Consider the following 57,671-nt stretch of genomic DNA (forward strand, 5'->3'; position numbering starts at 1 on the left):
GCATCATTGGCATTCTGTAAGGCGACAATTGTGTCGAGGAATAATTTGAGCGCTCTGGATGTTTCTATCCGGGCATTCATATGCCGCTGCTTTTTCCTGTTATTGGCTTTTGAGAACAGCCGACCGATCAGCTTGATGAACATTGTTACCGCATCGTCGGTGAGCTTCTGGCCGAGCTTGATAAGCTGAGCCACGATTGTAGCGCGACGACGACTGGAACTGAAGTCACTGGCAAGCCAGGCCGGAGTGGCATCGCCCTCGCGGATCATCTGATCCCACCGACCGGTGGGAATGCGAAGTTGCAGCTGGGGATCGATCTCAAGATGTCGTAGGAATGCTATGCGCTCCGTCATTCCAATCAGATTTCCTGCTCCCGGGGCGTCAGGAGCGGACCGCAACCAATTGAAACGCGTCTGACGGATTGCCGGGTCAACGTCCAATAGGCTATCCAGGGTTTCCAGTTTTTTATCACTGAGATCAGCAATGAGCGCACTCTCTGCGCGCCGACGAGCGATGGCACGTGCTGCCAGCCCCATACGCTCGATCATATTCACTACCGGTAGGAGAACACATCGCTCGCGGAAAGTGGCGATAATCGCTTTTGCTATGGGCAACCCTTTATCTGTTTGGGAAGCTGCTTCAATGCCCGCACGCAAAGCGGCGCGACGGTCTTCAGCGGTTGCACTCCGCAGCTCGAGATAGCGCTGCAAGTGTCCGATATGTTCGCGTCGGGTTTCCTCACGCGTTGCGTATAAATTAAATAACCGTGGATCCACGTTGATCTGCTCGGCAATATAATTGAGCAGCATCGGTGGCGGAACTTCGTTCGGCAGAAGCGCTCTTCCAGGGTAACGCATCAGGCAAAGATGCACCGCAAAGCCAAGCTGATTTTGCTTGCGCCGGCGAAGCTCTATTTCCAGGCGATCAGTCGGTGTAAGCGAATAATGTCTGATCAAACTATCTTCGTCGGTAGGAATGTCGAAAAGCTCATGTCGATCCTGGATTTTTAACAGCGTCCGCTTGGCCATTCTTTACTCTCGCAACTCTGCACTACTTGCTCACCCCTGTACGGAATCGGACGATTCCGTACAGGGGCAAAACACCCTGTCCACAAATTATCTTGACACAGTTTCGAACAGCAGAGATATTTCGGACATCCTATTCGGACGAAATCGAGCTCATGCCACGCACCTTTGCCTATGTCCGCGTCTCGACGACCGGACAGACAACCGAAAACCAGATTCAGGAAATAAAAGCCGCCGGCTTTCATGTGGAGCCCCTCCGGATCGTCACCGAGACGATATCCGGCAGTACATCCATTGCACAGCGCCGTGGCTTCTCCCGGCTGTTGGATAAGATGGAGGCCGGAGATATCCTGATCGTTACCAAGCTCGACCGGCTTGGTCGCGATGCTATCGATGTCAGCAGCACCGTCAAAGCGCTCGCAGAGATGGGCGTAAAGGTTTATTGCCTCGCATTGGGCGGCGCTGATCTAACCAGTTCGGCCGGTACAATGACCATGAATGTCCTCAATGCAGTCGCTCAGTTCGAGCGCGATCTGCTCATTGAGCGCACGCAGTCTGGTCTCAAGCGAGCCAAGTCGGAAGGGAAATCTCTCGGTCGTCCATCCACACTTGACGATAAACAAAAGCAGGACGTGTTCGCCGATCTTGCGGTAGGGAAAAGTATATCAGCCATCGCTCGGAAATTTGCCACCAGTCGGCAAACGATCATGCGAATTCGGGATCAGGCTGCCAAAAACGTTGGGAAAATGAATGAGAAGTGAACCGTGGCAATCGTTCAAAATGCTTACGCTTGGAATTACGTTTGGTTCACAGTGGCAGATAGTGCTGCACTGTAATCAGGCTGGGGATGAGAAAATGCGTGGCAGTTTTGCCTCGTACACTGCAGGCCGCGAATAAGATCATTGTGAAAGCGCTTATTGCCTAGGCATGTATTGCACGCATTACCTGCAGAAGGACCTAACGCCTATGCGATTGCCAACAAACCGCTTGGCGCTGCTGATTTCGATCCGGAGGTTATTCCCATGGATTCCGTTCATAATTAGTGGGTTGCTGTCTTGCATGCCACTAGCTGCGCACGCAAATGGGCCCTCGAAGAATGTTCTGGTACTCTATTCCAATCATGCCTTTCTCAAGGAAGGCCGAGAACAACACGAAGGCATCGCCAAAACACTTGGAGGCAGTGGAAACGTCGAAATATACAGTGAGTTTCTCGATGCCAAACGTTTTCCCGGTCCAGATGAGGAAAGCCGTAAGGTCCAGTATTTGCGTCATCGCTATGCCGACAAGAAAATCGATGTCGCCATTGTGAGCGGATTGCCTGCACTTTCGCTTGCAATCCAGTACGGAAAACAGATTTTTCCCGACGCAACCGTAGTCTATCTGGGAATTCGGGATCAGATGGACGAGATTGTGCTGCCTCCCAACTTCATCGGGGTCGATTTTCAACTGGACGTGGCGAGGACGGCCGAACTAGCATTGAGTCTTCAGCCCGAAGCCCACGAAATGCTGGTCGTCAGCGGAACATCTATTCTTGACAACATTGCAGAGGGAATTGCGCGAAGCGATCTAAAGCAGTTCGCCGATAAAGTCAGTCTACGTTATCTCTCGGGGCTGACTAAGACCGACCTTAGCACCGCACTAGCGCACGTGGACCCAAACTCGATCGTGCTTTACCTTTCGATTTCTCAGAACGGTGTAGGGACACAGATCATACCAAGTGATCCGGCAGCCCATGCGGCGGCCGTATCAGCCGCGCCAGTTTATGGCATCTATGGCAGTTATATTGGAACAGGCATGGTAGGTGCCTACGCCCAGAGCTTCGAAACCATTGGCGAAGAGTTGGGACGTATCGCACGACTTCTTGTCGATGGCACATCGCATAAGGATATCGTCGTCGACAAGCGTGCTGACGGCGAGTTCATGGTGGACTGGCGACAGATACAGCGATGGGGCCTAAGCACGGCCAATCTACCCGCAGGTACGCGGGTTCTTCACCAGCCACCGAGCATTTGGGAGGAACATCGGACCACCGTCCTTACTGTGCTCGCAGTTCTTGCTATCCAATTCCTGCTCATATCCGCCTTGCTGCTCGAACGACGCCAAAGACGCAAACTGACCACGCACCTGAGCGAAAGCGAGCAGAGATATAGAAACGTCGTGGAGACCCAGTCTGACCTCATCTGCCGCTATTTGCCGGACACAACGCTGACTTTCGTTAACGACGCATATTGCAGCTATTTTCAGCGTAGCCGCGTGGAACTGATCGGTACTAAATTTGTCGACTTCATTCCAGCAGCGATCCGCCGTGACGTGATTGATCGTCTGCAGGCGCTCACTCAAGACGCCAAGACACAGAGCTACGAACATGAGGTCTTGCGTCCTAATGGCGTATTGGGTTGGCAACATTGGACGGATCGTGCAATTCTTGACGATAATGGAAGCGTGGTTGAGATTCAGGGGGTTGGTCGGGATCTGACCGAACTGCGTCAAACCGAGATGGAACTGCGGGAGCGACGCAAGGAAGTGACACATCTCACGCGCGTAGCCATGCTCGGTGAATTGTCGGGAGCCTTGGCACACGAACTTAACCAGCCGCTGGCCGCAATTCTTGCCAACGCACAAGCCGCCCGCCGCCTTATTCGCGGCAAGAAGCCGGATCTTGAGGGTATCGGTGAGATTCTCGATGACATCATCACCGACGACGACCGTGCGGGAAAGGTGATTCAGCGCCTGCGCTCGCTGCTGAAGAAAGAGAATGCGGAATGGTCTGCCACAGATATCAATCAGATCGTAACGGAAACGATGCAACTGTTGCGAGGTGAGCTGGCTGATCGAGGGATCGTTGTCGAATTGCTACTTGCCAGGCCATTACCACTGATCGAAGGGGATTCGGTGCAAATCCAGCAGATCATGATTAATCTTATCCTGAACGGATGTGAGGCGGTCGCCGGAGTTGCGAACGATGAAAGACGGATGAGGATCACCAGCAGAGATACAGGAAATGAGATTGAGATAATGGTTTCAGATAAAGGCTTGGGCATCGATCCTTCGATGCTTGATCGAATATTCGACCCTTTTGTCACAACGCGAAACACAGGACTTGGGCTCGGTCTGTCGATCTGTCGAACCATCGTAGAGGCGCATCGCGGTCGCATCTGGGCGGCGAACAATCCTGACCGGGGTTCTACAATCACGTTCTCGATCCCAACTAGTCAGCCGGACGTTGGATGAACATGTCGAACCCGACTATTTTTGTTATCGATGATGATGTTCCTCTTTTGAATGCGCTGGCACGACTACTTGTGGCGAATGGATTCGAAACCCGCACGTTCTCCTCTCCCCATACGTTCCTTGAAGCGCATGATCCAGAAATTCCCGGCTGCGCGGTCGTGGACATGTCGATGCCGGGGTTGAATGGCCTGGAGCTACAAGCCGCATTACAAGGATCAGATGGTCTCACTCGTCCCATAATCTTCATCACAGGCCGGGGCGATATACCCACGACCGTTCGCGCCATGAAAGGAGGAGCAGTCGACTTTTTGACCAAACCCATCAACGAGACCGCTTTACTTGATGCTGTTACAACTGCGATTGAGCAAGATAATTCTTCTCGCATTGATCGGATGGAACGTTCCGATGTCGCGAACCGCTACTTATTGTTGACTGAACGTGAACGAGAAGTTCTCTCCCATGTCGTCGCGGGAAGGCTCAACAAACAGATTGCCGCCGATCTCGGTATTGCCGAAAAGACAATCAAGCTTCATCGCGGTCGCGTGATGTCGAAGATGAAGGTTCGTTCTCTGGCCGAGCTTGTCCGGCTGTCGAGCCAGCTCGGCCTGCACCTGCCGCCCGGTCGATAGTTACGTCGATAACTGGACCAAAGGCCGACTACCAACGCGCCCATCACATGTCATAGTGAGAGACGGACACCTTGGAGGTCACGTGAAGATCGCTATTGTTGATGATGATCGTTCGGTGAGAAAAGCCCTGGCTCGTGTCCTGGCCACCGAAGATATCGAAACATCAACCTACGCCTCCGGCCCCGAGTTTCTGATCTCGCTGTCGGAACAAATCCCCGATTGCCTGATGCTTGATATTCAGATGCCGGGGATGAACGGACCAGAAGTACAGCGCAGGCTTCGGGAATCCGGATTCTCGATGCCCATTATCATCATTACTGGCAACGATGATTCAAGTTTTGTCAGACATATGATCGAAGCTGGCGCAATCGCATGTTTTTCCAAACCGGTCGATATCAGGCTTTTACTTGATACAATCCGACGCGCCGTTGTCAGAAACTGAATATTGTAGACATGAATAGACCAAGGTCCAGCTTGGCCAGCATAAAACTTCGACAGTAGATATGTGCTGGCGACTTGCCTCGAACGAGGTCATACTCAACGAAAGTGCAAAAGCACCTTGGTCGAGTAAAAAGAAAGAGGATCAATCATGAAAGTTACGCGCAGAGAAGCGATTACGATGATGGCGTTCCTTGCGAGCACATCAGCGCTGACCTCGACCGTTCTGGCGCAGCAAACAGATCCTGATGATACCCGCACCATAGCCAGGGAAGCCTTCGTCTATGCCTTCCCGATGGTGGAGAGCTACAAGACACTATACGCACAGGCAGTGGATCAGGGCGGTCCCAATTTCAAAGCGCCCTTCAACCAGATAGGTAACACCGCTCAAGTCTTTACTCCGAAAGATACTGCGATTGTCACACCGAACTCCGACACGCCTTATTCCTTCGTTTGGATGGATTTGAGGGCTGAACCGATCGTTCTGACATTGCCGGAAGTCGAACCAACACGTTACTACTCCGTCCAGCTGATTGATCTCTATACCTTCAATTTCGCTTATCTTGGCAAGCGCACGACCGGTAGCAAGGGCGGCAATTTCCTGATTGCCGGGCCGGGATGGAAAGGCGAAAAGCCGGCCAACATCGCTCAGGTGATACGCTGCGAAACAGATATTGCGTATGGGCTTTACCGAACCCAGTTGATGGGGTCGGACGACATCGATAATGTCAAGCGCATCCAGGCGGGATACAAGGTCGCGACACTGAGCAGTTTCCTTGGCCAGCCAGCGCCAGAACCCGCACAGGCTGTGGACTGGCCGGTACCGGACCTCGCGACAATGACGACCACCCCGGCGATCTTTCAATACCTTAATTTCCTGCTCACGCTTGCGCCAACAAATGCCGCGGAAACGGAATTGATGGCACGTTTTGCAAAGGTTGGTATTGGTGCGGGCAAGCCTTTCGATGAAAAGACGCTGTCGGCCGACAAGCTCAAGGCGCTTCAGGACGGCATTGCCGATGGGGAGAAGGCTTTCGAGGATTTCAAACGAAACGAAGTCGATGCTCGCAAAGTTAGCACCGCGGACATGTTCGGCACACGCGAGCATCTGAAGAACAATTATCTCTATCGATACGCAGCCGCCAAGCTCGGCATTTTTGGTAACTCCGGCGAGGAAGCAATCTATCATGGCTACTTCGTTGATGCCGGTGGCGCTCCGCTTGATGGGGCGGGCAAGCGTTACGCGCTGAAGTTCGAAAAGGACAAATTGCCACCAGTTAACGCGTTCTGGTCCATGACGATGTATGACGGCAAGACGCAACTCCTTGTGGATAATTCACTGGACCGATACCTGATCAACTCACCGATGTTGCCAGAACTGAAGACAAACTCCGATGGCGGTGTCACGCTTTATGTGCAGCACGATTCACCCGGTGCCGACAAGGAAGCCAACTGGCTGCCGGCTCCAGCTGGGCCATTCTTCCTTGTACTGCGGCTTTATGAGCCGAAGCCAGAGGCGATCTCTGACGCTTGGGTCGTGCCTCCGCTGACGGCCGTCAGCTAGCCAATTCCTTGAACAAGAGCGCCAGGAATGAAACCATATCTCATCCTGATGTGTTCTCTTTAGACACTTTATTGCAGCATCTATAAAATCGCGTGCTTGTATAATCGACTTAAACTTGTCAGTACTTTTGTAGTCTGACCTCTAGAAGTAATAATTCGAATGGAGCCTGGGGTGAACGCCCTATCGGAGAGGGGACGTAATATGAACTATCGTCGTTATTTGGCCGCTGTTGCATTAACGTTCGGGGGGCTTTCTGCTGCCGGAGCTCAGGAACATGATGCCGTAAACGAAGCAAATAACCCGTTAACCCCGAAAGTCACGATTAATCTTCACAACTACTATGTTCCGGAGTTGACGGACCTTCACGACAAATATGCGAACCAGTTTCTGCTACGCGGACTGATCCCTTCCGATCTGTTTGGTGCCCCGCAGCTGTTCCGTTTTACTCTGCCGATTGCGACGGCTCCTACATTTCCCGACGGCGTAACGACCGGATTGGGCGATCTCACGCTCATGGACCTCTTCATGTTCCCCGGAAAGGATGTTTCGTTTGGCGCGGGACCAATGTTGGTTCTACCGACGGCTTCTGATGACGTACTCGGTGCTGGTAAATGGCAAGCAGGTCTCGCAGGGGTTGCAATTGCGCCTCAATCATGGGGCTTGATCGGTGGTCTGGCCACATATCAGGCATCATTTGCAGGTGACGGTGATCGGGACGATGTTTCACTGGCGACCGTCCAACCAATACTGAACATCAACCTGAAAGATGGCTTCTATCTACGTTCATCAGCGACCTGGAACTTCGATCTGGAAGATGGAGATTATTCGATCCCTGTCGGGTTCGGTATAGGTAAGGTTATTCCACTCAACGACAAAGTGACCATGAATGCTTTTGTCGAACCGCAATATACGGTCTTCAATCATGGTTCCGGACAACCGGAATGGCAGATATTCGCAGGCGTTAATTTCCAGTTTGCTGTTGGCAAATAGGCTGACAATTGTGTTTCAGGAACCCTGAGACACGGAGGGAGAGATCAATGAAGCGATATACACTCGCGTTGGCTTCTGTTGTGCTTGCGTTGCACCCACATATTGCATTTGCAACAGATCAGACACCTGTTCCGCCCGCGATAACGACTCCTGAAGAAGTCAAAACTCAGGCAGGAACCTTTCACTTTCCGAAAGGCATTCCTGATCAGAAAACGGCAGCTCATATCTACAATCAACTCGATCTGTCTCGCGGCGTGAGCGTTTATCTCAATGCATTGCCCGCGGTTTCGGTCCAGGCGATCCACAATGGTTTCCGCGGGGCAGGTATTAACGATGGAGATGTCGTTATCTTCTCCAAACTGATGGATTCGCGATCACTGTTCCTCACTGCTAACGCTGACACTGTTTATTTTTGGACTTTCCTCGATTTGAGCAAGGGCCCTGTGGTCGTTGAGGCTCCCAGAGATGTCCTTGCCATTGTTGATGATGCGTGGTTTCGCTGGGTAATGGATATTGGTACACCGGGTCCAGACCGTGGTCTTGGCGGTAAGTATATTCTGGTACCTCCAGGCTATGACGGACCTCTTCCTGAAGGAGGGTATTTTGTTGCCCACTCGAAGACCAACACTGTACAGTTGCTCGGTCGAGCTTTCCTGGAAAATAATGATCCGGCACCAGCGGTTGATCGTATCAAGAGTGAGCTAAAGATCTACCCGTATTCGCTTGGTGGATACGGCAGTAGCATTGGTTCATTTCTAAACGGAACGGGACCGCTGGGAAAGTTTGCAAAACCTGCAACGCCCCGTTTTGTTGAAGGTTCCGGGCTCGCCATCAATACGATCCCTCCAAACGACCATACTTTCTACGAGCTGCTTGACAAGGTCATTCAGGAAGAACCTGTCACTGCTCTCGATCCAGAGATTGCAGGCCAGATTGAAGCGATCGGCATTGCGAAAGGCAAGCCATTCGCGCCTGATGATCGAATGAAGAAAATATTGGCTGAGGCTGTAGCGCAAGCCAATGCAACGGCGAGGGTCTTAAGCGTTAGGCCCCGCGAAGCGGAAGGTTTCCGTTACTATGAGGACAGTGATTCCCTTTGGACAAACCAGTTGTTCGCTGGCGGTTATGAATTCCTCACTCCGCCGCCGGAAATAACCAAAGATGGCGTGAAGCCTGCCGTCAGCAATGGAGCTCGTAAACTCGATTCGCGCGCATCAATGTTTTATGTCGCAACAGGCATCACTCCGGCGATGGTGATGCGGTTGCCGAAAATAGGCTCACAATATCTCGGTACCTTCTTTGATGCGCAGAAACAGCCTCTTGACGGTTCGAAAACCTACAAGATTACACTGCCAGCCGACATTCCAGCAGAAAAATTCTGGTCATTGACGGTCTATGACGTCCAGACGCGCTCCATGCTCCAGACAGAACAGCTCTTTCCGCGTGCCGGAAGCCAGAACTTCCCCACACCCGCAGCAGAAGCAAACGCGGATGGATCCACAACAATCCATTTTGCGCCGCAAAAGCCAGATGGCGTTAAGGAAGGAAACTGGATTCAAACTGATCCGAAAAGAAGCTGGTGGTTGATGCTGCGCCTTTACAGCCCGCTGCAAACATTCTTCGACAAGAGCTGGCGTCCAGGCGAAATTGAAGAAGTTAAAGGATAAATACTGACCCTGTCGCTGGGTTTAGCGGCAGGAAAAATCCTCTGACAGCATGCAAATCATACGAGGCGTTGACGTCTGGCAACAACAGATTGTGAAACGATGGCGTTTATAAAGTGGCGAAGGAGCCTCACATGCGCAAACTGGCCCTATATCTCTCAGTAGCTTCTTTGGCCGTATCGACGGCGCATGCAGGGCCGGGTGTTACTACCGCCAAAGTCAACCTTCGTGTGGGGCCGGGAACGGGGTACAACACTGCCGGATCAATCCCTGCGGGAGCGGGAGTGGAGCTCGGCGCTTGCGATGCAGGTGGCTCCTGGTGTTCAGTGACCTATCAAGGCAAAAATGGATTCGTCAGCGGACAGTTTGTTAAAGAAGCTGATACCGAACGGCCGGGGTGGCCCCGCTCGTTTTCCACGGACAAGGGCGCGGAAATTGTCCTTTATCAACCGCAGCTCACCGAGTGGAAAGAATATGCTGAGCTTTCGGCGCAAATTGCAACCGAAATCAAGGTAGACAAACAGGCCAAACCGGTCTTTGGCATAGTCAGCATTGTTGGAAAAACGACGAATGACGGAGCCACTGGACAGGTGGTGTTGAGTGATATCAGGGTGACAGAGCTCAATTTCTCAGCTTTTGATCGGAATGAGCTCGCCGATCTGTCGTTGGAGATCGGCAAACTCATTACGGTCGGCACTGTGACCTTACCCGCAGAGCGTCTGACCGCGAGCCTTGCCGATTATCAAAGGACCGAGGATGTCACGGGGCTGAATATAGAGCCACCAACCATTCAGGTTTCCGAGAGTCCCGCCATACTTGTACAGACCGACGGCAAAGCAGTTTATGCCCCGGTAAAGGGCGTGGACGGACTTTCCTTTGTCGTCAATACCAATTGGGACCTGTTCCGGATTGATGCAGAAAAGTCGCTCTATCTGCGTGATGGTAAGTCGTGGCTTACCTCTCAAGATCTTACAGCCACCTGGGAACCTGCAACGACCCTGCCGGAACTCATTTCCAAACTTCCGGACGAAGAAAACTGGAAAGACGCGCGCACCGCGATTCCGCCTGTTGCGTTTGAGGATGGCAATAAACCAAGCGTCGTTTATTCTGACAAGCCAGCCGAATTGATCCAGTTCAAAGGCAAACCCACACTTGAAGCGATCTCTGGCACTCAATTGGAATGGGTTTCCAATAGTGAGAACGATGTCTTCTTCAGCAAGGCAGACACGAAGTGGTATGTGCTTCTTTCAGGAAGGTGGTTTTCGGCAGCCGCACTGGAAGGACCATGGACGTTCGCAACTCCTGATCTACCGGAGGATTTCCGCAATATTCCCGATGATGCACCATATTACACCGTGCGTGCTTCGGTTCCTGGGACTTCTGAAAGCGCCGAAGCGCGGCTTCGCGCAAGCATCCCGGAGACCGCTCGTGTAGCAACCGATGGTTCAGTAAAGGTCGACGTCACATACAGCGGCGATCCGAAGTTTGAGCCAATCAAAGGTACTTCCCTTGAATTCGCGGTCAATACTAATGATCAGGTAATCAAGGTTGGTGACAAATACTACGTCCTTAAACAGGGCATATGGTTCGTCGGTGACACTCCCGAAGGTCCTTTTGCTGTAGCCCGATCCATTCCCGAGGAAATCTATAAAATCCCTCCGACGTCGCCCGTTTACAATGTGACATATGTCCGGATTTATCAGACTGAGGATGATGCTGTCTGGATCGGCTATACAATGGGTTACCTTGGAGCTTATCTTGCATGGGATGCCATTGTTTACGGCACTGGCTGGTATTATCCTGCCTATTGGGACTACGGATGGGCTGGTGGATACTGGCCTTATTATCCTCGTCCAATGAGCTACGGCATCGGTGCATTCTATAATCCGGCTCGGGGTACATTCGGCCGCTATGGCTATGCCTATGGACCTTATCGCGGGATTGCTGGTGGAGAAGCTTACAATCCAATCACTGGAAACTATGTTCGCGGCGGCGGCATAGCTGGTCCGTTAGGCGACAGGGGATTTGTGACTGCCTACAATCCACGCACCGGAAGTGCTGCTTTCGCGCATGGCGGGCACAATGTTTATGGTTCCTGGGGCACCGCTGGCGTCCGTCACGGTTCTGATTGGGCACGAGCGCACGCAGGCGAAATAGCAGGCGGAGGTGAAGGTGTTCGCTGGCGTACGTCAGGCGGAAATCATGGTTTAGTGGCAGGCGGTGGAACGGGTGGTGACGTCTATGCTGGTCGTGACGGGAATATATACCGTCGTCAGGATGGACAATGGCAAAAGCATTCCGATGATGGCTGGTCCCCGGTCCAAAAGCCTTCTGCTGACAATCTTAAAGAACGCGGTCAACATTTTGCGACCAAACATCCGGAAGCAGCGACATCGCTACGGGAACGTCACGCTCAAGGACAACCCGCGAAACAGCTAAGTTCTCGTCAAAGACCGGTTGCTCCAGACCATCTTTCAATTGATCGGGCCGGACGTGAGTTTGGCAATCGGCAGTCGCTTGGTCATCGTATGGAGTTTCATCCAGAGTTCAGGGGGGGTGGATTCTCTCGTTCCGGCGGGCGTCATGGCGGATTAGGGCTTCGACGACGGTAGGGGCTTAAAACCAGTGGAGTCAATTCACTGGTTTTACTCGCCACCAGCCTGACGAGGATGTCGCTGTCCGAAAGGCGACAATAACAATACGACTGCTGCAAGTAATCTGCGACGCCAGTACGATAAAGGATCAAACAATGACATTCGCTTTCAATAAGCCTATCAGCATCGGCGTTTTGATAGCTGGCTTAAGTATTACGTCGGCCGTTCACGCGGAGTCGCTCCAAACGCGCATCGGCGAAATCCCGACACAATTCGGTCTGCCTGCAAATCAGGCAGCAGTTGAGAAGCTCTATAATGAAATGGACTTCCAGCGAGCAGTTCAATCTTATCTCTGGGCTTTGCCGATTGTAGGCTTTGCAGGCTGGCAGGACGCACAGCGCAATGTCTTCGGTGCTGCCGACACAGATATGGTTATTTATGAAAGCGTCAAGGACAAGCTCGGTATTCTGACCGCAAATGCCACGACACCTTACATCGTTGGTATGCCCGACCTTTCAAAAACAGGACCACTGGTAATTGATTATCCTCCCGGAGCATCGGCTGGCGGCGTGGGGGATTTCTGGCAGCGCCCAATAGAAGACATGGGAGAAACAGGTCCTGACAAAGGAAAGGGGGGGAAATATCTGATTGTTGGCCCCGGTCAGACACCACCTGACGCTGAAGGTTATACGGTCGTCCAATCTCCTACTGTAAACCTTTTCTTCGCATTCCGCGTTCTGGATCCCGATCCTGCGAAAGGCAAAGAACTAATCTCGAAGGTTCGGATCTATCCATACGCTGATCGCGACAAACCCGGTGAAACCCGCTTCATTCAACCTGAAGGTCGTGAATGGAGCCAGGTTCCCCCGAAAGGCATTGCCTATTGGGAACGGTTGAATGACATATTACAGCGCGAGCCAGTCATGGAGCGTGATCGCTTTTATATGGCCATGTTAAAGCCACTTGGCATAGAGAAGGGAAAACCATTCAAGCCCAACGAAAGCCAAAGAAAGTTGCTTGAGCAAGCGGCCGTTCTTGGTGAAAAAATGGCGCAGTCGCTCGCGTTCGACAATCGTGATCCCAATGCCCGGTATCGGTCAGACGCCCGCTGGGAATACCTATTCACGTTTGATCCCGGCCAAGACGTGGGCACTTATGCGCCTCTGGATCAGCGAACCGGCTATTTTTATCAGGCTGTGACGACGAGCCGGGGAATGGTAACGAAAACTCCAGGCGTGGGCCAGGCTTATATCGGTACCGCGCATGACAAGGACGGTGCATGGCTTGATGGCGGCAAGAGTTACCGCCTTCATGTTCCGGCTGATGCACCTGCCAAATTGTTCTGGTCGCTTACGGTTTATGATACTGAAACGCGCGCCTTTTTCGACAATACCCCAGAGGGTATCGTTGATCGTTCATCTCGTGCCGATCTTAAGAAAAATGCAGATGGATCGGTCGATCTTTTCATGGGGCCGGAAAAGCCAGCTGGACATGAGAAAAACTGGATACCCACCATTCCGGGAAAAGCGTGGTTTGCATTGTTCAGGTTTTACGGCCCGACAGAAACCTATTTCGATCAAAGCTGGAAACTACCTGACATCGAAAAGAACGACTAGATTGCCGTGCGCCCTCTCGGGCGCACTACGCTCGACCTAACAGTTTAGACTTGCTGCAATATTTTTCCTTAAGCAGGTTCAAACTTAAGGAATTTGCCGAACCTTATGAATTATCAGGAATTGGGGAGACCACATTGAACGTGAAACTTGTACGGGCTGTCGGCCTGATGATTGCAGCCAGCGTGCCCCTTGTGGCCAATAACAATGCTGAAGCAGCCGAAGGCGGCTCTGGTTTTTACATGCTTGGCAGCAAAGGGCCAGCTGCAGCCATTCTCCCCCCACTTCCAGGCTTGTACTTACAGAATGATCTTTACATTTATTCCGGTGGTTTAGGCGGATCACGCGGTCTCCCATTGGGCGGACGCACGGTGGCGGACATAGACGCAACCGCCGTCATTAATGTACCGACTGCGATCTGGGTAACCCCGGCAGATATTGCAGGCGGCTCGCTGGCATTCTCCTTGTCACTGCCGTTTGGGCAAAAAGACATGGAGGCAGGGCTCGAAGTGATTAATCCCGTCACGGGCGCAACGATTTCGCGATCACGTCAGGAAGACAGGTTCAGCTTTGGCGATCCAGTTGTGTCCGGCATGATCGGTTGGAACTCTGGCAACTGGCACTGGCAAACCGGTGTGATGGTCAACGTTCCGATTGGTGATTACAAAGACGGATCTCTGTCCAATATATCATTTAACCGATGGGCCGCTGATCTGAATGCTGCTGTAACATGGCTAGACCCAACTACAGGTCTTGATGTCTCGGTTGCATCAGGGTTTACCTTTAACGGCGAGAACTCCGCGACTGACTATAAAACCGGTACCGAATTCCACGTCGAATGGGCAATATCCCAGAACTTTTCCAAGCAGTTCTCGGCAGGCGTTATTGGTTATTACTATGACCAGATTACTGGCGATAGCGGTGCGGGAGCTCGACTCGGCGATTACAAAGGACGGGTTGCCGCAATTGGTGCGACGGTCGGGTATAATTTCGAGATGGGGCCAATGCCAGTCTCGACACGCCTGAAATATTTCCACGAGTTCGCGGCCGAAAACCGGGCAGAGGGAGATGCAGTGTTTCTAACAGTCGCAATACCTCTGGCGGTGCCCGCGCACTAACTGGAAAGAAAATTAGCCGCAGCAGTTTTATTATCAACCTGCTGATCATAAGCAGGTTAATCTCAACAATGGCAAAGCCACGCAGACATTCCGAGCTTCAGTCCGTTACGGCGTCCCGATCCAATGTTGCGTGCCGCGTAAAGTTCATTGCCCAGTCCAGCTTAGCGTACGATTTTTAACTGCTCTTGTTCCGACCCCGACCAGATCATTGATCCCAAACACGAGCTCGTTCTTCTGGCCAAAGTGATCAACTGGCCATTTCTGGAACAGCGCTTTGGTGAGGTCTATAGCGACAAGGCGGGTAAACCACCTTTGCCAACCCGGTTAATGGCTGGACTTGCCGTCATCAAGCATACTTACAACCTGTCAGATGAAGCGCTCTGCACGCGCTATCTCGACAGCCCCTATGTCCAGTATTTCTGTGGTGAAGAGTTTTTCCAGCATTCGTTGCCCTTTGATCGTTCCTCCATGACGCGCTGGCGACAGCGCATGGGGGAAGAACGTATCGGTGCTCTGTTGCAGGAAAGCCTGTCGGTTGCCATTGAGACGGGAGCGATGAAGCCATCGGATACACGCGAAGTCATCGTTGATACCACCGTGCAGCCAAAGAACGTGATGTTTCCCACCGATGCAAAGCTCTTGCACAGAGCGCTTATACGATTGCTTGCTCTCACCAGAAAGGCCGGACTGAAGCTGCGTCAGACCTATATCCGGGTGGCCAAGTTCGCGCTCATCGATCAACAGCGTTATGCTCATGCCAAGCAGTTCAAGCGGGCTGGCAAGGCGATGCGTAAGCTCAAGACCTTTCTCGGCCGTGTTATCCGCGATATTGGCCGCCAGATTGCTGGTAATGACGAACTCAGCCAGATGTTCAGCATAGCCCTTCACCAGGCGAGAACCGTTCTCAGCCAACAGCAGCGTCAAAGGGGCGACAAGATCTACAGCCTCCATGCGCCTGAAGTCGAGTGTATTGGCAAGGGCAAAGCACACAAGCCCTATGAGTTCGGTGTAAAGGTCTCTGTCGCCACAACATTGAAGCGCTCAAAGGGTGGTCAGTTTGCCCTACACGCCATGGCATTGCCGGGTAAACCCTATGATGGCCATACACTCGCAACCATCATTCCAGATATTGAGGAGACGGTTGGCAATGAACTGTCGCTCATTCTGGCTGATAAAGGTTATCGGGGGCATAATGCACCCGACAGCCACAAGTTCAGGGTCTTCATCACTGGTCAGAGACGGCGTGCCACGCCTGCAATCAAACGTCAGATGAAGCGACGATCAGCCATTGAGCCGGTAATCGGTCATTGCAAGAATGAACATCGGATGGATCGAAACTATCTGGGTGGCCAGCAAGGCGATGCCATCAATGCAATCCTGGCGGCTGTTGGCTACAATTTCTCCCTGCTACTCAACTGGCTCAGGCTGTTTTTGTGCCTCGTCACAGCGGCGCTCATCGCGCTTACGCCAAACGAGCGCCAGCCTCAGCACTCATAACCATCTCTCAAAGCATAATCGCCAAAATGAAAAGGCCGTTCCGACAGCATCCGAGCGGCCAAATTTATTCAAGATCGAGATAATTCACGTTCGACGAACTCAATCCATGCTGTCTTGAACGGACTCGGATTCGCCATTGGCGACAACTTCGACTTCCTCGTTCTTGCCGGATGAAACCTTGAAATCCCGCTGATAGATGCGGTCCTTGTTCTTCGCGACGGCGACATAATCGCCTTCGATAAGGACCATCGACGAATAAGCGCCAGCACTTTCGCGTACCACGTCGCCAGAAGCGTTGAGGATAGACCACGACGTATCGGCAAGCGCTTCGCCGCCACGCTCACGCACAAGTTTCAACGTCACTTCTGCGGCGCGGTGCTGGACGGTCGCCTCGGTCAGCTTTCCAGCTTCCACGCGAATGTCGGCACGAATGATGGCATTGGCTGAACCGTAGTTGGAAACAACATGATAGGTGCCGCTGTTGAGGCGGATGATCGTGTTCGGCTTGACGTCGGGCACAATCAGCGAACGGTCATTATTGTCCTCATCGGCATAGATCGAAAACCGCAGCAGATCGTCATTGATCTTGCCGTCATCCGGCAGAATCGCACTGAGTTTCATTCCACCGGCATCAAGCATCATCACTTCATGACGAGTTGCATTGCCGACTGTAATCCGCTTGGTCGCGCCAGCGCGCCCGTAAGCAACATGCACCAGATAACTACCTTCCGGCAGATTGAAAACAGCACTGCCGCCTTGTGCGCTTGCGATGAGTGGCAACTGACCGTCCGGCCCGACATCGGGCGAGAATACGCGCCATACAAGACCTGTCGGGATGTCACCGCCACTGTCACTCAGTCGCGCCTTGAGATCGAGTTCACGCGTCTGAATGAGCGGATTGTTCTCCGGGCTGGATGGGGAGGCGTATGTGTTCAGTGTCGGAAGATCGAGCGGCGGCTGTGGCAGGTCCGGCAGGCCGGTCGTGGTGGTTTGCAACTGCGGAATATTTATCTCAGGATCAAGGCCCTGAGCCACTGATGGCATCGCACTTGCTGCGAGCAAAATCGCTGAAAAAAGCGATCCGCCTAGCAAGATAATTTTTCTCTTTGGGTAAAACAGGTTCAAGCGATCCGACATGCTGTATTTTTGATCCCATGCGGGTGGCGAATTCAAGGCCAAATCGTTTCCAGCACCAGCATTTTTCCAACTTCTGTCGATTAATCGATTCCAGAATTTTGACTTTACAGTTTGGATGCGACGGGCGAGAAGAAGCAGCTTCCGAAAAAGTGGAGCAAGATAAGCAGTATTTTAATAACGAGGTTATCCGTGGCCCATCCGGTGTTCGATTTTCTGGCACAGCGCAGTTCTACCCCGATTTCAGCTATTTCCGAGCCAGCTCCTGAAGGCGAGGAACTTGCAGCCCTGCTGAAAGTTGCAGCACGTGTGCCTGACCATGGACGCCTGACACCCTGGCGCTTCATCCTTTATCGCGGCGACGCGCGCCTCAAAGTCGGAGAGTATCTGGCCCGGCGTGCTGAAGAAATCGAAGGCCCTATGCCTGAAGGGCGCAAGGAAAAAGAACAGACTCGCTTTTCGCGCGCGCCGCTGGTCATCGGCGTTGTGTCATCGCCGGTCGCACATGAACGCATCCCGGAATGGGAACAATTTCTTTCCGCCGGAGCCGTAGCGATGAACCTGTGCACGGCGGCCAATGCGCTTGGATATGCCAGCAACTGGATTACCAACTGGTATTCGGACGATGCGACGGCCCGTGCCTTGCTGGGGCTGGCGCCCAATGAGCGCGTAGCCGGGTTTGTCCATATCGGAACGGCTGAAAACAGGATGCCCGAGCGTCCGAGAGCCGATATGGATAAGATCGTCACCGAATATACCGGCCCATGGGTGCAAGCTTAGACCTGACTTCAAAAACGCTTGCTAATTTACGGATAGATATATGTTTTACGAGCCAAGAGAAGGGCATCCGCTGCCCCATAATCCGTTCAAGGCAATCGTTGCCCCTCGGCCTATCGGCTGGATCGGAACGCGATCGAAAGACGGCGCCGTCAATCTCGCGCCCTATTCCTTCTTCAACGCTGTCTGTGACACGCCGCCTATGGTCATGTTTTCATCAAGCGGTGCAAAGGATAGCGTTTCATTCATCGAAGAAACCGGCGAGTTCACGGCAAATCTGGTAAGTGACCATTTGAAAACGCAGATGAATGCATCATCTGTCAACGCGCCTCGCGGGATCAGCGAGTTCGAATATGCCGGGCTCACCAAGGCACCAAGCAGGCTCATTGCTGCTCCGCGCGTCAAGGAAGCCTATGCTGCTCTTGAATGTGTCGCGGTTGAAATCAAGCGACTGCGGGACAAAGAAAGTAGGCTGACCGACAATTATATGGTGATCGGTGAGGTTGTCGGTGTTCATATCGACGAGCAGGTGCTGACCGACGGTCTCATCGACATCTCGAAAGCCAGGCCTGTGAGCAGACTTGGCTATATGGATTTTGGTACAACGGAAAGCGTCTATCAGATGTTCCGGCCGAAATGGGAAGATGAGAAATAAGCGCTGACAAAGCATTTCCAGCAAAAGTGTGAAACGGTTTTGCGTTTGGAAATGCGGAAAACAAACAGTTCGAGCGGTTCTGACTATTCTATCAAAACGGGAACCGCTCTAACTCACAGCCCTTTTTTCTTGGCTTGACCCCAGATTGCTTCCATCTCATCGAGGGTCGCGGCATCCAGATCGCTTCCGGTTTCACCGAGCGTCTTTTCGATGAAATGAAAACGCCGCTTGAACTTCTCATTGGCGGCGACGAGCGCGGTTTCCGCATCGATTTCGAGATGGCGGCCCAGATTGACCATGGCAAACAGCAGGTCGCCATATTCTTCCTCGATATTCGCAGGTTCCTGCGCCGCCATTGCTTCTTTCAGCTCTGCGGTTTCCTCGGCAATCTTGTCGAGGATTGGTGCTGCCTCAGACCAGTCAAAGCCGACTTTCGCAGCTTTCTGTTGAAGCTTCAGGGCACGAAGCAGGGCAGGGAAGGCTTGCGGAATATCATCCAGAAAACCACTCTTGTCAGCCGCTTCAAGCCCGAGTTTTGCCCGTCGTTCGGCTCGCTCGGCCTTTTCTTCGGCCTTGATGCGGTTCCATGAACCCTTGGCCATGCCAGCGCTTTTTGCTTCAGCATCGCCAAAGACGTGCGGATGACGTCGTATCATCTTGTGGGTGATGGCTTCGACAACGTCACCGAATGCAAAGCTGCCCTGTTCTTCAGCCATGCGCGAGTGAAACACCACCTGCAACAAAAGATCGCCAAGCTCTTCGCGCAGATCGTCCATATCGTTGCGCTCGATTGCGTCGAGGACTTCATATGTTTCCTCAAGCGTATAGGGCATGATGGATTGGAAGCTTTGTTCCACATCCCATGGACAGCCGGTTTCAGGATCGCGGAGCGCTGCCATGATTTCCAGCAAGTGATCGATATTGCGGGATGGTTTCATCTTCGCTCCATCAAACTTGGCTAATCCGTGGCTGTCAATTCGAGAGAATCGCGCCGGATGGCTTGAAGTCTGTTACTGATTTTGCATAGTCAGCCGGGGATCGCACATCGGGGCGGTATGTTCAACAAGCGGATACATAAACGATGACAATTCTTGTGACTGGCGGCGCGGGCTATATCGGCTCGCACACCTGTGTTCAGCTCATCGAGGCAGGCCACGACGTGGTTGTGGTCGACAATTTTGACAATAGCCACCCGGAAGCCCTGCATCGCATCGAACAGATTACAGGGCGCGCGCCACGCCGCGAATCCGGAGATATCCGCGATCGCGCCTTTCTGGAACAAGTGATCAGGCGTCATAAATGCACTGCCGTCATTCACTTTGCCGGTCTGAAAGCCGTTGGGGAATCGAGCGAAAAGCCGATGCTTTATTATGATTGCAACGTAGTGGGCACGCTGCGGCTGTTGCAAGCCATGGAAGCAACCGGAGTCAAGACACTGGTTTTCAGCTCATCCGCCACGGTTTACGGCGATCCGCAAAAATTGCCAATCACCGAGGACCAGCCACTGTCGGCAACGAACCCCTATGGTCGAACGAAGCTCGTCATCGAAGACATGCTTCGCGACCTCTACAATGGCGACAATAGCTGGAAGATCGCTATCCTGCGTTATTTCAACCCGGTTGGCGCACATGAGAGCGGCCTTATCGGCGAAGATCCAAAGGGTATTCCGAACAATCTGATGCCGATCATCGCTCAGGTCGCCACTGGCCGTCGCGAAAAACTGAATGTCTGGGGCAATGACTATCCGACACCCGATGGCACCGGCGTTCGCGACTATATCCATGTAGTGGATCTGGCCGCAGGCCATCTGAAGGCACTCAAGAAGCTTGATGAGCCGCAATGCTTCTCGGTCAATCTCGGCACGGGGCAGGGCTATAGCGTTCTCGATGTCGTCAAGGCTTTCGAACATGTTTCGAACCGTGAGATCAAATACGAGATTGCGCCGCGCCGTCCGGGTGACGTGGCCGAGTGCTATGCCGACCCTACTTTTGCCCAGAATTTCCTTGGCTGGTCGGCAGAGAAGAACCTGCGCGAGATGTGCCAGGATATATGGCACTGGCAATCGAAGAACCCCAACGGCTATGAATGAGCCGAACCGGGCGAAATAGCCTTATGAATGAAGCGGGCGTCGCATTCCGCGATGCCTGCAAGATTGGACGATATGATGCGTTTCCTGCCTGACAAATTCACCAGCATGCTGATCGTGACCATTCTGATTGCGTCCGTGCTTCCCGTGCACGGTGACTTTGCAGACTGGTTTGCATTGGCGACGAAATTTGCTGTCGGGCTGCTGTTCTTCCTTCACGGAGCACGGCTCTCGCGCGAGGCCGTGGTTGCAGGCATAACGCACTGGAGACTGCATCTGGCGGTACTCTCTTCGACATTCATCCTTTTCCCGATTCTTGGCCTGATGGCAGGCTGGACAGTTCCAGGCTTGTCGCAGTCAGCCTTCTATACCGGTATCCTCTTTCTCTGTGTCCTGCCTTCTACGGTTCAGTCGTCCATCGCCTTTACCTCGATAGCTGGAGGCAATGTTTCGGCGGCAATCGTATCGGCTTCCGCATCGAATATTTTCGGCATGTTCCTCACTCCGCTGCTGGTCGGCCTGTTGTTCGCGGTAAAAGGCGGCGGCGGGATATCGATCGATGCGCTGGAATCCATCCTGCTGCAATTGCTTGCTCCATTCGTGCTCGGGCAGATCCTGCAGCCATTGATCGGCAACTTCATGAGACGCCACAGCAAAGCGCTTGGCTTTGTTGACCGGGGCTCGATCCTGATGGTTGTTTATCTGGCTTTCAGTGAAGCGGTGGTCGAAGGCCTTTGGCGCACCGTTTCGTGGGAGGATCTCGGCATGATGGTCGGCGTCAATATCATTTTGCTCGTCGCTGTGCTGCTCGCCACATGGTACGGCAGCAAATGGCTCGGCTTCAACCGTCCTGATCGCATAACCATCATGTTCTGCGGATCAAAGAAGAGCCTTGCCAGCGGTGCGCCGATGGCAAGCGCAATTTTCGCCGGCGCGAATGTGGGCAGCATCGTTTTGCCATTGATGCTCTTTCACCAGATCCAGCTTATGGCCTGTGCAGTGATTGCACGAAAACTTGCGGATCATAAGGGCCATGAAGACCGCATTACCGCTGCTGCGGAGTAAGGCGCTCGACAAAAGCGAGTGCTCTATTTTTCGGGAAACAGGAACGTCGTTACGAAGCGGGCGCCCCATTTGGGTCCGTCCGATGGTGCTTCAGCATAATATCGCGCGGACGCACCGATGCTGACCCGTTGTTCGCCAAACTTGAAGACCTTCGATATGCCCGCATTGATCGGCACGGTCCATTGCTCGGAAGTCCAGTCAAAGGATGATTCCGACGATAGATTCAGCGCTGTCGTGTCGGGAAACGTATAAGTGAGAAACGGCTGGATAAAGCTCTGGCTCACAGCTTCACGGTCGCTGCGCCCGGCATAGGACCATATATGATTGGCCAACGCGCCATAGGTCCAGCCGCCATGCTGTTTAAGAATGACACCTGTCGGGCCAGCACCCCATTTGCCAGTGCCAAGCTCGCTGCTGGTGGCGGTTGGCCAAAGGAATACCGGACCGACACCCCAGGTTATGCCGCCCACAGACTGGACAGGTGAAAAGAAGAAGCTCTGCTCGGTGTCACTCAAGCCAAAACGATTGTCAAAACCGGCTGCGGGAGCCTGCTGATAAACGACTGGAACAATTGTGCGGACAATGAGATTCCAGTCTTCGTTCAGCGAAAACGGAATAACAGGCTGAATGTTGAGTGTGTATCGGTAGGAGTCATTGGGACCAAAGCAACAGTCGTAATTGCTCTGGAAAGGGACACTGATAAGACTGGAGATGGGATTGGCGAGTTTCTTGGCAATTTCCTGGTCTGCGTCAGCTCGCGCATGAGTAATACCAGATATGACAGCCATTGAAAGGATGACCGATTTCAAAACAGAACGACGCACATAAGCCTCATCATTATTTTAAAATACAACAATATAAGAAAACGGATAACAATCATACGTTATCATTACGACTGTAATTTTCCATTTAATACTTCAATTATTCACAGGTATGGAATGTTATATTCAACATCTCTTTAATAGATAAGGAAAATAAACGTGCCACTTGGCGCTTGATAGAACATCGGGATCAGCGTAGGAGAGCGGGCAGGGGCTCCGCTCCCGTGATTGCGGGTTTCTGGTCCTCATGTCGAAATATGTTCTAACGAGATTTGCGCAGTTGTTGCGCTGTCTTTCACATTCATCTGTGCGAGACAGGAAAGGCAGAAATCAATGGCTGAGGACGAAAAGCAGGCTTTTGATCAGGAAGCGCTTGCAGAAGCCTATAACCGGGCACTTGCGCTGGAAAAGGCCGGTGATTTCGATGCCGCTGCCAAGGCCTATGAAGACGTGCTGCGGATCGATCCTGAGGATCACGGCGGCGCTGCTGTGCGGCTTGCCAGCATGGGACGCGGCGCTGTTCCGCTCAAGGCACCGGATGCCTACGTGTCAACGCTTTTCGATCAACATGCCGAAATGTTCGATACGATCCTTGTCGATCAGCTCGGTTACGACGTTCCGTTGCAGTTGCGCGAAATGCTCCTTGAGATGAATGGAGAGTTTTTCGCAGAACGCATGCTTGATCTGGGTTGCGGTACAGGGCTATCCGCCGATGCACTCGATGATATGGCTGAACACAAGACCGGCGTCGATATTTCCGAGAACATGATAGAGGTCGCTTACGAAAAAGGCGATTATCATGCGCTGTTCGTCGGCGAAGCTGTACGTTTCCTCGAAACCACCGACGAACCGGATTGGGATCTGATTATCGCCACGGACGTTCTGCCTTATATGGGCGAACTCGACAAATTTTTCGCCGGCGTTGCCGCACATCTGGCGTCGGGCGGACATTTCGGCTTTTCCAGTGAGACGCTCGATGATGCGAGACTTGCCGGTCGTGTATTCATGGTCGGCGACTATCAGCGTTTTGCCCACGCACAATCCTATGTGCGCGCAATGCTCGACAATCACGGAATGGACTGTGTGCGGTGCAACGATATTGTCGTGCGCAGCGAACAAGGATCACCGGTTCCAGGACATCTCTATGTCGCTCGGCGCAGATGACAATCCGGGTTCCAATCGAGCCCAAAGAAGCGCGGTTCTCGACGACAGTTTGACAGCTATCGCGATGTTCTCCAGTCACGCTCACATCAATTAGTTCCATAATCTATCTTATGCAATCGATGTATGTAGGGGCTATTTAGTAATGCGACAGTTGGGCCAGTTAGAGATGCGACGTGTCGCCTCTTGAGGTGCTGGTCAATGTCAACGTTGGAGGCAAGGATGACGATCTTCAGTCTGGTTGAGACCATGAGCGGTTGGAGTCGTCATGCCCTGTTTGATCACCATGTCGCAGAAAGAATTGCATCGCCTCGAAGTCGTCCAGAAGATCCGTGATCTACGCCTGAGCGTTGTCCAGGCGGCTGAGCTGCTTGGCCTCAGTCGAAGTCAGGTTCACAGGCTGCTGCAAGCCTATGACCGGGATGGTCCAGCTGGCCTCGTTTCCAAGAAGCGATCGCGTCCGAGCAACCGGCGTCACAGCGAGGATTTCCGTAATATGGCGCTGGACCTGATCCGCGAACGCTATCTGGATTTCGGTCCGACGCTGGCGCGCGAGAAGCTGATCGAACTGCACCGGATCTCTGTTGCCAAGGAGACGCTGCGGCAATGGATGACCGAGGCCGGCATCTGGATCTCGCGCCGGGAACGCAAGAAACGGGTTTTCCAGCCACGCGGCCGGCGCGACTGCTTTGTCGAACTGGTGCAGATCGACGGCTCGCATCACTGGTGGTTCGAGAACCGCGGCCCCAAATGCGCCCTGCTCGTCTACATCGATGACGCCACCGGCAAGCTCTTGCATCTTCGCTTTGCCGGATCGGAAAATACGTTCGACTATCTGCATGCGACGAAGGCTTATCTGCAGCAATGGGGCAAGCCGCTGGCTTTCTACAGCGACAAGCATGGCGTTTTCCGCTCGCTCCATGCGTCGAAGAAAGACCGGGCGAGCGGTCTGACGCAGTTCGGCCGGGCGCTTTACGAGCTCAACATCGACATCATCTGTGCCAATACCCCACAGGCCAAAGGCCGTGTGGAACGTGCCAACCAGACGCTGCAGGATCGGCTGGTCAAGGAGATGCGGCTGCGCGGCATCGACACGATCGAGGCCGCCAATGCCTATGCCACTGAGTTCATTATGGATTTCAACACTCGCTTCGGCAAGCAACCACGCAATCCGAAGGACATGCACCGGCCACTGGCCGAGCATGAGAACCTTGATGGCGCCATGTGCCGCAAGGAAGTCCGCACCCTTTCGCAGTCATTGACGCTGCGCTACGACAAGGTGCTGTTCATTCTCGACCCGACCGAGATTTCCAGGCCATTGGCGGGCCAGAAGGTGATCGTCTGCGATTATCCGGACGGCCGGCTCGAGATCATGCACAAGAGCTTTTCCCTGCCCTACAGAACCTTCGACACGTTGCGCTCGGTGCATCGTGCGGAGGTTGTCGATAACAAGCGGCTGGACGACATGCTGTCAATTGTCGCCGAGATGCAAGCTGGACGCGAAGAGAAACGGAGCGGCCCGCGCCGAACAGGTCAGACAAACCATATGTTTGGCATACGCGATGGCAGCGTCGGTAATGGTTATCAGAAACGTGGGCGCAAGCCGGGACGCAGGACCGATTTCATGAACGATCCGGAGGTCATTGCCAGACGTGAGAAGGCGCTGGCGCGAATAGAAGCTGGGAAATGAGGTTGACCAACGCGGGCATTATATGCTGGAGAGCCCGAACATTTTTCGTATACTCACTCCATGAAAGAAGAGCTAATCTTTGAGTTATGGCTTGATCCCGAACCTGATGGCCAAATGCTCCCTGGGCTTTGCCAAGCTGGCCCTATGGGGGACGGATTTCGATCACTTCTCAACGAAGGGGCAATTCGCGTCGGGACTTTGAGTGGGCACAGCCATTTTGATGTGATGACCAGATATTGGAAATATCAAGGGTGGGGCGAATACAAGACGGAGCATTCTGAGGATTACCAGCCGTTCCCGGAACAATGGCTCCATATCCAACGCTCTCATTTGAGCACCGCTGAGGCGGTGATCTCGGAGGAAAGCTAAAGCCCGAAGAGGCGTTCCCTTATCCGCCCCCGATCTGCCCTTGCAACCCTGACCAGCCGGTCAGATCGGGGGCTTGGCGCTGCGTCCTTCATCAAGAAGTGTCGCATTTCTATCTGGCCACCGGTGTCGCATCTCTACCCAGCATTGACAATGTAAGCCATTGGACATTGGCTCCTCATGCTGTGCCCTTCATCTCGATCAGACATGCAGCAACTCGTCCCACGACTTTGATTTCAATCATTTCAAAGAACCGCGTGACGTGGGAAACACGACACGCATCAGGGGCAAACGTCCTGGCATCTAAGACCAAAGCATGCATGTACTGGCAGTCTATATGCGCTATTACCCGTGCGGCGCTGCATTTCGCAAATAGTCGGCAGCAGTATCTTGCTTTCGAGAAGGTGAGCGCCATCTCGGGCTCAAGCCTGGATGGGAAGGAAGGTAGACTTAAATATGCTGGAAGCACGTATTCGAAACACTACGCTTCGCGATAAAATCATTACTGCGGAAAAGGCCGCTAGCCTTATCGAAGACGGAATGATCGTCGGCATGAGCGGTTTTACCCGCGCTGGCGACGCCAAGGCCGTGCCGATCGCCATGGCCGCCCGTGCCGCAACAGATCCCTTTAAAATCACGCTGATTACCGGTGCATCGCTCGGGCACGACGTCGACAAGATTCTGACCGAAGCACACGTGCTGGCCCGGCGCATGCCATTTCAGGTCGACAGAACCCTGCGCTCCGCAATCAATCGCGGCGAGGTGATGTTCATCGACCAGCATCTTTCCGAAACTGTCGAGCAATTGCGTTCGAACCAGATCGGCCCCATCGACTATGCTGTCGTCGAGGCCCTGGCGATTACCGAAAGCGGCGGGATCATTCCCACGACATCTATCGGCAATTCGGCAAGCTTTGCCATTCTCGCGGACAAGGTCATCGTTGAAGTGAACCTCAACCAGCCTATGGCACTTGAAGGTCTGCACGATATCTATATTCCCACGAAGCGCCCTTCCCGCGACCCCATACCGGTCACAGCATGCGACAGCCGCGTTGGCCTGCCCTATATTCCGATACCGCCGGAAAAGATCGCGGGCATTGTCATCACGCAGGAGAACGACAGCGCTTCGACCGTGGAGCCTGCCGACGGTGAAACGATTGCCATCGCGAGCCATCTGATCGAGTTTCTGATGCATGAAGTGGCAACTGGGCGGCTCGACCTGACGCTCAATCCTCTACAGGCTGGCATCGGAACCATCGCCAATGCGGTGTTGAATGGTTTCGCCGATAGCCCGTTCCACAATCTGCGCATGTATAGCGAAGTGTTGCAGGACAGCACCTTCGACCTCTTCGACGCCGGAAAACTCGATTTTGCATCGGGATCATCGATCACGCTCAGCCCTGCCTGCGGAGAACGAGTCTTCAATAATATCGACCGCTACCGTGAAAAGCTCATTCTGCGTCCGCAGGAAATCAGCAACCATCCGGAAGTCATCCGCCGTCTCGGCATCATCGGCATAAATACCGCGTTGGAATTCGACATTTATGGCAATGTGAATTCCACGCATGTAGACGGCACACATATGATGAACGGCATCGGTGGCTCCGGCGATTTTGCCCGCAACGCATTCATCTCGATCTTCGTCACCAAGTCCGAAGCCAAAAGCGGCGCCATATCATCCGTCGTGCCCATGGTTACGCATGTCGATCATACCGAGCACGATGTGGATATTCTGGTTACCGAACAGGGTCTCGCCGACTTGCGCGGCCTTGCTCCACGGGAGCGAGCGCGTGTCATCATTGATAATTGCGCCCATCCGGATTATCGCCCACAGCTCAATGATTATTTCGACCGGGCGTGCGCACGTGGGGGGCATACGCCTCACCTGATCGAAGAAGCCTTTAGCTGGCATCAACGTCGTCGCGAGACGGGCAGCATGCGCGGCTGAATACCGGGAATATCTGGTGCCATTCAGTGCCAGCCTTGTTTAAGTTCTTGCTTATAAAGCGGAACCTTCTTTTCCTTGGAACGTTAACTGGCACATCGTTTTTGGATTGGAGACGATGTGCCGGCGGCAAGGGCCCTGCCCTTTCTTCCGGTTACAACCGCTCAACCGGACGACGTGGAGGAACGGTCGTCGGGTGTGAGCATTGCAACCCCAAGTTCCGGGAAGGATCAGACCGCCTATGTCCATCCTCATCAGCCTTCTGATAACAATCCTTGTTATCTTCCTCGTGCTTTATCTCATCAACATGCTGCCTCTGGACGCCAAGGTTAAACAGATCGCTCAAGTTATCGTGATCATCATTGGCATAATTTCACTTCTGAAATATCTGGCGGTCTTCTGATTTTAAGCCAATAGCAGCCATAATCCCGGAACGTTAGGACTTTCTGGCGTTCCGTTTTTTTACAATACTATGCTCACGGTATTTCCCGGCTTATATTAGTCACTTATGATTTATGTCTTATTGAGACGGTTCTTTTAAACATAGTTGTGCTTAATTACATTTCCTCGTAACATATAACCGCTATGCTACCTGTGATTGTGTCATTAATGGCACTCATAAACAAAAAATTGCAAGAGGCGCATAGTGGTACCTTTCCCCTCTCAGGCGTTCCTTTTATAAGGCCCGCAAAATAAAGCCCGTTCATACAGGGTTCAGGCGGGGTCGTTGATCATCCTCACTCAGGGTTGGGAGTCCGAGGGAATGAAGAAGACTGCTCTTTTGAAAGCAGCATTGATAACGCTGTCTGTCGTAGTGTTCTCGCTGGGAGCAACGTCGATAGTGGCCTATTCTGCAGGCGTAAGCCCTGGCGTGGTTGCGCTTAGCCTTAGCGCAGGCATTCCCGCAGCCACGGCCTTCCCCTCCCTTGCCTATATTTTTCATCAGCACAGCAAGCTAAGAGATGCTTATCTCCAGCTCGAAAAAGCGCATGTCGAGCTGCAGGCACGGTCGCGGATTGATCACATGACAGGCCTCCTCAACCGCGAGGCGCTGTTCGAAGCGATGAAAATCAGCCGGTCCCGTATCGAGACGGGCACTTTGCTCGTTGTTGATGCAGACCACTTCAAGGCAATCAACGATACGTTCGGCCATGGCGTGGGCGACCGCGCTTTGAAACTGATTGCTTTCGCACTTCAGAATGTGACTCGAAAAGGTGATCTTGTCGGCCGCATCGGCGGGGAGGAATTTTGCGTTTTTCTGCCGGGTGCAAGCGGAGAAACCGGCATGCGTGTTGCGCAGCGCATACGCGCTGAAGTAGAAAACACACCGTTTCATACGACCGAATATCAGGTCTATCCGTTGACAATCAGCATCGGCGTCGCCTCGGCACCCAAGAACGAGACGAACTCACAGGTGCTCAGTCGTGCTGATCGCTGCCTCTACATGGCCAAGCAACGCGGACGCAATTGTGTGGTGTTCGATGAGGAAAGCGGGCGACTTGCCAGCGCGTCTGTCGTCTCTATCGCAACAGTTCGGGAAGTGGCGCGCGGATAGCGCCACGCATCACTTCCAGGGTTCGATTACCTCTTCGGACCATCCAACGGGCACGAAACCCATCTTCTGATAGAGCTGCAAGGCGCGCGGGCTGTCGAGCGTGTTGGTATGGATTGTCACCTTTTCCGGCCCATGGGCCCAGGCGGCGGAAATCGCTTCACTCAGGAAGAACTTGCCGATCCCCCGCCCCTGAAAATCATCGATGAGGCCAAAATAGAGAATCTCGGCAGCTTCCGGCAAAGCCGACAGCTCGAGCTCGACAAAGCCCGCCGGACAGCCCTCAGCATAGAGGATATGGATTTCGGTCGTATCAGCATGAATCGCAGCCGCAACTTCCGCGTCCGTCTGAACACGACGCATCATCCAATGATGCTTGCGCCCGATTTGTTCATACAGATAGCGGTAATAATGAACTGGCATGTCGCCCGCCCGCATGATCGCCAGGCGGATACCGGAGGGTACCGGCACCGCAACGGCCTGACGGGTCGACATTTCCAAATGCGTGATGCGGGCAGTCAGCTTTTCGGACATGTTTATTCGGCTTCACCGGTCACGACAGGTGTATCCTGCCTGCTGCCCCATTCGCTCCAGGAGCCGTCGTAAAGACGGTTATCCTTATGACCGAGTGACGTCAGCGCCAGCGTGATGACGGCGGCGGTTACACCAGAGCCGCAACTAGTAACGACCGGCTTGGAAAGATCGACACCGGCCTCATCAAAAATCTTGCGCAGGCTCGCCAGATCCTTCAGCTCACCGTTTTCAGACAAGGTGCCGACGGGAACGTTGCGTGCGCCCGGCATGTGGCCCGAGCGCATACCGGCACGCGGTTCCGCATCGCGTCCGGTGAAACGTCCGGCTGCGCGCGCATCGGCAATCTGCAAGCGTCGTTCGTCCACGATATCACGCATCTGCGTAAAATCGACCACCGCTGCCTCGTTGAAGGATGGTGTGAACAGTGTCGGCGCAATCTTGGTGGCTTCATCGGTGACCGGATAACCGGCCTTTTTCCAGCCGTCAAAGCCGCCATCGAGCACATAGACATCCTTCACGCCCATGACGCGGAACATCCACCAGACGCGCGGCGCGGAAAACATGCCCGGTCCATCATAGACCACGACTGTTTCATCGGCGGTGATGCCCATGGCACCGACATGCTGCGCAAAAAGCTCTGGCGACGGCAAGGTATGCGGCAGACCGGATTCCTTATCGGCGATCTTGTCCTGATCGAAGAACACGGCGCCTGGAATATGCACGGCGTTGTATTCTTCCTGTCCATTGCGTCCCGCAGCGGGAAGATACCAGGATGCATCGACAATCGCGATTCCCGGTTTGCCGAGCCGTTCTTTCAACCAGTCCCGCGAAACAACGAAGGCGCTTTTCTCAACCATGGATCAACACTCCTCAAGCACGTTTCGCAAAACCGGGAAACATGCGGAAAACGATGGGTTCAGGCTTCTGGCAGGGCACCAAAACGAATGCGAAACCGGCGGTTTTCCTTACCCTTTTTTTCGATCTTGCCGATGTGGATTTCGCCCACTTCCTGCGTCTCGGAAACGTGTGTGCCGCCACAAGGTTGCGAATCCACCACACCGTTTTCACCGATAAGAACAAGGCGTATGCGACCAAGTCCTACTGGCGGACGCACATTCTTCGACTTTACGATATCAGGGTTTGCAAGGAATTCTTCATCGCTGATCCAGCGAATGGCAACCGCATCATTGGCGTTCACCCGCTCCATCAGCTTCTCGGTCACGAATTCCTTGGTGTAGCTCGCGTCGGGAAGATCGAAATCAACGCGGCTCTCCTCCTCGCCGACGGCTGCGCCGGTGATCGGGAAGGGGCAGACCACGGAAAGCAGGTGACAAGCCGTATGCATGCGCATCAGCTTATAGCGGCGTGGCCAGTCGACATGCAGCACCAGTTTTTCGCCGACTGCTGGCGAAGCCTGTCCTTCTGCCGGAACGTGAATGATTTCGTTCTTGTTTTCGCCGGTAACGGTTGCCGCAATCTCGATGCGGGAACCATCCGTTTGTTCTAAAAACCCGATATCGCCCGGCTGGCCACCAGAGGTCGCATAGAAATTCGTCTGGTCGAGAATAATTCCGCCGGTTTCGGTAATGGCGAGTACCGTGCCCTCCGCCGTTGAAAGATAGGAATCTTCGCGGAAAAGCGCTTCGGTCTCGTATGCCATGATTATCCCTCGAACGGTATGTCTATCTCGGTTTTCTTCTCCAGCCATTCCGGTACGGGCAGGCTCTTGCCGCGCAGGAAAGCAGGATTGAAGAGCTTGGACTGGTAACGATTACCATAGTCGCAAAGCACCGTCACAATTGTGTGGCCCGGCCCGAGATCTTTTGCAAGCCGGATTGCACCTGCAATATTGATACCTGAAGAACCGCCGAGGCAAAGTCCCTCATTTTCCACCAGATCAAATACGATATCGAGCGCTTCCGCATCGGACAGGCGGTAGGAGAAGTCGGGGGTGAACCCTTCAAGATTGGCGGTGACACGTCCCTGCCCTATGCCCTCGGTGATCGAGTCGCCCTCGGCTTTCAGCTCACCGGTCGTATAGAAGGAATGAAGTGCGGCTCCATATGGATCGGCAAGTGCGATCTTGATATCGGCATCGTGATCCTTCAGGCCGAATGCTGTTCCAACTAGCGTTCCGCCCGATCCGACAGCGGCGACAAACCCGTCGACCTTACCATCGGTATCGCGCCAGATTTCCTGTGCCGTGGTTTCGATATGGGCTTGCCGGTTAATCGGATTGTCGAACTGGTTAGCCCATATCGCGCCGTTCGGCTCGGTCTTTGCCAGTTGTTCGGCCAATCGCCCGGACAGGCGCACATAATTGTTCGGGTTTCGATAGGGCGCGGCTGGAACCTCGATCAGTTCAGCGCCAAGCAGGCGCAGGGCGTCCTTCTTTTCCTGGCTCTGTGTTTCGGGAATAACGATAACCGTGCGATAGCCAAGCGCTTTCGCCACCATCGTGAGGCCAATGCCCGTATTGCCTGCCGTGCCCTCAACGATGACACCGCCAGGTTTCAGAAGCCCGCGCTTTTCAGCATCGCGGATAATATAGAGCGCTGCCCGATCCTTTACCGACTGGCCAGGGTTGAGGAATTCGGCCTTGCCGTAGATTGCACAGCCGGTCAGTTCGGAAGCCTTCTTCAAATGAATCAATGGCGTATTGCCGATTGCGTCGAGCACTGATTGGAACATGGCTTCCGTCCTTCCTGTTTCGCAGAGGAAGTTATGAGGAAGCGCCCTGCCCTTCAAGCAAGCATGGAATATTTTTCCAGTTTGTTGCGCAAATCGAAACCCATCCTGGGGCTACAAATAGAAAAGCCGCCCGAAATGGGCGGCTTTTTGGAAAAATGTTCGGGGCGAGCCTATGCTGCGCGCTGTCCGCCATTGCCATTGCCATTACGGCGCTTGCGACGGAACGGGCGTTTCGCTTGTGGAGCTGCTGCTTCGCCGGTTGCATGAGCGCCCGTACGATGTTCGCCTGACTTCGGCGCTGCACGGCGAGGCTTCTGTGGCATTCCGCCTTTCCGATGCTGGGTCTTCTGTGGCCGTTCGCCCGGAGCAACGGCCCGAGGAGCCGGTGCCGGTGCAAGCTCCACAGGTGCATCCTTGATTGGAAGCTTGCTGCGCGTCACACGCTCGACCGCTCTCAGCTTGGCTTCTTCTGCCGCCGGATCGTAGAGCGTGATCGATGCGCCGCTGGCGCCATTGCGGCCGGTGCGGCCAATACGATGCACATAGGTTTCCGGCTCATCCGGCAGATCATAGTTCACGACATGGCTGATACCCGGCACGTCGATACCGCGTGCAGCAATGTCGGTTGCGATCAGAATCCGCAGCGATCCGTCACGAAATCCGTTCAGCGCGCGCTGACGTGCATTCTGCGACTTGTTGCCGTGAATGGCGGCGACTTCATAGCCATCGCGTTCCAGATGGCGGACCACCGCATCGGCACCGTGCTTCGTGCGAGTGAAGACGATGACCGAACGCATGACCTTGTCACCCAGCAGCGCAGACAGAAGACGGCGCTTCTCCTTGGTAGGCACCGGATGCACAACCTGCGTGATTTCAGCAGCCGTCGTTCCCTGCGGAGCGACTTCCACGCGTACCGGATCACGCAGCAGGCTTCCGGCCAGCGAGGCGATTTCCTTCGGCATGGTGGCCGAAAACAATGCGGTCTGGCGCTCGGCGTGGGTCGCCTTCGCAATGCGCTTCACATCGTTGATGAAGCCCATGTCCAGCATACGGTCCGCTTCGTCGAGAACGAGCCAGCGCGTCTGCGAAAGGTCGACCAGACCGTCACGCATCAGATCGGTCAGACGACCGGGCGTGGCAATCAGAACGTCGATGCCCGGCGCTATACGCTTGATCTGTGACAGCTTGGAAACACCGCCCAGAACAAGCGCGGTCGAAATATGCGCCTGTTTGGAAACATTGCGGATGGTCTGTTCAATCTGCACCGCGAGTTCACGCGTCGGCGCCAGAATGAGCGCACGCGCAGTCTTCGGGCGGCGCTTGTCGCCGAGCCCCATGATCTTCTGCAGGATCGGCAGGCTGAAAGCTGCCGTCTTGCCGGAGCCGGTCTGGGCAATACCCAGAATATCACGGCCTTCAAGCTGATGCGGGATCGCCTGCAACTGGATCGGCTTCGGCTCGGTCATGCCAGCGGCTTCGACGCCCTTGAGCAAAACGCCGGTAACGCCAAGAGCGGCAAAGCCGCCCGTAATTTCTTTTGTCAATTCAATCTCTTTCGGCGGCACCATGATGTCATGGTCCGCATCCAAATGCCGGTCAAGCGCAACTTGCCGAACTCTATCTGTTCAATGATAACGACGGGACGCCGAAGCTTGTAAACTCCTGGCGACTTGCGCTGCCGTGCCCGAACATTTTCTCGGGTCTCCCCGCTTCCAGACCATTCCGGAAGACAGAGGCGAGACGCAACAAGTCCAAATGCCGGGAAAGCCGACGAACACGTCGGCCCATGCGCCTGATGCGGCATATGGGCTATTTGGGGCGAAAAAGCAACCTATTTCGCTTGAACCACGAAATCAGATGATGAAATCGGCGAGCACCTGATTGTCCGTAATATCCTGATAGGCCCAGCCGGCTTCTGCAAATTTCTTTTCCAGAAGCTTGAAGTTCGCAGCATTCTTCGTTTCGATGCCAATCAGCACGGAACCGAAATTGCGTGCTGATTTCTTGAGATATTCGAAACGCGCAATATCATCTTCGGGTCCCAACAGATCGAGGAACGCACGAAGCGCACCCGGCCTCTGCGGAAAGCGGAAGATGAAATATTTCTTCAAGCCTTCGAAGCGCAGTGCACGTTCACGCACATCCGGCAACCGTTCGAAATCGAAATTGCCGCCCGAAACAACAATGACGACGCGCTTGCCCTTAATATCGCTCTTCTTGAAATCCTTCAGCGCATCGATGCCGAGTGCGCCAGCCGGTTCAAGCACAACACCTTCGATATTCAGCATCTCGATAATCGTTGCACAAAGCCGGTTTTCTGGAACCGCTATGACAGTTTTCGGATCAAACCCTTTGAGAAGTTTGAAGTTTTCCTTCCCGATCTCGGCAACAGCCGCGCCATCGACAAAAGTGTCGACATGCGAGAGCTTGATGCGCTTGCCTGCCTCAAGACTTCCCTTCAGGCTCGCCGCCCCCTGCGGTTCGATAAAGCGGAAACTCGTCTTCCAGCCCAGATCGGAAACATATTGCGTAACGCCGCCAGACAGTCCGCCGCCACCGACGGGCAACAGAATGAAATCAGGTTGCTTTCCTTCCGGCAATTGCCGCTCGATCTCAAGCGCTACCGTTGCCTGCCCCTCGACGATGCGGGGATGATCGAAGGGCGGTACCATCACGCCCTTATTGCTTGCGGCAAACTCCTGCGAAGCAGCATAGCAAACATCGAATATGTCGCCGACAAGCTTGATTTCGATGAACTCAGCGCCAAAAGCGCGTGTCTTGTCGATTTTCTGCTGCGGTGTCGTAACAGGCATGAAAACCACGCCCTTGCGGCCAAAATGACGGCAGACAAATGCAAATCCCTGCGCGTGATTGCCTGCAGAAGCGCAAACGAACACCACATTCTTGTCAGTCGTTTCGACCGCTTTTGAAATGAAATTGAAGGCGCCGCGAATCTTGTAGGACCGGACCGGAGTGAGATCCTCCCGCTTGAGCCAAATCTCCGCACCGTACTTCCGCGACAGGTAGTCGTTGAGCTGCAGCGACGTTTCGGGAAACAGCGCGCGCATCGCCTTTTCGGCCTGGGATACGGATTTGACAAAGACGGTCATTATTCGACTTTCTGCATTTCCTGCTGGATTTCGCCCATCGCTACATGGGTTTGACAATGCAGACAAGGTTGAAGCTCGCCAGACAGGCAAATCAACGATTTGGAGTAAGCATATATTCGGCAATGCTAACTGTTGATGTTAACAGGCTTTGTGGCTTGAATTGATGATACAAATCATGACATAGACAATGGCAATCGCTGCGGTCGTGGCGAAATTGGTATACGCAACGGACTTAAAATCCGTCGTCTTTTAGACTTGCGGGTTCAAGTCCCGCCGACCGCACCACTTTCTCTTTTTGTCCTTTGTTTTTCCGTTATCCGTAACCGGTAGCCTCGCCTTGGCGGCTTGCTGCCCTATCCTCCTGTGCTCCCCTAATTGAAACAGATGCAGACGGAACAATGGAAGAGCAAGCCACACAGCTGATCGCAAATACAAACGCATTCGTCCTCCAGATCTACGACCTTCTCATACGGTATTCAGTCTCCACTATCGGAGCGCTGATTATCCTTTGTGTGGGCTGGATATTGGCCGGGCTCCTTCAGAAATGGACCACACAGTCACTTTCGAAAATTCGCGGTTTCGACCAGACGCTGGTCGGGTTCTTCGGCGCAGTTGTCCGATACGGCGTACTCATCATCATTCTGGTCATGGTTCTCGGACAATTTGGTATCCAGACCGCGTCCATTCTCGCAGCCCTCGGCGCAATCGGTCTCGCAATCGGCCTTGCGCTTCAGGGCACGCTGCAAAACATCGCAGCAGGCATTATGCTTCTGGTCCTTCGACCATTTCGCGTTGGTGAATACATCAGTGCAGGCACCGTTGTCGGCACAGTACAAGACGTTGGCTTGTTCGCGACGGAGCTTAAGACCGGCGACGGCCTTTTCGTGCTGGCCCCAAACTCCTCGCTCTGGAATACGCCTGTGACCAACTACAGCCGCATGAAAACCCGCATGCACGATTTCAAGGTCGGGATCGGCTATGAAGACGATATCGATCAGGCATTCACGATCATGAAGAAAGTCATTGAAGATCAGGAAGGGGTACTTTCAACACCCGCACCAGCCTATTTCGTATCGCAACTGGGCGATAATGCTGTTGTTCTCAGTGCCAACTACTGGATAAACAGCGCAAATTACGCGCAGGTATCACGCCATACGATCAAAGCGGTGAAGATCGAATTCGACAAAGCGAAGATCAATATCCCCTATCCGCAAATGACCTATCACGTTGTAGAAAAAGATAATAAAATAGAAAGCACTAAGTAAGCTTCCTAACTGATTACATAAAAAGCCGCAGGTTCAATCTGCGGCTTTTCCATGCCTCGTATGCGCTTAGCCATGCAACTTGGCGGTAATTTCCGCGACGCGTTTGCCCTGGAAGCGGGCACCGTCCAGTTCCTGTTCCGACGGCTGGCGTGAACCGTCACCATCTGCAGTGGTAGTCATGCCATATGGGGCACCACCACGCACCACGTCATTGCCCATCTGCCCCTGATAGGCGTAGGAAAGCGGAACGATAATCATGCCATGATGCTGCATCTGCCATTGTGTGGAAATCAGCGCCAGTTCCGCGCCACCATGCTGTGTGGCTGTAGAAACTATCGCCGATCCTACCTTGTTAATGAGAGCGCCCTTCGCCCAAAGCCCGCCAGTCTGGTCGAGGAAATTCTTCATCTGGGCCGCCATCATGCCGTAGCGGGTAGCCGTACCAATGATGACGGCGTCGTAATCCGCAAGCTCGCCCGGCGTTGCAATGGGCGCGTCCTGGTCAATCTTATAGTGCGAAGCCTTCGCGACATCGGGGGGAACCAGTTCCGGAACCCGTTTGACGGTGACATCCGCGCCGCCTTCCCGCGCCCCTTCAGCAGCAGCCTTGGCCATTTTTTCCATGTGACCATAGGCCGAATAATACAGCACCAGCACTTTAACCATGTGACGTCTCCATATCCCGATTTGCGAGGCCCGGACCTCGACAGGTTCAATTAGGGGAGCGGTCTTCTTTGGAAAGGCGCTACTTCTTGCAAACGAATAAAATGCTCAAATAAAGCAGTTGCAGCCTTGTCCTGCTGGCGCTTAACTGATGTCAGAAAATGGAGTCTGGATATGACGAACAATCCGCAGCAAGCCGTCAAGGCCGCCATGCTGGCAATTGGCGACGAGCTTCTCTCAGGCCGCACCAAGGACAAGAATATCGGGCATCTTGCCGATGTCCTGACAGCGGCAGGAATCGATCTCAAGGAAGTACGGATTGTTCCAGATGAAGAAATCGCCATCGTAGCCGCTCTCAATGCGCTGCGACCGCATTATGATTATGTCTTCACGTCTGGTGGAATTGGCCCTACCCATGACGACATCACCGCCGATGCAGTGTCTGCAGCCTTTGGTGTTCCATGCATCTATGATGAGAAGGCCATGAAGCTGCTGGGCGACAATTACGCGAAACGTGGGCTGGAGTTCACTGACTCGCGCAAGCGCATGGCGCGCATGCCGGAAGGGTCGGAACACATATCAAACCCGATTTCTGCCGCGCCCGGTTTTCATATCGGCAATGTCTATGTGATGGCCGGTGTACCGTCTGTATTTCAGGCGATGCTGGACAATGTCCTGCCCACATTGAAGACCGGTCGCAAGCTTCTGTCCAGGTCGGTACTTTGTCCGTTCGGCGAAGGTGTGATCGGCGCTCCGCTGACGGAAATCCAAAAGGAAAATCCCGATACGATCATCGGTTCCTATCCGAAATTCGAGAATGGTCGTTTCAGTACCGAACTTGTCGTGCGCGGGAGCGATCCCGAAAAAATCGATACGGCAATCCATGCAATCGAAAAAATGATCTCGTCGCTCGAAACAGAAGGCGCCGCTTAATCCTCTGCAACCTTTTGCCCGCGCAACTCGTTGCACTATATGCTAAAATAGAAACACAGCCGGAAGGAGTTCGGTCATGTCCTACAAGACGGTGGTTGCCTATTCTCGCAGCGAAGCCGAGTTGAAACGGGTTGTGTCTGCCGTTGGGCTTCTAAAGCAGAAAGTGCCCGATATTCACGTCATCGGGCTTTATTCAATACCGTCACCCATCGTCTATGCCGACCCGAATGGCTTCATCGATCCTGGCATGTTTGAGCTGCATGACAAACAGCATAAGGAACTGTCAGAAAGACTGAAACGTGTCTTTGAGGAAGAGATGCGTCGTCAGGGCACCAACTACGAATATCGCATCACGCGTTCGGAAACAGGCACAGCCGCAGACGGCGTGCTCACTGCATGTCTTGGAGCTGAATTGCTGGTCGCCGGACAACCCGATCCGGACGATCCCGCCACCAATGACGAAACTGCCGATACGATCGTTTTCAACTCCAGTTGTCCCGTTCTGCTGGTTCCCTATGCACCAGTGCTGCCGATGGTTTCGCTCGATCGCATCGTTGTCGCCTTTAACGGCAAGCGGGAAGCGGCCCGTGCTGCTTTCGACGCCCTGCCTTTGATGAAGCATGCAGACAGAACGGAAATCGTGTGGATCGATCCGCCGGAAATTGAAGGCGAAGATCAAGCTTTGGCAAGCCACGATATAGCAGAGGCATTGTCGCGGCATGGTATTAACGTGACTCCCGCCGCAATTGCGTCGAACGGACGCTATGCGCAGGACGCGCTACGGGAGCATATCGTCGCTGAACGTTCTGATCTTCTCGTGATGGGCGCCTACAGCCATTCCCGACTGCGAGAACTGGTTTTTGGCGGGGTAACGCGTTCCATGCTGAATGAGTTGCCAATCCTCACACTGTTCTCGCGTTAGAAGGCGCCATTGAAGCCAGTTTGATCCAACAACTGCCATGTGATGACACGACAGGCTTGCAAGAACACCATTTTTGCGGTTATCAGCATCACCCGGCGCTGACTGTGCCGGGTGGAGAGCCTTTTCCGCCCCCGCTGCCCGTCAAAAATGGGCGCGGATGAAGAAAAGCTGCAGATCCTGACAGTTACAGCGCTTGGCAGACCGTCATAGCGCATTTTTGGTTTTTACAGGTCCGGAGAACGAATTCCGGATCGTTCCACGGAGCGTTTCGATGTCCTTGCCAGATAAAGCCTTTCCCGTTTCCTGGGATCAGTTCCACCGCGATGCTCGCGCCCTCGCCTGGCGGATCGCCGGGATGAATCGCGAATGGCACGCAATTGTAGCTATCACGCGTGGCGGCCTGGTCCCGGCGGCCATTGTTTGTCGCGAGCTCGGCATTCGCCTCATCGAAACCGTCTGCATTGCTTCCTATCATGATTACACGTCGCAGGGTGACATGCAGATCCTCAAAGGCGTGAGCGAAAAGCTTTTGGAAAATGGCGGAGAAGGCGTCATCGTCGTTGACGATCTGACCGATACGGGCAAGACCGCAGCCATCGTGCGCGAAATGATGCCGAAGGCACATTTTGCAACTGTCTATGCCAAGCCGAAAGGCCGCCCTCTGATCGATACTTTCGTAACAGAAGTATCGCAAGACACCTGGATCTACTTCCCTTGGGATATGGGTTTCACCTACCAGGAGCCGATTGCCGGCGGAAAGCGTGGCTGAAGCCAAACCTGACGGAATTGAAGCGACGAATGCATTAGGATGCGCCTGCGATAAAACTGGCAGCTTTAATCCGTCAGATCAAAACGCTGAGAAACGAAAACAAATGAATGCGATTGCGGTGACATTTCTGCCGCAATCGCATTTTATTGAAAGTGCAACGAAATAACGCCGATCAAGGGCGGATCGCCTTTCCAAAGCTGCCATCCCATCCCGAAATTTTAGTAATACCTTTAAAATAAAAGCTTTTTTCCGATATTTTCAAAGGTCTGTTGCCCAACTAATCAGTTGTTATTTCGGCGAATCGGATCATGTTATAAAGAAAAAAGGGGATTTCGCGGTGAAGGCGCAGGCAAAACAACCGATTGCAACCGAAAAGCGTATTCTGACGCCTTCCGGTCGTTTGCAGCAGGTTGCGGCACTTGTTTATCGTCGCGATATGGGTGCCCTCAAGGTTCTCGTTATCACAAGCCGCGGCACGGGCCGCTGGATCATTCCCAAGGGCTGGCCACAAGTTGGGCGCACGCTGGCGGAAACAGCACTTCGCGAAGCATATGAAGAGGCTGGCATCCGCGGTGAAGTCTCCCCAACGCCTATCGGCAGTTTCTGTTACTGCAAGACAGATCTTCCGCCTGAACGCATAAACCAGTTCACGGCAGCCGTATTCGCCGTGCAGTTCAACGGCCAGGAAAAAGACTGGCCTGAGCGCGATCAGCGCATTTGCGAATGGGTATCGCCGCAGGAAGCGGCAGATCGCGTCGAAGAGACTGAGCTGAAGCAGATATTGAACCAGTTTGGTGATTCGGGAATCGCTGCGGCTGCAGAGTAAGCAGTTCGCAGGCCGTCCGTAACGTGACATGCCCCGGATTATGATCCCTTTGCAGCGATTTCCTCTTTCCATAGTGCATATGGCCGGAATTATTTCGTAAATCGCTAATGAATGCCGCCGCGCTATCTCCCAAAATCATATAGTCGGCTTGCTTCACAAAAGTGTCGCTTCTCCCCGTTATCCACATTTGCCCCAAGCGGTTACGCACAATATCTAGATGCTGGAGCGCTGCAGCAAACCATTGCTTGACGCTCGCAGCCGAGTCGTTTTTTATAAGGCTATCGTTGCGTAAGTAGCGTAATCGGATGTTGTAATCTGCCGGTCTTTTTTTTCGGTCAAGTTGAGTATCGAACGGGCGTTGCGCTTTAAAAGCGCGGTTTTCGCTCGGTATTTTTTGCGCCCTGGATCTGGGGGTGCACGCCACTGGAGAAGCAGGTGCGACATCGAGCAAAAACAGCGTTAACACTAGATTTAGTATTTGCGCTCATGATCTGTACAAGATAAGGTATTTCTCGTTCTGCTGATTTTTGACTGCGACAGTGCCAGCAAGGTTGCAATTGAGCTCCCCTGAGGCGTTTTTTCGTGGGCTTTAGATGAGGTGGAAGCGGATTTCCGGGAGTTTTCTCCCCAACAGCACGCTCCTCCCCCTAGAAGAGCTGTTTTGACAGAGACGCGATACAAACAGACCGTGACTGAAAACCGTCACTAGAGCTACTATATATAGAACGTTTGGATGGGACAGATGAAGATCGAACGCCGTTTCACGAAAGAGAATCAGTCGGCCTATGCGGACATCGCGTTCCGGACTGCGACCAGCGAGATCAAAAATCCCGATGGATCCATCGTATTCCGCTTGGAAAACATCAATGTGCCCGCACAGTTCAGCCAGGTCGCAGCAGACATTCTTGCGCAGAAATATTTCCGCAAGGCTGGCGTGCCCGCCCATCTGAAGAAAGTCGAGGAAAACGACGTCCCGTCGTGGCTGTGGCGCTCGGTCGCCGATGAAGATGCTCTGGCATCGCTGCCGCAGGACGAGCGTTATGGCTCCGAAATGGATGCCTGTCAGGTTTTTGACCGTCTCGCCGGCACCTGGACCTACTGGGGCTGGAAGGGCGGCTATTTCGGTTCCGAAGACGATGCCCTCACCTTCCGAGACGAGCTTGCCTATATGCTCGCCACCCAGCGCGTCGCGCCGAACAGCCCGCAATGGTTCAACACCGGCCTGCATTGGGCTTATGGCATTGACGGTCCCGGCCAGGGCCATTTCTACGTTGACTGGCAGACCGGCAAGCTGACTAAATCCAAGTCGTCCTACGAACATCCGCAGCCGCATGCCTGCTTCATCCAGTCCGTCGCTGACGATCTGGTCAATGAAGGCGGCATTATGGACCTGTGGGTGCGTGAAGCGCGCCTGTTCAAATATGGTTCCGGCACGGGTTCCAACTTCAGCCATCTGCGCGGCGAAGGCGAAAAACTTTCCGGCGGCGGCAAGTCGTCGGGTCTGATGAGCTTCCTCAAGATCGGTGACCGCGCTGCAGGCGCCATCAAATCGGGCGGCACGACGCGCCGCGCCGCGAAGATGGTCGTTGTCGACATCGACCATCCGGATATCGAAGAATATATCGACTGGAAGGTGAAGGAAGAGCAGAAGGTCGCTTCGCTCGTCACCGGTTCCAAGATCGTCAAGCAGCATCTGGCTGCGATCATGAAGGCTTGCGTCAACTGCGAAGCCGATAATGATGATTGCTTCGATCCATCAAAGAATCCTGCCCTGAAGCGCGAAATCAAGGCAGCGAAGAAGAACCAGGTTCCGGAAAACTACGTCAAGCGCGTGATCCAGTTCGCACGTCAGGGCTACACCGACATTCAGTTCAAGACCTATGATACGGACTGGGATTCGGAAGCCTATCTCACCGTTTCGGGCCAGAACTCGAACAACTCCGTCTCGCTGAAGGATGAATTCCTGCGCGCCGTCGAAAACGACAGCGACTGGAACCTGACCGCACGCAAGGACGGCAAGGTCATGAAGACGCTCAAGGCGCGCGATCTTTGGGAAAAGATCGGTTATGCCGCATGGGCATCCGCCGATCCGGGCCTGCACTACAACACCACCATGAACGACTGGCACACCTGCCCGACCGCTGGTCCGATCCGCGCGTCCAATCCGTGCTCGGAATATATGTTCCTTGACGATACGGCTTGTAATCTGGCGTCGATCAACCTGCTCACCTATCGCAACAAGGACGGTTCGTTCGACATTGCGGCTTACGAGCATACGGCCCGCCTGTGGACCATCGTTCTCGAAATCTCGGTGATGATGGCGCAGTTCCCGTCCAAGGAAATCGCCCGCCTCTCCTATGAATACCGCACACTCGGTCTCGGCTATGCCAATATTGGCGGCCTGCTGATGACCTCGGGTATTCCTTATGACTCCGATGAAGGCCGCGCCATCTGCGGTGCGCTGACCGCGATCATGACCGGCGTTGCCTATGCAACCTCTGCCGAAATGGCGAAGGAACTGGGCACCTTCCCAAGCTATGAGCCGAATGCGGAACATATGCTGCGCGTCATGCGCAACCATCGTCTGGCCGCTCATGGCGAGACGGAAGGCTATGAAGGCCTCGCCGTCAATCCGGTGGCGCTGATTGCTGAAGACTGCCCGGATCAGGATCTGATCACCCATGCCCGCGCTGCCTGGGACAAGGCGCTGGAGCTCGGCGAAAAGCACGGCTACCGTAACGCCCAGTCGACCGTCATCGCGCCGACTGGCACTATCGGCCTCGTCATGGATTGCGACACGACCGGTATCGAGCCAGATTTCGCTCTCGTGAAGTTCAAGAAGCTGGCCGGTGGCGGCTACTTCAAGATCATCAACCGCGCCGTGCCGGAAGCACTCCGCACGCTCGGTTACTCGGAAAGCCAGATCGCTGAAATCGAAGCCTATGCTGTCGGTCACGGCAATATCAATCAGGCTCCGGGCGTCAATCCTTCGTCGCTGCGCGGCAAAGGCTTCACCGATGAGAAGATCGAAGCCCTGAATGCAGCGCTCAAGAGCGCCTTCGACATCAAGTTCGTCTTCAACAAGTGGACGCTTGGCGAAGATTTCTGCAAAGACGTGTTGAAGCTCACCGACGAACAGCTGAACGACTTCTCGTTCGAAATGCTGCCGGCTCTGGGTTTCTCCAAGAAAGATATCGAAGCTGCCAACATTCACGTTTGCGGCGCGATGACCCTGGAAGGCGCACCGTTCCTTAAGGAAGAAGATTACGCGGTGTTCGATTGCGCCAATCCATGCGGCAAGATTGGCAAGCGTTATCTGTCGGTGGATAGCCACATCCGCATGATGGCGGCAGCTCAGCCATTCATTTCGGGTGCGATCTCCAAGACGATCAACATGCCGAACGATGCGACTGTCGAAGACTGCAAGAACGCCTATATGCTGTCCTGGAAGCTGGCCCTGAAGGCCAACGCGCTTTATCGCGACGGTTCCAAGCTCTCGCAGCCGCTCAACGCTGCGCTGATCGCCGATGATGAGGATGAAGACGATGCAGTCGAAGCACTGATCGAAGCACCGGCAGCCGCTCGTGCCGTTCAGGTAACCGAGCGGATCGTCGAGAAGGTTGTTGAAAAGATCGTGCGTGAGCGCGACAAGCTGCCAAACCGTCGTCAGGGCTATACGCAAAAGGCAGTCGTCGGCGGACATAAGGTCTATCTGCGCACCGGCGAATTCGGTGACGGGCGCCTCGGCGAAATCTTCATCGATATGCATAAGGAAGGCGCTGCTTTCCGCGCAATGATGAACAATTTCGCCATCGCAGTGTCGCTCGGCCTGCAATATGGTGTGCCGCTCGAAGAATATGTGGAAGCCTTCACTTTCACGAAATTCGAACCGGCTGGCATGGTCATCGGCAACGATGCCATCAAGACTGCAACGTCGATCATCGACTATGTCTTCCGCGAACTGGCTGTGTCCTATCTCGGCCGCAACGACCTCGCACATGTCGACACAAGCGATTTCGGCAATACGGCGCTTGGCAAGGGTATCAAGGAAGGCAAAACCAATCTGGTTTCGACCGGCTGGACCCGTGGCTACAAGCCTACTCTGGTAACGAACTCGAACCCGACTAACGAAGCCAAGGGATCGGCAGGTTCAGCACCGCAGGCTTCCAACATCACAACCTTGAAGTCGTCGGCGCCGGTGAGCAACCGCCCGGCAACCATCGGTCTGGTGACGGATGGCTCAACGGCCTTCAAGCGGGAGTTCGAGGAGCAGCCTGCCCCGGCGCAACAGCAGGAAGGCACATCGGCAACTGAACTTTTCTCGGACAAGGCTGCTGCTGATGCAGCCTCCGCCCGTGCGGAAAGTGCAAATGCCGCCAAGAAGCTGGAAGCTGATCGTCGTATCAAGTCGATGATGCAGGGTTATACGGGCGATAGCTGCACCGAGTGCCAGAACTTCACCATGGTTCGCAACGGCACCTGCCTCAAATGCGACACTTGCGGTGCAACGAGCGGGTGCAGCTAAGATTAACTTTCAGTAAGACCAATAAGAAAGCCCGCTTCACGCGGGCTTTTCTTCATTGTGAATATCTATAAAGAAAAACTTCACACCATATATAATTTCGCAACGAAACATAGCAATTCTGCGAATTTCGGAACGAAATCTCTATTTCTACGTTCAGCTTAAGCAACCGAACGTATAAAGGAGATAGTTATGTTCAGAACTACACTTCTGACGACGACGTGTGCATTGCTGATTGGGGGAGCAGCTTATGCTCAGACAACGGCGCCTGCACCTGCCCCCGCCGAGCCACCGGCTGCAGCAGAGGAAATGCCGGTTTCGTCCAAGGACATGTTTGGCAACCCAACTTCGGGTGAGACCGACAAGGTTGGTTTTCTTGAACCCAAAGAAGGCCAGCTTCTCGTCTCCTCTTTCATTGGGCAGAATGTCTATGAAAGTGACGCGGCCGACGCCAAGACCGTCGGCAAGCTGAATGACCTCATTGCCAGCCCCGAAGGCAAGATTGAAGCCGCAGTGATCGGCGTGGGTGGGTTTCTGGGCATCGGTGAAAAGGACGTTGCCGTAAGTCCGGATCAGCTACAGCTTGCAACGCGCAGCGACGGCAAAAAATGGCTCGTTATCAAGGCAACCAAGCAGCAACTGACCGATGCACCGGCATTTGACCGCTCGAAACTTTTTGCCGATGGTGTGGCCGATCCCGCTGCTGCAAATGAGACTAACGCTCCGGCAACGGATACTCCGGCAAGCGATATGGCTCCCACATCGCCGCCTCCGGCTCAGTAATACGGCCTCAATACTCGATAAGGTAAGTCTCCCCGGCCTCATGGCCGGGGTTTTGATACAATCAATAATCACTCACGGTTGAAATCTTCATATGACTGCCTTAATTCCTGGTAGAACACAATAAAAGCATCACAGCACAACGTTCATCTCTCACCAGGTTAATCTCAGGAAAATCTATTGTCGGAATTTTTTATTGCTCATCCATGGGCGGAAACGCTTACGGCGCTCGGGGGATTATTTCTTTCAGCTTTCGTTGCGAATTTTCTGATTAAGGCGATTTTGCTCAAACTGCTTGATCGTATCGTTCAGAAGACCTCTTTCGGGCAGGATGAAGAGCTTAAGAGACACAGCGTCATCAGCCGTCTTGCCAACATCGTTCCAGCCTTGATTATTTCCTCCGGGATCATGGCTGTGCCCGGCCTGCCGGACGGCGTGGTCACCGTCATTCGGAATGTGGCGATAGCTTTCATCATTCTGACGCTGGCCTTGGCGGTTAATGCGGTATTCGGGCTTGTCGACACACTCTACCACCGCCGCCCGGAGGCGAGATACCGCCCCATGAAGGGCTACATTCAGGTCGCCAAGCTGGCGGTCTATATCGTCGCAACAGTTCTCATCATTGCGACATTGCTGGACAAATCGCCGGTCATCCTTCTTTCGGGTGTCGGCGCCATGGCGGCAGTACTGATCCTCGTCTTTCAGGATACGCTGCTTTCATTGGTCGCCAGTATGCAGATCGCTTCATCAAATATGGTCCGTGTTGGCGACTGGATCGAAATGAAGAACCTTGATGCCAATGGTGATGTCACAGAGATCGCGCTCTATACCGTCAAGGTCCAGAACTTCGACAAGACGATCACCACAATTCCGATCCGTAAGCTCATTACCGAGCCGATGAAAAACTATCGCGGTATGCAGGAATCCGGTGGACGGCGGATCAAACGCGCGCTTTACATCGATCAGAACACCATTCGTTTTTTGTCGGATGACGAACGGACCAGACTGGGCACGGTTGATTGGCTGGCGGATTATTTGCCGAAGAAGGCCAAGGAAATTGCCGAGTGGAACCAGAAGCTAGGCGACCGCGCCAACAATCCGGTCAACAGACGACAGTTTACAAATATCGGTACATTTCGCGCCTATGTGGACAATTATCTGCGTAATCATCCCGGTGTGCATAAAGGCATGACGTTGCTGGTACGCCAGATGGACCCTACGCCGGAAGGCCTGCCGCTCGAAATCTACTGTTTCACGAACACTACCGTCTGGGCATCCTTCGAACAGATCCAGTCGGATATTTTCGATCACCTTTATGCAGTTTTGCCAGAGTTTGGCCTCAGTGCCTTCCAGAATCCAAGCGGCAACGATTTTCGCAAGCTGACAATCGGCGCGCCTATCGGGCAGCTTCAATAACTTTGGCGTTCAGGCGCTGAACGTTGTAGCGCGTGCGTGAGGGTGTCAGGCCAAGACGGACTACGGCAAGATGCATCGATGGAACGATCATCACGCTTTGCCCGTCATGCCCTGACATCCAGAATGCATCTTCCGGAATGCCGTTCTGACCGGCTTTCACACCGGCAATCTGCAGCCAGACCTGTGCCGAGCCATAGCGCCCTTCGGATTCAAGCGTAGGTTTGCGCATAAATGAAATGAAGTCGGCTGGCAGAACAGGCTTTCCGTAAAGGTTCCCGCCATCAGCGAGAAATGCACCAAGGCGCGCCCAGTCGCGAGCGGTCGCGTACATATAGGAAGAACCGGCAAAAACACCCGACGAATCCGTCTCCAGAATGGTGCTGCTCATGCCTAACGGGCCGAAAAGCGCAAGTCGCGGATAGGCAAAAGCCTCTTCATGGCTATTGAAACTATCCATGAAGAGTTCCGACAGGATGTTAGCTGTCCCGCTCGAATAGTTGAACTTCGTGCCTGGCGTCGCCTCCAGTGGCAAGGACGCAGCAAACCCTGCCATATCCGGCTCCAGATAAAGCATACGCGTGACATCGGTGACTGTGCCGTAGTCTTCATCGAAGCGCAGACCGCTATTCATCGCCATCAGGTTCGCGAGAGAAATCTTCGCCCGTTCATCGTTCCTCCATTCCGGCAACAGCCGGGTACTTTCCAAACTCATGCGCCCTTCGGCAATCCGCATACCGATCAGTGTCGCAATGACGGACTTGGTCATGGACCAGCCCAGCAATGGCGTATCCACATCAAAACCCGGACCATAATTCTCGGCGATCAGCTTGCCATCGCGGATAACGGCGATGGCCCGCATCCCCGGACCGGCCAAAGCCTGATCCTCGATCACAGCCTGCACCGCCGGATCGATCTCGATCCGGATCGGTTCTGCGGGCACCTGTGGGCCGGTCGGAAGCTCCGGTCGCAAATCATCCTTTTGGATATTTGCGCACCCAAGCGCGGGGCGAAAGATTGCGATACTTGGCGCGAAGAAGCCGAAAATCCGCACTGTTACGCTGCTGTTATTATTGTCAACTGAGGCATTGAGGAAACGCAGCAGCGGATTACCCGGTGCCTGAACATCGTCTGCAAGGACAGCATCGGCATCCCGATTTGCAATGAATACGTTTGAGCAGACGATCTTCGCGGCATAGCCGGTGCCCACACGCAAAAGTTCAGGCGGCCTGATGGCAAGCCAGAGAGTTGCCCCCAACACAATGGCAAGCAAAAGACCAACGACAAACTTCAGAATGCGCTTCATGCTGCCCCTCGCGAATAATCGTTACGCTGGATCATACCAAGCCAAGATAGCTTGCCAACTCCCGGGCGGCAGCGCCGCCTGCCCTGTTTGCACCAATAGTTGACGCCGACGGGCCGTAACCAACCAGATGTATCCGGGGATCGGCGGCTACCTGTGTTGCCAGGCGACCGGTTATGAGAATACCACCTTCTGCATTGCGTAATTGCAGTGGCGCAAGATGATCAAGCGAACTGCGAAATCCAGTGCACCACAAAATCACATCGAAGGATTGTTCGGTTCCATTGTCCCACCGAACACCTGTTTCTGTGATTTCGCTGAACATAGGTAAACGGTTGAGTACGCCTCGAGCACGCGCCGCTTCGATTGCCGGGGTTAACGGCAGGCCTGTTACTGAAACAACCGATCCCGGCGGCAAACCTAGGCGCACACGCTCCTCCACCAAGGCTACGGCGGCTCGACCTAACTCTGGCGAAAATGGCCCCTCCCGGAAAGCAGGCTCTTTGCGCGTGACCCATACGGTTTCCGTCACGCGTGATATTTCGTCCAGAAGCTGCACTGCCGAAATGCCTGCACCGACGACCAGAACGCGTTTACCACTGAAGGCTTCTGCCGTCTGATAATCACGCGTGTGCAGCTGTTGGCCCTTGAACAATTCCGCACCCGGATAGGGTGGGATATAAGGGGACTCCCACGTGCCCGTCGCATTGATGATCCCACGCGCGGAATAATCGCCCTGATCCGTCTCCACACGAAGCCGCTCACCGCGGTCACAAACAACTTTCACAGTCACGGGACGGTGCACGGGAAGGTCGAATGCCTCTTCATATGCGCGGTAATATTGCGGGACGGCAACCGACGCGCGCACCTCGCCATCCGTCGTTTCGACAATATCCTCGAATTTCATACCGGGGAGATCATGAATGGAGTTCGCGGTTCTGAGCGTCAGCGAAGGCCAGCGGAACTGCCAGGCTCCGCCCGGTCCCGCGGCCTTGTCAAGAACCACGAATTGCCTTTCGCCGGCAAGACCGAGCTTGCTCAAATGATAGGCCGATGAGAGCCCCGCCTGACCTGCTCCAATGACCACAATGTCAACCTTGCGAGCGACTTTGACATGGAGATTACCAGTTGGTTTCTGATCGGCGGGCTGTGTATCTGACATGATGGACGACAAGCTCTCGAAATATGATCTGTGTCTGGAAATAGGGACTAGGCGACGGCGCTTAAAGCCAGCCTATCCTGCCGCAACAGTGCTACGCAGCCGCTTGTTGCGTCCTTCCCATACACTGACGACCAGCATGACAACCGTCGTTAATATGCCCATTTCGAGTAAATCCGCCACGTAGCCGACCGGAATTGCTGCCAGCAATGCCAGAACACCGAAGACATGTGATATCGGAATGAGGCCGTACACGACCTTCTTATAGATGGCGCTGCCAAACAGATAGATTGCCGGTCCGGCTACAAGAACGAGAACATATGCTGTTTTCAACGGATCGTGCGGGTGAGCCATTACAAGATCATTTCCGACTGCAGTCGCTATGATCCCGGCAACCAGAACGGCGTGGACATAATGGAAATAAGCACCAATCCGTCCGGGATCAGAAGAATGGGAGATTGTATCTGTTGCTTCGTTGCTGGAAGTGCCAAAGTAGAGCCACCACATGGCAAGTGTCCCTAGAAATGTGGCCAGCAAGGCCGACATAAGGGTCAAATTCCAGACTTCGGCATTAGCAAGGGTCGCTCCGGTAGCCAGAACCGTTTCACCGAGAGCCACAATCACGAACAACTGGCAACGTTCTGCCAGATGTCCGCCATCAATGGTCCAGTCAGCGGTATGAGAACGCCCAAGGCCCGGCAGCGCAAAGCCAAACATCGGCGATAGATATTCGCAAAGTACGGCAATAAGCCATAATGCCATACGAGCTTCATGTTGGACGAAACATCCAGCAATCCAGAAGATTGCGGCAATGGTCAGCCAACCGAGCATTCGCCGGTAATTGGCGGCAAGCGGATGCTTTCGACCGAGAACAAACACCACATAGGCAGTCCGGCCAACCTGCATCACCACATAGGCTAGTGCGAATATCCAGCCTTTGTCTGCAAAGGCACCTGGAATGGAAGAGGCTATAATCAGGCTAAGCAGCATGCCGCAGAACAGAAGGCTGCGTATCTGTGGTGTCTCAGGGTTGAACCAATTTGTCACCCAGCAGGTATATTGCCAGCCAAGCCATACCGCGAACCAAAGGATCAGCGTTTCAATAACGCCGGTCAGCGTCAGATTATGAAGAAGCTCATGGCTAAGCTGCGTAACCGCGAAAACATAAACCAGATCGAAGAACAGTTCTTCGAATGTCACCCGGGCATGATGCCCGTCTCGTTGTCTCAAAAGCGGATGCACAGTGACGGCAGAAGTTGTATTCATGCGAATTACCTTCCCCTCAGACGGCAAGCATTCAATGCCACTCTCCGGTAGCTTAGCTTGCAGTCGGTCAGCCGTATATCCGAATATGCTGATTTCCACTTGAAGGAGTCAGGCTTAGATTATTTCGCGCAGAGTGTGTTATCCGCTTTGATCCATGCGTCGATTCCATCAGCCGCAACACAGCCCATCGCGAAACAGGCAGTGAGAAGATAGCCGCCAGTCGGGGCTTCCCAATCGATCATTTCTCCAGCAACGAAAACGCCAGGAAGCTTCGGCAGCATGTAGTTTTCATCGATCTCATGCCAACGAATACCACCCGCTGAAGAAATCACTTCATCGAGCGGGCGGGGGCGAAGGAGCGGAATTGAGAGTGCCTTGATCGTAGTGGCCAGCGCTTTCGGGACTCTGTCGCGCGTGAACTCCGTCACCAGAGCTGCTTTAACCCCCGTCAGACCTGCGGCTCTGCGTAAGAGATTGCCGAAGCTCAGCTTTGTATCCTGTCTTGCAATATCGTTTTCCAGCCGTTCGAGAGTTCGTCCTGGAACAAGGTCGAGTGTCAGAAACGCTTCACCGCATTCCCGCAAGCTGTCACGTAGCGCTGCGGAATGTGCATAAATGAGACTTCCCTCAATTCCGCCGCGTGTAATGACAAACTCGCCCTGCATCGTGCCTGCACCGGACGTTGCTGTGACCGACTTCACCGGTTCGCCAGCGAAGCGTTCCGCAAAGAAATCGCTCCATGCAACATCAAAGCCACAATTGGCGGGTTGAAACGGCGCTATATCGATTGATTGTCGTAGAAACTCATCAATCCAGAGGCCATTGGAACCGAGCTTCGGCCAGCTTCCACCGCCAAACGCAAAGAGTGCAGCGTCGCATGTAATCGTCTGAACGCCATCTGGGTTCTCGATACGCAGACTATCTCCGTCGAAGCCAAGCCAGCGATGCCGACTGAGAATGCGAACGCCTTGATCTTCCAGGCGTTTTGCCCAGCCGCGAAGAAGCGGCGACGCCTTCATCGCTTTTGGGAAGACACGACCTGAAGAGCCGACAAAGGTGTCCGCACCCAATTCATCCGCCCAGGCACGCAACTCACTAGGGCCGAAAGCCATCAAGGCTGGCAATATACGGTCACTGCTTGAACCGAAACGCTTCGCAAAAGCTGCGAAGTCCTCGGAGTGAGTAATATTTAGACCGGACTTGCCGGCAAGCAGGAACTTGCGACCAACCGTCGGCATCTGCTCATAAACTGTCACGCTGTAGCCTCGCGCGGACAGTCGTTCGGCGGCCATCAGACCAGATGGGCCGCCTCCAAGAATGGCGATATTACCCTTGGGCATCATGGTCGAAGCCTCGACGAAGCATTAATCCTGCTTCTCCAGCATTTCCTTAACTGTGGTAGCCAACTGTTTGAGCGAAAACGGCTTTGGTAGGAAACCAAATTTGGCATCGGCTGGAAGATTGCGAGCAAATGCATCTTCCGCATAACCCGACACGAAGATGAACTTGATGTCAGGATATGTCTTGCGCAGTTCACGCAGAAGCGTAGGGCCATCCATTTCAGGCATGACCACGTCTGATACGACGATATCGACCTCACCGCCAAGCTCTGCCATGACCTCAAGCGCCTCGACGCCTGTTGCTGCTTCATGGACCGTATATCCACGCGACTGGAGCGCACGCACGCCGCCCATACGAACTGCATCCTCGTCCTCCACCAGAAGGACGGTTGCCGAACCGGAAAGATCGGTTGCTTTCTCGACCTTCTTTTCCTTCACGACGACAGGTGCATCGTCGGCGCGCTTTTCCTCAATGAGACGCGGCAGGAATATCTTGAAAGTTGTGCCTTTTCCGACTTCGGAATCACAGTAGATGAAGCCACCGGTTTGCTTGATAATGCCATAGACCATCGACAGGCCGAGGCCGGTGCCCTTGCCTACTTCCTTCGTCGTAAAGAATGGCTCGAAAATCTTTTCAAGCACGTCTGCAGGAATGCCCGTTCCGGTATCTTCAACTTCAAAGACCACATAATCCGCTTCTGGCAGATCGCGATAATGAAGCTTTGCGGCTTGCTGCGTCGACACATTGCGGGTGCGCAGCGTGATTTCACCGCCCTCCGGCATGGCGTCGCGCGCATTGACCGCCAGATTGACCGCAACCTGCTCGAACTGTCCAAGATCGGCCTTGACCGGCCAGAGATCGCGTCCATGATCGATTTTCAACTCGATATCCTTGCCGACAAGGCGTGCCAGCAGCATGCGCAGGTCTGCGAGAACATCTGTCAGATCGAGCACTTCTGGACGAAGTGTCTGGCGGCGCGAGAAAGCCAGCAACTGGCGCACGAGCGAAGCCGCACGGTTGGCGTTCTGCTTGATGTTCATGATATCAGGGAAAGACGGATCGGATGCGCGATGGTTGGTCAGCAGCAAATCCGACGACATGATGATAGCCGTCAGCACATTATTGAAGTCGTGCGCGATACCACCTGCAAGCTGGCCTACGGCCTGCATCTTCTGGCTCTGCGCCATCTGGTTTTCGAGGGCTTTCTGCTCGGTCGTTTCAACAGCAGAGATGATCGCCGCTTCTTCGGCCCGTTCCCCGCCAAGGTCGGTTACGGGGCTCATATAAAAACGTATGTGCCGTTCTTCGTTGCCCGGCAACACCGTATCGACGGGTGAAATGCTTGCCTGTCCTGCAAAGGCGGCGGCTAGCGCTCTGTTGAATGTCTCACGGTCACGTTCGTGCACCACGATCTCAAGCTTCGCATTGCCGTCAATCGCATCACGATCAACAACAGGAGCAAAAATATCGAGGAAGCGCGCATTGGTGCGCAGTATATGCCCGCCGGAATCAACGGCAGCGATTGCCATCGGAGCCGAATTGAAGAAGCGCGTGAAGCGCACTTCGGCGGAACGGAGTGCCATTGATGAATCTTCGCCCTCAGCGCGATCCAGAACGATAGTGCGGCTCGTACCGCGTGTTCCATCACGCGCGGCCTGAACGCGGTGATAGAAGCGAACGGCAAGGCTTTGTCCGTTGCGCTTGATAAGATCAAGATCGATGACGGTATTGCGGCTCGTGCCCGGTTCGGCTTTCACCGCCTTGATAAGTGCCATTCCGCTGCCTGCCACAATATCATTGAGCGTCAACGATCCCGGCGTGAACTGGGTCAGGTCGACACCGAGCCATTCTGCAAGCGTCGCATTGAGATAAATGATCCGACCCGACGGATCCGCAGAAAAGAAGCCCGCCGGTGCGTGATCGAGGTGGTTGATCGCTTCCTGCAGTTCCTGAAAGAACCGCTCCTGCTCTGCACGCTCGTCGGAAATATCCGCAATCTGCCAGGCGACGAGCGGACTTTTGAACTCCTGCCCCGCCTCTATGGGCCGTGCCTTGATGCGATACCATACCGGCGCCAGCGAACCATGTCCCTCACGGGAGAGGCCACCGGCAAGCCGCACCTCCTCCTGGGCCGACAAACCGTCGCGAACAGCATTCGTCAGTCGGTAAATGGCATCGGATGCCGCCGGTTCCGCCGTCAACACATTATCAAGCGAGCGAACTCCCTCGGCATTCGCGACGCCGGTCATTACCGCATAAGCCTCATTGGCGTAAACGATCTGGCCGCGCGCATCGGAAATAACCGTACCTTCCGGCTGCGAATCCATGAAGGAATGAGCAAGATCCTGCTCACCGTTCTTCTGACTGAATTGAATGAGACCCGTTGCTGCGCCAAAAAGGTAAAATACGCCGACCATTGACAAAATGCCCATGAGAACGAGGGCAAATCCATCTCCAAGCTGGTCACGAAACAGAAAATAGGCGATTGCCGCGACTGTCAGCAGAATGCCGACCAACAGCAGTCGAAGGGCTCCGCTGCGGTTGCGCTTGGGCATAACGAGCGGTTTCGGATAAGCGTTGTCCGTCTGTCGCGACATCAAGCCATCTGCCCTTTCATGTTGCGTGGCTGAGCATCAACAAGCATCAGAGTACCGTTTGTTTTTTCGATCAGCCAAGACGTCATTTCAATCATTCGCATATCCGATTTTCTCGAATGCACTTTTCTGCACGCTTCAGCTATCGCGCGGAGAACGCAAAGCCAATATGTCAGGGTATATCCGATTCGCAGAATGCGTTAATCGGCGCGCAGTACAAGCATTGCTGCACTGAAACGGTGCAAATTGGACTTTTTTGCACCGTTTTGCCTGGGGATCATATATTTCCCGCATTTCCAAGGAACATTCCCAAGGCTTACAAATTCAACTACTGTACCAACTATGTGATGATGCGGAGTGCCGGGGGAAGCGCAGTCTCCACACATCGCAGGTTTTTAGTTTATTGTATCAAGAGGGTATCCGCATGAAGGAATGGCTCAGCGGCATCGTTGGAGAGAGCGCGGCTAATATTGTCGGCTTCATCCTAATATTTGCGATCATTCTTGGCGGAATTTTCGTTGTTCTCAGTATCATTCGCCGTTTCAGCAGCGGGACTTTCGTCTCCAATGGACGCACGCGGCAGCCGCGCCTTTCGGTGATGGATGCTGCAGCCGTCGATAGCAGGCGTAAGCTCGTTCTTATTCGCCGCGACGATGTGGAACATCTGCTGCTCATCGGCGGGCCGACCGATGTCGTGGTCGAACAGAACATTGTCATGGAATCGCGTGCCCATGCGCGTGTGCAGACTTCGCGCATAGAGCCTGAACAGATCGAGCGCTTCAAACAGCATGAAGCAACCCTGACCAACGATAAAGCAGAGCGCCCTGCTCTCTCATTGCAAACACCGCAGTCTGAAGAGAAGGATGAGCCGATCCAGCTCACCTCTGCAATCGAAACTCCGGTTTATCGAAAGCCTGAACCGGTACGTGAAGAGCCGGTTCAATCCGCTGCGACACCTGCGCGCATTCCGCCGCAAGCCCCCACCGCGCCTATCCCGCCACGACCGCCTGTGCGGTCTGACACCACTGCCACTCAGTCGACACCTCCTCATCAGCCGCCGCGTCCGGCACCGAACTATCCGCCGCAGCCACGCACAGTGTTGCCGCCTCGTCCCGCACAGCCGCAGCCACAGTCAACCCGTGCACATCCGGCTTATCCATTGAGCCAGGTTTCTCGCGGTGTTTTGAGCTCGACTTCTTCCGGCGCGACCGCCGCTGTTGGCGTCGCAGCAGCCGCATCTGTTGTTTCTGCAAATCTTGGCAGCATCGTCCCGGAGCGTGAAACGACGACACCTGACAAGTCTTCGCCACTTGATGTAACCGGACCGACTGTTTCTTCGACAGCAGCTCCGGCATTCAGCGCTCCATCGGAACCGAAACGCGTCGAGCCTGAAATCACGGTTACCGAGCCGAGGCCAACAGAACCCGATACTGCTGCGGTGGAAACGCCGGGCGATGAGTTGGCGGGGCTCAGCGGTGCTTTACACGACGCAATCGCTGCTGACGTTAATGTAAAGAGCGCGACTGATGATGACACCAAGGATGCAGTCTCGTTCGATACCGAGTTCTTCGAAAATGAGCTTTTGAGTTCACTTGATATTTCCGCAACGGACGATGCGGTTGAAGACAAAGCCAAGGACGATATCGAGGATGAAATGGAAAAGCTCCTCGGCGAATTGACCAAGGACGAAATTCGCAGGAGCTGAGTCTGCCGGAATTTATCTCGATACAAAGAAAATAGGCTGCGGAAACCGCAGCCTATAAATTTTCTAAACCATCTCGAAGCTTGCCGCATCGACCCAAAAATCATACCGATTTACGGAAAATACGATGCGAAGATCCAATAGATTAGAGCGTATGCACTCTAATCGTCGCGATAAACTTTCTCACGACGCTCGTGGCGCTCCTGCGCTTCGATGGATAGCGTAGCAATCGGACGCGCATCAAGCCGCTTCAAGCTGATAGGT

At 53.9% G+C, this 57,671-nt stretch carries 47 protein-coding genes and 1 tRNA gene (2 of these 48 running past the window's edge); 31 read left to right on the forward strand and 17 right to left on the reverse strand.

Features of this window, described 5'->3' with window-relative positions; genetic code table 11:
- On the reverse strand, nt 1–1,028 hold the 5' end (the start) of the coding sequence (locus CQZ93_RS06820; RefSeq protein ID WP_105541908.1) for a Tn3 family transposase. The gene continues 1,948 nt to the left of window position 1, outside the view; the window shows 1,028 of its 2,976 coding nt (coding positions 1–1,028); it begins with the start codon at nt 1,026–1,028; its stop codon lies beyond the left edge, outside the window.
- A gap of 152 nt (nt 1,029–1,180) precedes the next feature.
- Between CQZ93_RS06820 and CQZ93_RS06825 the strand changes: the two genes are divergently transcribed.
- The 11 genes from CQZ93_RS06825 to CQZ93_RS06875 all read left to right on the forward strand — a co-directional run bounded on the left by CQZ93_RS06825 (nt 1,181) and on the right by CQZ93_RS06875 (nt 16,363).
- Complete coding sequence (locus CQZ93_RS06825) at nt 1,181–1,786, forward strand: recombinase family protein (protein WP_105541909.1); 606 nt, start codon at nt 1,181–1,183, stop codon at nt 1,784–1,786.
- 298 nt (nt 1,787–2,084) lie between these two features.
- Complete coding sequence (locus CQZ93_RS06830; RefSeq protein WP_181153322.1) at nt 2,085–4,256, forward strand: PAS domain-containing sensor histidine kinase; 2,172 nt, start codon at nt 2,085–2,087, stop codon at nt 4,254–4,256.
- The gene (locus CQZ93_RS06835) at nt 4,253–4,885 is read left to right on the forward strand and encodes a response regulator transcription factor (protein ID WP_105541911.1); all 633 of its coding nucleotides are present in this window, start codon (nt 4,253–4,255) and stop codon (nt 4,883–4,885) included. The genes CQZ93_RS06830 and CQZ93_RS06835 overlap by 4 nt, the downstream gene beginning before the upstream one ends.
- An 82-nt stretch (nt 4,886–4,967) precedes the next feature.
- Nucleotides 4,968–5,327 (forward strand): response regulator transcription factor, encoded by a 360-nt coding sequence (locus CQZ93_RS06840; protein WP_181153323.1) that lies wholly within the window; start codon nt 4,968–4,970, stop codon nt 5,325–5,327.
- Nucleotides 5,328–5,474: 147 nt separating this feature from the next.
- Nucleotides 5,475–6,887, forward strand: a complete 1,413-nt coding sequence (locus CQZ93_RS06845) for a DUF1254 domain-containing protein (RefSeq protein ID WP_105541913.1) — start codon at nt 5,475–5,477, stop codon at nt 6,885–6,887.
- A 201-nt stretch (nt 6,888–7,088) separates the two neighbouring features.
- The gene (locus CQZ93_RS06850; protein WP_105541914.1) at nt 7,089–7,877 is read left to right on the forward strand and encodes a hypothetical protein; all 789 of its coding nucleotides are present in this window, start codon (nt 7,089–7,091) and stop codon (nt 7,875–7,877) included.
- A 47-nt stretch (nt 7,878–7,924) separates the two neighbouring features.
- Nucleotides 7,925–9,544, forward strand: a complete 1,620-nt coding sequence (locus tag CQZ93_RS06855) for a DUF1254 domain-containing protein (protein ID WP_105541915.1) — start codon at nt 7,925–7,927, stop codon at nt 9,542–9,544.
- Between the two features lie 131 nt (nt 9,545–9,675).
- Nucleotides 9,676–12,153 (forward strand): SH3 domain-containing protein, encoded by a 2,478-nt coding sequence (locus tag CQZ93_RS06860; RefSeq protein ID WP_105541916.1) that lies wholly within the window; start codon nt 9,676–9,678, stop codon nt 12,151–12,153.
- Nucleotides 12,154–12,290: 137 nt separating this feature from the next.
- A complete protein-coding gene (locus CQZ93_RS06865; protein ID WP_105541917.1) occupies nt 12,291–13,751 on the forward strand; it encodes a DUF1254 domain-containing protein in 1,461 nt (486 codons plus the stop codon).
- Nucleotides 13,752–13,801: 50 nt separating this feature from the next.
- Nucleotides 13,802–14,866: a SphA family protein gene (locus tag CQZ93_RS06870; RefSeq protein ID WP_286152504.1), complete on the forward strand. Its 1,065-nt coding sequence runs from the start codon at nt 13,802–13,804 to the stop codon at nt 14,864–14,866.
- A 171-nt stretch (nt 14,867–15,037) separates the two neighbouring features.
- Nucleotides 15,038–16,363: an IS5 family transposase gene (locus CQZ93_RS06875; RefSeq protein WP_105541918.1), complete on the forward strand. Its 1,326-nt coding sequence runs from the start codon at nt 15,038–15,040 to the stop codon at nt 16,361–16,363.
- Nucleotides 16,364–16,462: 99 nt separating this feature from the next.
- Here the strand turns inward: CQZ93_RS06875 and CQZ93_RS06880 are convergent, their stop codons facing one another.
- On the reverse strand, nt 16,463–17,407 hold the full coding sequence (locus tag CQZ93_RS06880) for an RgsD C-terminal domain-containing protein (RefSeq protein WP_422616081.1): 945 nt from the start codon (nt 17,405–17,407) through the stop codon (nt 16,463–16,465).
- Nucleotides 17,408–17,689: 282 nt separating this feature from the next.
- Between CQZ93_RS06880 and CQZ93_RS06885 the strand changes: the two genes are divergently transcribed.
- Nucleotides 17,690–18,277 carry a nitroreductase family protein gene (locus CQZ93_RS06885; RefSeq protein ID WP_105541919.1) on the forward strand — a complete coding sequence of 196 codons (588 nt, stop codon included), beginning with the start codon at nt 17,690–17,692 and terminating at the stop codon, nt 18,275–18,277.
- 40 nt (nt 18,278–18,317) lie between these two features.
- Nucleotides 18,318–18,929, forward strand: a complete 612-nt coding sequence (locus CQZ93_RS06890; RefSeq protein ID WP_105541920.1) for a flavin reductase family protein — start codon at nt 18,318–18,320, stop codon at nt 18,927–18,929.
- Nucleotides 18,930–19,042: 113 nt separating this feature from the next.
- On the opposite strand, the gene mazG is transcribed toward CQZ93_RS06890, so the two are convergent.
- Nucleotides 19,043–19,867, reverse strand: coding sequence for a nucleoside triphosphate pyrophosphohydrolase (gene mazG / locus CQZ93_RS06895; RefSeq protein ID WP_105541921.1), 825 nt, complete (start codon nt 19,865–19,867; stop codon nt 19,043–19,045).
- A gap of 143 nt (nt 19,868–20,010) precedes the next feature.
- On the opposite strand from mazG, the gene galE reads away from it, so the two are divergent.
- Nucleotides 20,011–21,018 carry a UDP-glucose 4-epimerase GalE gene (galE, locus tag CQZ93_RS06900; protein WP_105541922.1) on the forward strand — a complete coding sequence of 336 codons (1,008 nt, stop codon included), beginning with the start codon at nt 20,011–20,013 and terminating at the stop codon, nt 21,016–21,018.
- 75 nt (nt 21,019–21,093) lie between these two features.
- A complete protein-coding gene (locus CQZ93_RS06905; RefSeq protein ID WP_105543207.1) occupies nt 21,094–22,080 on the forward strand; it encodes a bile acid:sodium symporter family protein in 987 nt (328 codons plus the stop codon).
- Nucleotides 22,081–22,103: 23 nt separating this feature from the next.
- Here the strand turns inward: CQZ93_RS06905 and CQZ93_RS06910 are convergent, their stop codons facing one another.
- Nucleotides 22,104–22,868, reverse strand: coding sequence for a hypothetical protein (locus CQZ93_RS06910; protein WP_105541923.1), 765 nt, complete (start codon nt 22,866–22,868; stop codon nt 22,104–22,106).
- Nucleotides 22,869–23,234: 366 nt separating this feature from the next.
- On the opposite strand from CQZ93_RS06910, the gene CQZ93_RS06915 reads away from it, so the two are divergent.
- The 5 genes from CQZ93_RS06915 (at nt 23,235) to CQZ93_RS06940 (ending at nt 29,617) form a co-directional block, all read left to right on the forward strand.
- On the forward strand, nt 23,235–24,065 hold the full coding sequence (locus CQZ93_RS06915; protein WP_105541924.1) for a class I SAM-dependent methyltransferase: 831 nt from the start codon (nt 23,235–23,237) through the stop codon (nt 24,063–24,065).
- A 265-nt stretch (nt 24,066–24,330) separates the two neighbouring features.
- A complete protein-coding gene (locus CQZ93_RS06920) occupies nt 24,331–25,752 on the forward strand; it encodes an ISNCY family transposase (RefSeq protein WP_105541925.1) in 1,422 nt (473 codons plus the stop codon).
- A gap of 822 nt (nt 25,753–26,574) precedes the next feature.
- Nucleotides 26,575–28,065, forward strand: coding sequence for a succinyl-CoA:acetate CoA-transferase ScpC (scpC, locus tag CQZ93_RS06930; RefSeq protein WP_105541926.1), 1,491 nt, complete (start codon nt 26,575–26,577; stop codon nt 28,063–28,065).
- A gap of 238 nt (nt 28,066–28,303) precedes the next feature.
- The gene (locus tag CQZ93_RS06935) at nt 28,304–28,465 is read left to right on the forward strand and encodes a Thivi_2564 family membrane protein (RefSeq protein WP_010660091.1); all 162 of its coding nucleotides are present in this window, start codon (nt 28,304–28,306) and stop codon (nt 28,463–28,465) included.
- A gap of 360 nt (nt 28,466–28,825) precedes the next feature.
- On the forward strand, nt 28,826–29,617 hold the full coding sequence (locus CQZ93_RS06940) for a GGDEF domain-containing protein (protein WP_105541927.1): 792 nt from the start codon (nt 28,826–28,828) through the stop codon (nt 29,615–29,617).
- Between the two features lie 9 nt (nt 29,618–29,626).
- On the opposite strand, the gene CQZ93_RS06945 is transcribed toward CQZ93_RS06940, so the two are convergent.
- From CQZ93_RS06945 to ilvA, 6 genes are all read right to left on the reverse strand, one after another.
- Complete coding sequence (locus CQZ93_RS06945; RefSeq protein WP_105541928.1) at nt 29,627–30,148, reverse strand: GNAT family N-acetyltransferase; 522 nt, start codon at nt 30,146–30,148, stop codon at nt 29,627–29,629.
- A gap of 2 nt (nt 30,149–30,150) precedes the next feature.
- Entirely contained in the window at nt 30,151–31,005 is an 855-nt protein-coding gene (gene sseA, locus CQZ93_RS06950; protein ID WP_105541929.1) for a 3-mercaptopyruvate sulfurtransferase, read from the reverse strand.
- A 59-nt stretch (nt 31,006–31,064) separates the two neighbouring features.
- Nucleotides 31,065–31,808 carry an alanyl-tRNA editing protein gene (locus CQZ93_RS06955; RefSeq protein WP_105541930.1) on the reverse strand — a complete coding sequence of 248 codons (744 nt, stop codon included), beginning with the start codon at nt 31,806–31,808 and terminating at the stop codon, nt 31,065–31,067.
- 2 nt (nt 31,809–31,810) lie between these two features.
- Nucleotides 31,811–32,839 carry a cysteine synthase A gene (locus tag CQZ93_RS06960; protein ID WP_105541931.1) on the reverse strand — a complete coding sequence of 343 codons (1,029 nt, stop codon included), beginning with the start codon at nt 32,837–32,839 and terminating at the stop codon, nt 31,811–31,813.
- A 170-nt stretch (nt 32,840–33,009) separates the two neighbouring features.
- Nucleotides 33,010–34,407: a DEAD/DEAH box helicase gene (locus CQZ93_RS06965; protein ID WP_181153324.1), complete on the reverse strand. Its 1,398-nt coding sequence runs from the start codon at nt 34,405–34,407 to the stop codon at nt 33,010–33,012.
- A 285-nt stretch (nt 34,408–34,692) separates the two neighbouring features.
- Nucleotides 34,693–35,952 carry a threonine ammonia-lyase IlvA gene (ilvA, locus tag CQZ93_RS06970; RefSeq protein ID WP_181153371.1) on the reverse strand — a complete coding sequence of 420 codons (1,260 nt, stop codon included), beginning with the start codon at nt 35,950–35,952 and terminating at the stop codon, nt 34,693–34,695.
- Nucleotides 35,953–36,148: 196 nt separating this feature from the next.
- On the opposite strand from ilvA, the gene CQZ93_RS06975 reads away from it, so the two are divergent.
- Nucleotides 36,149–36,234, forward strand: a tRNA-Leu gene (locus tag CQZ93_RS06975).
- A 113-nt stretch (nt 36,235–36,347) separates the two neighbouring features.
- Entirely contained in the window at nt 36,348–37,214 is an 867-nt protein-coding gene (locus CQZ93_RS06980) for a mechanosensitive ion channel family protein (RefSeq protein ID WP_105541933.1), read from the forward strand.
- A 66-nt stretch (nt 37,215–37,280) separates the two neighbouring features.
- Here CQZ93_RS06980 and wrbA read toward each other — a convergent pair whose 3' ends face one another.
- The gene (gene wrbA / locus CQZ93_RS06985) at nt 37,281–37,880 is read right to left on the reverse strand and encodes an NAD(P)H:quinone oxidoreductase type IV (RefSeq protein WP_105541934.1); all 600 of its coding nucleotides are present in this window, start codon (nt 37,878–37,880) and stop codon (nt 37,281–37,283) included.
- Between the two features lie 171 nt (nt 37,881–38,051).
- Here wrbA and CQZ93_RS06990 point away from each other — a divergent pair, with 171 nt between their 5' ends.
- The 8 genes from CQZ93_RS06990 (at nt 38,052) to CQZ93_RS07020 (ending at nt 48,045) form a co-directional block, all read left to right on the forward strand.
- Nucleotides 38,052–38,810, forward strand: a complete 759-nt coding sequence (locus CQZ93_RS06990) for a competence/damage-inducible protein A (protein ID WP_105541935.1) — start codon at nt 38,052–38,054, stop codon at nt 38,808–38,810.
- 76 nt (nt 38,811–38,886) lie between these two features.
- Nucleotides 38,887–39,732, forward strand: a complete 846-nt coding sequence (locus tag CQZ93_RS06995; RefSeq protein ID WP_105541936.1) for a universal stress protein — start codon at nt 38,887–38,889, stop codon at nt 39,730–39,732.
- Nucleotides 39,733–40,003: 271 nt separating this feature from the next.
- On the forward strand, nt 40,004–40,501 hold the full coding sequence (gene gpt, locus CQZ93_RS07000) for a xanthine phosphoribosyltransferase (RefSeq protein ID WP_105541937.1): 498 nt from the start codon (nt 40,004–40,006) through the stop codon (nt 40,499–40,501).
- On the forward strand, nt 40,494–40,667 hold the full coding sequence (locus CQZ93_RS26595) for a hypothetical protein (protein ID WP_181153325.1): 174 nt from the start codon (nt 40,494–40,496) through the stop codon (nt 40,665–40,667). The genes gpt and CQZ93_RS26595 overlap by 8 nt, the downstream gene beginning before the upstream one ends.
- A 171-nt stretch (nt 40,668–40,838) precedes the next feature.
- Complete coding sequence (locus CQZ93_RS07005) at nt 40,839–41,327, forward strand: NUDIX hydrolase (RefSeq protein WP_105541938.1); 489 nt, start codon at nt 40,839–40,841, stop codon at nt 41,325–41,327.
- A gap of 742 nt (nt 41,328–42,069) precedes the next feature.
- Complete coding sequence (locus CQZ93_RS07010) at nt 42,070–45,852, forward strand: vitamin B12-dependent ribonucleotide reductase (protein WP_105543209.1); 3,783 nt, start codon at nt 42,070–42,072, stop codon at nt 45,850–45,852.
- A gap of 189 nt (nt 45,853–46,041) precedes the next feature.
- Nucleotides 46,042–46,632 (forward strand): PRC-barrel domain-containing protein, encoded by a 591-nt coding sequence (locus CQZ93_RS07015; RefSeq protein ID WP_105541939.1) that lies wholly within the window; start codon nt 46,042–46,044, stop codon nt 46,630–46,632.
- A 177-nt stretch (nt 46,633–46,809) separates the two neighbouring features.
- Complete coding sequence (locus tag CQZ93_RS07020; RefSeq protein ID WP_105541940.1) at nt 46,810–48,045, forward strand: mechanosensitive ion channel family protein; 1,236 nt, start codon at nt 46,810–46,812, stop codon at nt 48,043–48,045.
- Here CQZ93_RS07020 and CQZ93_RS07025 read toward each other — a convergent pair.
- The 5 genes from CQZ93_RS07025 to cckA all read right to left on the reverse strand — a co-directional run bounded on the left by CQZ93_RS07025 (nt 48,026) and on the right by cckA (nt 55,708).
- Nucleotides 48,026–49,348 (reverse strand): serine hydrolase domain-containing protein, encoded by a 1,323-nt coding sequence (locus tag CQZ93_RS07025; RefSeq protein ID WP_105541941.1) that lies wholly within the window; start codon nt 49,346–49,348, stop codon nt 48,026–48,028. The genes CQZ93_RS07020 and CQZ93_RS07025 overlap by 20 nt on opposite strands.
- Nucleotides 49,349–49,379: 31 nt before the next feature.
- Complete coding sequence (locus CQZ93_RS07030; protein ID WP_181153326.1) at nt 49,380–50,507, reverse strand: NAD(P)-binding domain-containing protein; 1,128 nt, start codon at nt 50,505–50,507, stop codon at nt 49,380–49,382.
- Between the two features lie 72 nt (nt 50,508–50,579).
- The gene (locus CQZ93_RS07035; protein ID WP_105541942.1) at nt 50,580–51,770 is read right to left on the reverse strand and encodes a low temperature requirement protein A; all 1,191 of its coding nucleotides are present in this window, start codon (nt 51,768–51,770) and stop codon (nt 50,580–50,582) included.
- A gap of 119 nt (nt 51,771–51,889) precedes the next feature.
- The gene (locus tag CQZ93_RS07040) at nt 51,890–53,110 is read right to left on the reverse strand and encodes a TIGR03862 family flavoprotein (protein ID WP_105543211.1); all 1,221 of its coding nucleotides are present in this window, start codon (nt 53,108–53,110) and stop codon (nt 51,890–51,892) included.
- A 24-nt stretch (nt 53,111–53,134) separates the two neighbouring features.
- Nucleotides 53,135–55,708 carry a cell cycle histidine kinase CckA gene (gene cckA, locus CQZ93_RS07045; RefSeq protein ID WP_105541943.1) on the reverse strand — a complete coding sequence of 858 codons (2,574 nt, stop codon included), beginning with the start codon at nt 55,706–55,708 and terminating at the stop codon, nt 53,135–53,137.
- 421 nt (nt 55,709–56,129) lie between these two features.
- On the opposite strand from cckA, the gene CQZ93_RS07050 reads away from it, so the two are divergent.
- The gene (locus CQZ93_RS07050; RefSeq protein WP_105543212.1) at nt 56,130–57,410 is read left to right on the forward strand and encodes a flagellar biosynthetic protein FliO; all 1,281 of its coding nucleotides are present in this window, start codon (nt 56,130–56,132) and stop codon (nt 57,408–57,410) included.
- Between the two features lie 158 nt (nt 57,411–57,568).
- Here the strand turns inward: CQZ93_RS07050 and dksA are convergent, their stop codons facing one another.
- On the reverse strand, nt 57,569–57,671 hold the 3' end of the coding sequence (gene dksA, locus CQZ93_RS07055; protein WP_104756279.1) for an RNA polymerase-binding protein DksA. The gene runs 314 nt beyond the window's last position; only the last 103 of its 417 coding nucleotides appear in the window; its start codon lies beyond the right edge, outside the window; the stop codon is at nt 57,569–57,571.

The organism is Ochrobactrum vermis (assembly GCF_002975205.1).
Lineage (GTDB): Bacteria > Pseudomonadota > Alphaproteobacteria > Rhizobiales > Rhizobiaceae > Brucella > Brucella vermis.

Bases quoted from the DNA above. Each gene is read 5' to 3' on its own strand.
- CQZ93_RS06825 (WP_105541909.1), top strand. From the start codon at position 1,181: ATGCCACGCACCTTTGCCTATGTCCGCGTCTCGACGACCGGACAGACA.
- CQZ93_RS06830 (WP_181153322.1), top strand. From the start codon at position 2,085: ATGCCACTAGCTGCGCACGCAAATGGGCCCTCGAAGAATGTTCTGGTA.
- CQZ93_RS06835 (WP_105541911.1), top strand. From the start codon at position 4,253: ATGAACATGTCGAACCCGACTATTTTTGTTATCGATGATGATGTTCCT.
- CQZ93_RS06845 (WP_105541913.1), top strand. From the start codon at position 5,475: ATGAAAGTTACGCGCAGAGAAGCGATTACGATGATGGCGTTCCTTGCG.
- CQZ93_RS06850 (WP_105541914.1), top strand. From the start codon at position 7,089: ATGAACTATCGTCGTTATTTGGCCGCTGTTGCATTAACGTTCGGGGGG.
- CQZ93_RS06855 (WP_105541915.1), top strand. From the start codon at position 7,925: ATGAAGCGATATACACTCGCGTTGGCTTCTGTTGTGCTTGCGTTGCAC.
- CQZ93_RS06860 (WP_105541916.1), top strand. From the start codon at position 9,676: ATGCGCAAACTGGCCCTATATCTCTCAGTAGCTTCTTTGGCCGTATCG.
- CQZ93_RS06865 (WP_105541917.1), top strand. From the start codon at position 12,291: ATGACATTCGCTTTCAATAAGCCTATCAGCATCGGCGTTTTGATAGCT.
- CQZ93_RS06880 (WP_422616081.1), bottom strand. From the start codon at position 17,407: ATGCCATCAGTGGCTCAGGGCCTTGATCCTGAGATAAATATTCCGCAG.
- CQZ93_RS06890 (WP_105541920.1), top strand. From the start codon at position 18,318: ATGTTTTACGAGCCAAGAGAAGGGCATCCGCTGCCCCATAATCCGTTC.
- mazG (WP_105541921.1), bottom strand. From the start codon at position 19,867: ATGAAACCATCCCGCAATATCGATCACTTGCTGGAAATCATGGCAGCG.
- galE (WP_105541922.1), top strand. From the start codon at position 20,011: ATGACAATTCTTGTGACTGGCGGCGCGGGCTATATCGGCTCGCACACC.
- CQZ93_RS06905 (WP_105543207.1), top strand. From the start codon at position 21,094: ATGCGTTTCCTGCCTGACAAATTCACCAGCATGCTGATCGTGACCATT.
- CQZ93_RS06910 (WP_105541923.1), bottom strand. From the start codon at position 22,868: ATGGCTGTCATATCTGGTATTACTCATGCGCGAGCTGACGCAGACCAG.
- CQZ93_RS06915 (WP_105541924.1), top strand. From the start codon at position 23,235: ATGGCTGAGGACGAAAAGCAGGCTTTTGATCAGGAAGCGCTTGCAGAA.
- CQZ93_RS06920 (WP_105541925.1), top strand. From the start codon at position 24,331: ATGCCCTGTTTGATCACCATGTCGCAGAAAGAATTGCATCGCCTCGAA.
- scpC (WP_105541926.1), top strand. From the start codon at position 26,575: ATGCTGGAAGCACGTATTCGAAACACTACGCTTCGCGATAAAATCATT.
- CQZ93_RS06935 (WP_010660091.1), top strand. From the start codon at position 28,304: ATGTCCATCCTCATCAGCCTTCTGATAACAATCCTTGTTATCTTCCTC.
- CQZ93_RS06940 (WP_105541927.1), top strand. From the start codon at position 28,826: ATGAAGAAGACTGCTCTTTTGAAAGCAGCATTGATAACGCTGTCTGTC.
- CQZ93_RS06945 (WP_105541928.1), bottom strand. From the start codon at position 30,148: ATGTCCGAAAAGCTGACTGCCCGCATCACGCATTTGGAAATGTCGACC.
- sseA (WP_105541929.1), bottom strand. From the start codon at position 31,005: ATGGTTGAGAAAAGCGCCTTCGTTGTTTCGCGGGACTGGTTGAAAGAA.
- CQZ93_RS06955 (WP_105541930.1), bottom strand. From the start codon at position 31,808: ATGGCATACGAGACCGAAGCGCTTTTCCGCGAAGATTCCTATCTTTCA.
- CQZ93_RS06960 (WP_105541931.1), bottom strand. From the start codon at position 32,839: ATGTTCCAATCAGTGCTCGACGCAATCGGCAATACGCCATTGATTCAT.
- CQZ93_RS06965 (WP_181153324.1), bottom strand. From the start codon at position 34,407: ATGGTGCCGCCGAAAGAGATTGAATTGACAAAAGAAATTACGGGCGGC.
- CQZ93_RS06980 (WP_105541933.1), top strand. From the start codon at position 36,348: ATGGAAGAGCAAGCCACACAGCTGATCGCAAATACAAACGCATTCGTC.
- wrbA (WP_105541934.1), bottom strand. From the start codon at position 37,880: ATGGTTAAAGTGCTGGTGCTGTATTATTCGGCCTATGGTCACATGGAA.
- CQZ93_RS06990 (WP_105541935.1), top strand. From the start codon at position 38,052: ATGACGAACAATCCGCAGCAAGCCGTCAAGGCCGCCATGCTGGCAATT.
- CQZ93_RS06995 (WP_105541936.1), top strand. From the start codon at position 38,887: ATGTCCTACAAGACGGTGGTTGCCTATTCTCGCAGCGAAGCCGAGTTG.
- gpt (WP_105541937.1), top strand. From the start codon at position 40,004: ATGTCCTTGCCAGATAAAGCCTTTCCCGTTTCCTGGGATCAGTTCCAC.
- CQZ93_RS07010 (WP_105543209.1), top strand. From the start codon at position 42,070: ATGAAGATCGAACGCCGTTTCACGAAAGAGAATCAGTCGGCCTATGCG.
- CQZ93_RS07015 (WP_105541939.1), top strand. From the start codon at position 46,042: ATGTTCAGAACTACACTTCTGACGACGACGTGTGCATTGCTGATTGGG.
- CQZ93_RS07025 (WP_105541941.1), bottom strand. From the start codon at position 49,348: ATGAAGCGCATTCTGAAGTTTGTCGTTGGTCTTTTGCTTGCCATTGTG.
- CQZ93_RS07030 (WP_181153326.1), bottom strand. From the start codon at position 50,507: ATGTCAGATACACAGCCCGCCGATCAGAAACCAACTGGTAATCTCCAT.
- CQZ93_RS07035 (WP_105541942.1), bottom strand. From the start codon at position 51,770: ATGAATACAACTTCTGCCGTCACTGTGCATCCGCTTTTGAGACAACGA.
- CQZ93_RS07040 (WP_105543211.1), bottom strand. From the start codon at position 53,110: ATGCCCAAGGGTAATATCGCCATTCTTGGAGGCGGCCCATCTGGTCTG.
- cckA (WP_105541943.1), bottom strand. From the start codon at position 55,708: ATGTCGCGACAGACGGACAACGCTTATCCGAAACCGCTCGTTATGCCC.
- CQZ93_RS07050 (WP_105543212.1), top strand. From the start codon at position 56,130: ATGAAGGAATGGCTCAGCGGCATCGTTGGAGAGAGCGCGGCTAATATT.